The sequence below is a fragment of the Streptomyces sp. NPDC052236 genome (genome assembly GCF_044548015.1).
Lineage (GTDB): Bacteria > Actinomycetota > Actinomycetes > Streptomycetales > Streptomycetaceae > Streptomyces.
The window spans coordinates 1-56,190 of record NZ_JBIUBL010000013.1; the positions used below are offsets into that span (position 1 = coordinate 1).

Sequence of the window (56,190 nt, forward strand, 5' to 3'; positions counted from 1 at the left end):
AAACAAGACGCCGGATGCCTCCCTCATCCCGAGCTAGACCATGCCTGACCAGCAGAAATCAAGCGATCACGTTCGGTTGAGATACGGCTTCTCAGAGGACGTGTCGGCGTCACCGTGCGCGTGCCGCATGGCTGTCCGTGGTCTCAATTGCGGGTTCAGCGCGGGGCATGAAGTGGTCTCCCATGCGTCGCATGGCGTCCTTGGAGAGGTGGGATTTTCCCTTGGCGTACCGGTCGGTCTGCTGATCGGGGTGTGTCGAAGGATCTCCATGATCTTCGGCATGTCCACACCCAGCTCGTTCAGGATCGTGCCTGCGGTGTGCCCGCTCCCGTCGTACAGGCGGCGCTCGCTGATACCGGCCTCGTCGAGCAGCTCTTTGAATTCCTCCCAGTCGGCCCGGAGTACAGCGGCCGGCCGTCCGGCCGCGTGAACACCGCGTCGTGCTCCTGCCACACGTCGCCCGTCATCGTGCCGAAGCCACGAGTTCCAAAGGGGTCGCCGGGGCATAAAGCCCGCGTAGCATGACTATTCATGGATCTCGTGGTACGTGTACGCCGGGCGCTGGGCGAACAGTCGGTCCACCCGACGGAGTTCGAGCGTTGCGCGTGTGCGCTCCTACAGTCGAGGTATCCGGGTCTGTCCGCGGTTGAGGGCGGGCATGACTTCGGCCGCGACGCTGATATCTACTTTCCGTGGGGCTCCGAGGATGTGGAGGCTCGTGGGCGACTGCTGGTCACCACCGGTGATCCTGTGGCGAACCTGCGCAGGGGCCTTCGCAGGATGCATGAAGAGGACATGCAGGCCGATCTGATCGTGGTGGCCTGTTCGCAACCGGTTGATGCAACGAAGCGCGCGACCATGGATCGGTTGTGTGCCGAACGCGGCCTCCCAGCACCGCACATCTATGCTCGGGACTGGTTCGTCACCCGCCTCGCAACCGAGCCGGTGTGGCGGTTCAACCTCCTCGGTATCAGCGGAGAGCTGGGTGCTCTGCTTGATCGGCCGCTGGATCTGCCGGAGGACCTGGCTGACCGAACCGACCTCCTCGGACGGCAAGCCACTCTCACGACGCTTGCCGACGCTGTCGCCCTCAGCCGGGACGCTGTGCTGGTGGGTGTGCCTGGTGTGGGCAAGACTCGGCTCACTACCGAAGTGGAGGGCCAGGTCACTTACCTTGAGCTGGCGCAAGGCGACCGCATCCTGGATGAGTTGCTGGAGACCCGGCCAGCTGCCGTTGTCGTGGACGACGCCCACGTCCGCCTCGACGAGATGCGTGTGCTGCGGCGGGCGCGCCACGAGGCGGAGCATGCCTTCACCATTGTCGCGACTACCTGGCCCGACAGGGCAGACGAGGTAACGGCGGCCCTTCCCGGAGCTCTCCGCATCGACGTTGACCTGTTGGAACGATCCGATATGAACATGCTCGTCACCTCAGTCGGCGTCACCGGCCACCGAGCCCGGATGGCGGTCCTCGACCAGGCGGGCGGACGGCCGGGCTGGGCTCTCACCCTCTGTGAGATGTTCGCCAAGGGCGAGGGTGGCCAGGTGGCCAGTGGCGCAGCACACCTGGCGAACGTAGAACGACACCTTCGCCGTATCACCGAGTCCCAGACGGCCGTCGACACTCTGGCTTGTGTAGCGGCACTGGGAGGCGCTTCCACCGAGACGCTGTACGCGCTCGCACCCCTCGTCGGCGAGCCGCCGACCAGTATGTCCGGTCTTATGGAGCGCCTCGCGCGCAACGGCCTGGTGGAGACCGTCAGCGGTGTCTGGCGCCTGCAACCAGCGCTGCGCGCACCCCTGATCGCCCGGTGGTTCTTCACACGGCCAGCAGGCAGACCGTGGTCCACCCTCTGTGACGCCTTCCCGGATCGGGACCGCGACCTCGCTTCCGCCGTGATGTCCGCCGCCCGGATCTCGGCATCCTCTGATGCTCGGGAGGCCGCCGATACGTGGGTCCGAGCACGGCCCACGCCAACCGCATGGGACACCGGAACCTTCGTTGTAGTGTCCGAATACGCCCGGCTGGACCTGAGAGCCGCCCAGTTCGCTGTCACCCAGGCCCGCACAGTCCTCGCCAGCCCGCGCGAGACCCAGCAGATGTACCGGAGCGCCATCGACCCGCAGGGCGACGCCGCTGCCCGGCAACTCGCACAGTCGGCCGCTCAGTTTCTCCTGCCCGAGGCAGTCACCGGCCTGCTCGACCTGGCAGTGGGTGACGACCGTCCACGCCACTCCACCCCAGAGCACCCGCTGCGCGTGCTCAGCGACGTAGCCAACGCCATCGACCCGGACTTCGGCACATCTTTCGAGATCCGCGCCCTTTTGTTGCGACCAGTGCTGGAGTGGCTGCGTACTCACCGCGCTCCGCCGCAGTGGGCAGTGGCCACCGAAATGCTCGCGAGTATCTTTGCCGTTGAAATGTCCGGTAACTGGACCGACCCTGGCGCTCCGAACACGGTCACCCTCGCCCATGGCGTCGAAAGCGCCGAGAATCTGGCCCGAATCATCCCCCTGTGGAATCAGGTCGTCCCCGTATTGGCAGAAAGCGAAGGACAGGACGGCTTGATCTGCGCCCCGTCCGCGATTGTTCCGCTGCTTGATCTGGCGGGCTCATGGGTGCGGCTCGGCGAAGGGTTCGCGCCTCATGGCGGTGAACCCATTGAGGAGCAGAAGCGCTTGGGAGCGGAGGGGGGAGCCCGTATCTTGGCCACACTGCATCCCCTGCTCCAGGCTTTTCCCGGTCTGGCCCTCCGTGCCCAGCGCATGCTCAACGCCGCGTACGCCCCCGGCGGCAGCACCGATCGCAGGCTCCCGGTGTTCGACATCGACCCCGATGTGGAGTCCTTCACCGGCCGGAGTCGCTGGGACGAATTCGATACCAGCGATGAAGCCGCACGAGGCAGGGCCCTTGCCATGGGAACCCTCGCACAGAAGATCGCCGCGCTCGGGCCGCTCGACGGCGTAGCGAGATTCGAGGCGCTGGTCGAGCAATCTGCCCTTGCTGGCAACCACACGGGGGGAAGCTGGGCCGCCGACCAGATAGCGACTCACCTCACCGATCCCGCTGCCTGGTACGAATCCGCGGCCGCGTCCGGCAGCCCGCTACTGCTTCGTGCCGCATTGACCCGATGGCTCACAACCTCGCCCGGCACGTTGTCGATGGATGTCCTCATCACTGCCCTGGACGATCCCCGCTTCCGGACCGGTGTCATCTCGACCGTCCTCGGACGAGGTGAAGCCGATCAGGCTGCCGAGTTCGTGGTCGCGGCGATGCGCACGGAGGACGCCTGGCTGCTCGACTCGCTGTTTTTCCGGGATGAGCCGAGTGAGGTGCTGCACCGTCTACTGCTCCACCCGGTTTCCGTAATTGCCAGCAGCACGGCGCTTACCTTCGCCGTCGGTCAACCACACGGCCCCGCACTGCCTGAAACATGGCGACCTGCCTGGCGCGCCGCCGTGCAGCATCTCCGCGTCGGGGATCTGTCCCAGCGCGACCACTGGCGTGCCGGCCAGCTGCTCGGTCATCTAGCCGAGCACGATCCTGACCTGCTCGAAGCGTGGTACACCGAACGGCTCGACGAAATGGTGGACCGCGGCTTCTTCGTTGCCCCCGAGCCCCACGGTTGCGATCTCCACCTGGGCCGCCTTCCACAGACTCACCGCTACCGGCTTGCCATCCGCTGCGCCGGCCTTCCCCGCATCGGCCACAGCCCACTCATTCAGCTCGTCGGCGCCGACCGCGACTTGGCGGAGCGTCTTCTCCACGACCGTGCCGTCACTCCCGACGACCTCCTCGAAACCCTCGCCGGCCAGCGCAACGAGACCCTGGAACGCCTCGGCCCTCTCCTCCTCGACCACGGCATACCTGCTGCCCACATTGCGGCGAACGTCGCTTGGGTCGACTCCTGGTGGGGTGAGGACTCCGCTAGACACCAGCACCTCATCGACTACTTCACCAGCCTCTCAATCCGCGTCCCCGCCCTCGCCGCAGTCGCAGCAGCGGGCCGGGCTCAGGAGGAGGCATCACTGCGCGAGGCAGAACACAGGGAGCGCGCTGCACGAGTATCGGGAAACTGAGCGAGCGCGGGAGGCCGGAGGCGGCGACGAGCCGTTCGAAGAGGTCGGTCACCTTGCCGGGGTGCAGCCAGGAGCCATCCTCTTACGTGAAGACGAGACCGGTCTCCACCCAGGCCGATCCCCACTCCTCACGGTCCGCTTCCTGACCGGAAAGCCACGGGTTAAAGATCTGCACGCCCTTAGTCGGCTTGATCAAAGGTGAGGATCGACCTATCAGGACCAAACGTCCTAACTTTCATACTCGCTGGGCGCCCGGGAGTTGCATGCAGGACCCCGGTCACAACAACCCGTCGACGCTCACCATGATATTGGGCTGCCCGCCGATACGTCTCTAGGTCTAGATCGAAGGAAACAGACCTACGTCGCCCATCAATGAGTGTTTCAAGTGCAACTCGGCCGCTCTCTTCGTTTGCCTTGAGAGACATTCTCCTGATTACGCCATAAAGTACCGTATCCGAGGGTGCTTCAGATTCCTTAAGTTCTCTGCGTACCTCAGTTAGAATGGGCACGTACTCGCGAGTAAAGAATACACGATTTCTAAGCTCGACAGGTACCGGCGAAGCGGCTGCCCAATGGAAGGACACGTCAAATAGATCAACCTTGCCCTTGTCGATTACCTCCAGAACGGCGGCACAAAGCTCGCTTGAGACACCCTCCCCTACCGAGTCGAGAACCTCGCTACGAGAAGGTGCCCTATCGCGATTCATCGCCATCTCGGATAGCGTCTCAAGTGATCGAGAAAGAGTAGCAAGGACTCTGCGATCGAAATAGGTGTCCTCAGATTCAACTTCCAGGCGCGGCACACCGTCCTCATGCCGCGACATGGCACCGAATCTTGCGCTGCTAATGATGGGAACGACGTAGGAACCTTGACGCGTCTGACCCAGGCGAAGCCTCCGAGCGTGCGCGTAAGCGGCCTTCGGGATGGAGGTGCCGTAGTAGCCCTGCCGATGAATTGTTGCAGCCGCAGCGGAGACCATGAGGTGATTGGCGGCGCTAAACAGACCAATACCGGCCTGCAAAGAAATGGTTCCTTCGTCAATATCGTCATCTTTAGCACGCAGATCTGTGACATCCAGGAATTGCCTGGCGATATCGCGCCGCACATCTTCTGGAGGTCGCTGCTCTCGTCGTGCTACTTCAGTGGTCAAGATCGCGATAGTGCGCTCAAAGTCGGCAGCGTCTGCCGCGCGAGGAACCAGCACAGAAGATTCGGCATCGCCGCTTGGCTGCCAGAGTTCAGCAAGCGCTCCACTGTGGGTACGCGTCCACCCCGCACGGCTGAGATAGCTGATCAGTTCATCGAATCCAACGTCGGAGGTAATCATGCGATACCCTCCCCAACTGAAACGTTCGCGCCGAAGAGTCGTTCGCCAGCGAACTCAAACATCACATCGAGGCCAGTAACGTCCAGCCTCTGGGTATGTGGCAGATGGATATTCTTCGTTGAGTTCCCTTGCGCCTTGGGTAGGTCTTGAATCTGCGCGTAGAACCCGGCGCACCGCATCAGAACCGAATCAGAACCGTGCTCAAGCCATGTGTCCACGTCGCGCGGGACTACAACCAGCCCGAGGAACCCCGCAGCCGTACGGCGAGGTCCACGCAGCTTGTCGTAGGTAGCAATGTCGAGATCGAAGATGCGCGTCGTGCCGTCCGCCAGGAGCCGCGGGTCGAAGGTGCACTTCATCTGGAGCTCAACCAGGAGATGGTCTCGCTTCAGCGTCACATCGACGCCATCCTTGTCCACGTTCCAGGAAGCAACGGTGGCGTTCGCCTGCGTCGCCACGCCGAGAACATAGGCAAGACTGATCTGCTCCTGTTGCCAGGTTGCAGGCTCCCCCACTCGGCCCCCTCGATGCTCCCCCACCACGAGAAGGCCAACCCTAGCGGGCAACGCGCGCAAGGGCAGCCTCAGTGACCAACCTTGGTCCGGGTGCCTCGCGTCTTGGGAGGTGAACATCCGTGCCGACAGCCTGTCCACTATGCGATCACCTTCCTAGGCTGGCTCCTCATCTACGTCCCCAGATTGGCACGCAGGTACGACATTGCAGCGCAACAGGACTGGGAACTGGCACCACCTCGCCGCAGGAGGGCGGAGACGCGTGGGCGAAGCGTGCGTGAGCGACCTTCGTCACGCCGTCTCGTTGCTCGGCGTGCGCACCAGATAAGCACCGGAATAGCCGGCGCTGGCCGCCGCCAGAGCGCCATTGCGTGAGCGGACTGAGGAACAGTGGCCATCCTCGGACGGACCTGGCATCAACCGGCACGTCTCTGACCTGGCGATTGTGGACAGTGGATGACCACCTGGAACGGCTCAGCAGAAGCCCGCGGGGGCTTGTAATGCGTAGGTCGTCGGTTCGAATCCGACAGGGGGCTCTGTGAAGCCCAGCTCGGACATCTGTCTGAGCTGGGCTTTCTTGTTCAGCGGATGCGTCGGCATCGCCGCGTGTGTGCGGCTTGACTGTCTGTGGTCTCAGTCCTGGTCTCATGCGCGGGTTCAGCGGGGGCATGAAGGCGTCCCCCATGCGGCGCATGGCGTCTTTATCGGCGGGAAGATCGACCCCGAGCCATGGGGAGAGGCAGGGGGCCGTTCGGTGCCTGGTCAGGCCGCGAGGGTGGGCGGCGGTTCGTGGTGGTTGAGGGTCAGTTCGAACCAGATTGTCTTGCCGCCCGGCCCGTACGGGTCCTCGCTCGTGCCGCATGTGCCCCATCGGTCCGCGACTGCTTCGAGGATCAGCAGCCGTGAGAGCGACAGTCCGGCCCAGGTCATCACCACGGATCCCGCCGCTCTGCGCGCGCTCCTACGACACGTGCAGACCGGGAGGTTCGTAACTCCCCGCGACTGAACGCTCGATCGACGTGCAGGTTTGACCACCGGTACTGGCTTTTGTCGCCTGAATCACTTCAGGTAACCAGCTCTTCCTCGATCGCCATAGTCACGGTTGGCCATGGGACTTTCGGTTCACCGAACAGCCGCCAATAGCGGTATGAGGCACGGACCAGGGAACTGACGCCCAGCCTCGCCGAATGAGGGTCGATTGTTCCGATCGCCCGGCGTGTGATCCCGCCCGCTCCTCGCGCGGCGGGATGGACACCGTGCGCGATGAGAAGAGTGGCGGTGCGGCTGGCGTCCAGGGTCCGCGTGGGCGCCAGGGCCGCGAACCTGCCGAAGACGCGCCGTGAGCGCGGGCAGCGCGAGCGCTTCGAGGGGGGCGAGCCCCGGCAATGGCGCGATTGAAACCGAGCGGACCCGAAGGGGCGGAGGCGGACCGTCGAGCCCCGTCCCCTCGCCGCTGGACTGTGGAGCCAAGGCGCTCAGCCGGTCGGCCCGCAGCAGTGGTGCTCCGGGATCAGCGCGCCCACCGTCACCAGCGCCGGGTCCTGACCGCCGGTCCCGGCCGTCATCGGCGCCCGTCACCGGCGCGCGTCATGGCGTGAATTCGGGCAGGGTGAGGGCCGAGTGGGCCGGTCGTCCCTCCGTGGAGGGTATGGCGCTGAGCTTGCGCAGCCTGTCGTTGCGCTGCTCCAGGGCCCGGGCGGTGGTGGGGAAGAGTGTGGCACCGCCCTCTCCGACCAGCCCTTGATTTACGGTCACGAAGTCACGGGTGTCGTGTTCGTAGGCGGCGAAGCCCGTAGCGTGGTCCCGGTCGGCCAGGGAACCGGCGAGCATGTACGCGCCGACGAGCGCGAGGCTGGTGCCCTGTCCGGTAAGGAACGAGGGCGCGTACGCGGCGTCGCCCACCAGTGCGACCCTGCCGCTGGACCAGTGGGGCATGCGGATCTGGCTGACCGCGTCGAAGAACACGTCATCCGCGTCGCGCATGGCGGCGATCATGCCCGGGACTTCCCATCCCGCGTCGGCGAAGACCCCGGTGATCAGGTCCCGTTGGGCTGCCGGGTTCCGGAACGCGTCGAACGGTGGTTCCGGCTGGGCGAAGTTCAGGAAGGCGTGCACTTCGTCGTTGTCCCCTACGGCGTAGAGTGCCGCGGCTCTGCCCGGAGAGTTCCACATCAGGGTCTCGTGGGAGAGGCCGAAGGTGTTGGGCATGGTGAACACGGCGAAGCAGTACCCGAGGTAGCGGTGGAACTGCTCTTCGGGGCCGAACAGCATCTCCCGGGTACGTGAGTGCGTACCCTCCGCACCGAACACCATGTCGAACGTACGCCTGCTGCCCCCTTGGAAGGTGACGTCGACTCCGTGGGCGGACTGGTCGAGGGTGTCGATGGAGTCGTTGAACAAGAACTCCACGTCGTCACGGACCGCCGTGTGGAGAGCGTCGGTCAGATCCCCGCGCCGCACCTCCAGGTCCGCTCCCGCGACACCGCCGGTAACGGTGTGCGGGTGGAGCGAGGCCACCTTGCTGCCGTCCCCGTCGAGGAAGGTGATCCGGCGCAGGTCGATGTGTGCGTCCCGCAGTTGTGGCAGGATCCCCATTCTCCGGACGACCTCCAGTGCGGTGCCGCGCACGTCGATGGGGTATCCACCGCTGCGCAGTGTGCCCGCCTTCTCCACCACCGTGACCGCGTATCCGTAGCGGTTCAGCCAGAACGCGAGGGCGGGTCCCGCGATGCTGGCCCCGGATATCAGGACCTTGCGCCTCGGCGTGGTGCGGATATCCGTCAACTGATCGGTGTGGGTCATTCCTTGACTCCTTTGCGCAGGGTACGGACGGCAAGCAGGGACAGCGCCGTGACGACGCCGGCGATGACGAAGCCGGTGACGAAGGCCGATTCGGCCGGGACTTCCGACCCGGAAGGGGTCCTGGCGGTAAGGAAGGCACCGCTGACCTGTGCGCCTGTGGCGAAACCGATCACGCGAATCACCAGGACCAGGCTGGTGGCGGTGCCGGTGTTGCCTGCATCGGCAGAGGTGGCGGTCTTGACGACTATCGCCGTGATGCAGAGACCACTGGCCAGGGCGACCAGGGCCTTGCCGACCATGAGGTGCCAGACCTCGCTGTGCAGGAACGCCAGAGAGACCAACGTGGCCGTCATGACGCCGATTCCGGCAGTGACCACGGCACGCGAGCCGAAACGCCGCGCCGCGACACCGCCGAGCGGCCCGCTGATCGCCGCCGCGACAGCGCCAGGCAACAGGTACCGCCCGATGTCGGTGGAGCTGGCCCCGAACCCGAACTCGTCGGCGGGCACCGCGAACAGCTGCGGAACGAGATACATCGACACCGAGGTACCTACGCAGACGGCGAATGTGATCACATAGGAGCCCCATATCGCAGGCTTCGCGAGCAGCCGCAGATCGACCATCGGTGAGGCCGCACGACGCTCAACGGCTATCCATCCGGTCACGAAGGCGGCCAGAACGACGATGAGGGCGCCGAGCAACAGTGGTCGCGAGCCCATGTCGGGCGCCAGCGCGAGCACGAGCATGAGCGTGACCAGTATCCCGCTCAGGAGAACCAGACCGGGCCAGTCGAGCCCGGCATCGTCCGACCGGCCCGGCGAATCGTCCGGCATCAGCCTGTGGACGAACAGGGTCGCCACGACGATCACGAACGTCGGTATCGCGAACATCCAGTGCCGGGACAGCCCTTCCGCGATAGGCCCGGCGATCAGCGTACCCAGCATGCCGCCGCCCACGAACAACCCGCTGACCACCCCGATGGCCACCTGGGACTCTCCCGTGGGGAGGTGCTTGCGTACCAGGATGAACGAGAGTGGCATCGCGCCCACCATCGCGCCCTGCAGTACCTGACCGAGGAGCAGCACCGGCAGGTTCGGCGCCAGCGAGGACACCAGACCACCGACACAGACCACCGCCATCAGCCGGAGCATGACCGATTTCCCGCCGTAGCGGTCACCGAGGCTGCCCGCGACGGGTGCGACGAGAGCACCGGTGATGAGCATCGCAATGCTGATCAGTGCACCTTGGGCGGGACTCATCGAGAGTTCGCGTTGCAACAGCGGGAGCGTCGGTGTCACCACCGACTCCAGGGTCCCGGTGGCGGCTGCCAGCATGCCGAGAGCCCAGACAGCGGACTTCCCGATACGGGCCGGGGCAGTCAGAGTTGCGGTCATGAACGTCCTTTCGTCGTTGCCGGGCGAGGTGGGGTCGGCCCACGCGTAGCGCTGCCGCCCTACGCGGAAGTACGCGCTCTGCCGCCCGCGTCGGCTGTCTCCGCCTGCGTCCCCATCGACAGGGCGAGCGACGCCGCCATCGAAGCGCGGACACCAGGGGCGCCGCCCACTCCGGTCACGGCCAGGCCGCACGCCGCGGCGTGCGCTACGACCAGCGGCGGAGTGCCGCTCGTGCGGGCAGCGTGAGCGAGAGCAGGGTCAGGCCGCCGGCGGCGGCTACGAGGGATGCGTACATCAGCGGGGGTACGTACGGCAGCTCGCCGGTCATGCCGCTCATCATCGGGATCAGCGTGGCCGCGGCGATCGCGGAGCCGAGGACGACGCCGACCGTGGAGACCAGCAGGCCCTCCCAGCGGAGCATCTGCAGTACCTGGCGCCGGGTGAAGCCGATGAGGCGCAGCGTGCCCAGCTCACGGCGGCGGTCGAGCGCCGTCATCACCAGGGTGTTGACGGCGGCGATGCCGGCGAAGCCGCCGAGAACCGCGGCCATGGTGTTGTTGGTCCAGGCGCCCAGCTTCGCGTCGAGGTTCTGCTCGGTGGCGTAGCCGGAGGCGTCGGTGACCTTGCCCAGGGCGGTGAGCGACTTCTCCGAGCCGCCGCGAACCAGCAGCGTGCTGTCGAAGCCCGAGCTGACGTGCCCGGCCAGGGACGCCCGGTCCATGGTCACCGTGGCCAGGCCGAGGCCGCGGCCGTAGACCGCGACGACCTCGGGGTCGGCCTTGGTGCCGTCGGGCAGGTACAGCGGGAGCCGGTCGCCCACGCCGACGTCCGCCGAGGTCGCCAGGGTCCTGTCGATGGCGATACGGTCCACGCCGAGCCGGTCGAGGCTGCCTTCGCGTACGTCCAGGTCCTGCACCTTCGCGAGTTCGGCGCCGGAGCCGGTGACACCCTGCGTCGCCGCGCCCTGCAGCGACTTGAACTCGCCGGAGCCGAGCGGCACCAGCACCTGTGTGCTCAGCAGGCCGACGGCCGCCTCCACGTCCGGTGCGCGGGCGGCGTGCGCCGCCGCGTCCACCGGGAGCCCGGCCGGGTGCGTCACCACGTGGTCCGCGGTGATGCCCGCGCGCAACTGCTGGTCGGCGATGTGGTTCTCGCTCGTGTGCATGAAGACGAGCGTCGAGGAGAAGGCCGTGGCGAGCACGATCGGGGTGATCGCGGAGGCGAGGCGGCGGGCGTTGCTACGGGAGTTGGCGGCCGCGAGTTCACCGGCCGGACCCGCGCCGCGCAGCGGGAGGCCGAAGAGGCCCGCGCACAGCCGTGCCACCAGGGGGCCGAGCAGAGCGACGGCGAGCATGAAGAGCATGACGACGCCGAGGGCGGCGCCGGCCGCGTCATCCCCCACGGAGTTGGCGGAGACGCCGGTGAGGATCGCGCCGCCGACGAGGGCGCCAATGCCCAGCACGGTACGGATCACGCCTGGCCGCAGCCGCTCCACCGACGCCTCGGTGAGGGCCTGTCCCGGCTTGATCTTCGCGGGCCTGCGCCCGGCCATCCAGCCGGCGCCGAGCGCGGTGAGCAGCCCGATGACGACGGCGGCGAGCAGGGGCAGCGCGGAGACGTGCACCCGCACCGCCTCCGGGATCGCGCCGCGATCCTGCAACTGCCCGAACCACCAGTGGGCGAGCCCGATACCGGGCAGACAGCCGAGGAGCCCGGCGAGCGGCGCGACGAGCAGTGCTTCGGAGGCCACCGCGCGGCGAATCTGTCGTGGGGTGGCGCCGACGGCGCGCAGCAGCGCGAATTCCCGAGCCCGCTGGGATACGGACAGGGCCACGGTCCCGGCCGCGGTGAAGATCGCGACGATGGTGGCGATGCCGCCGAAGGAGCCGCCGATTCCGAAGAGCGTCACCTTGGCGTAGCCGAGCCCCGGGTCCTCGATGGCGCCGCGGTCGTCGCCGACGTGCACCTCGGCGTCGGAGCCGGCCAGGGCCTTGCGGACGCTGTCCGCGAGGGCCGCGGGGGTGGTGCCGTCCTCGGCCAGCACGGCGATGGCGTCCGCCTTGCCGGGGTGGCCGGCGAGCGTGGGGGCGTCGGTGTCGGCGAACCAGGCAAGGGCGCCCGCGGCGCCGGTGTTCCGGGCGGTGTCCGCGGATCCGGCCTTGGCTACGCCCGTGACGAGGAAGTCCCGCTGCCCGGCGGCGGTCTGCAGCGCGACGGTGTCGCCGACGGCGGCCTTCGCGGCGCGGGCGGCGTCGTCGTCGAGTACGACCTCGCCAGTACCGGGCGCGCTCCCGGACGTGAGCTCGGCACCGGTGAAGACGTGCGAGCCCCAGCCGTGCGCGGTGAGCGAGCCGTCCCCGGCCCGTACCGGGAAGGTGAAGTCCGCGACGGCGGTGGCCGCACCCGGCGCCTTGGCGGCCTTCGCCACCAGCCCGGCGTCCACCCGTGCGGTGTCCGGCAGCGGGACCGCTTCTTCCTCGCGGTCCTCGCCGCTGCCCGTGACGATGTACTCGTACTGGTCCGCCGCCGCGACCACCGGCGCCTTCGCGTACCGCTCCGCCGGCACCGACGCGCGCAGGCTGGTTTCGAGCAGGATTCCGCAGGCCGTGACGATCAGTGCCGACATCATCAGCGCGACGAAGGTCCCCGCGAAGGACGCGGGCTTGAAGCGGACGGCCGCACGGGCGAGGCCGTTGGGGACGATCCTCATGCCGCCGCACCTGCCATCGCGCTCGTGCGGGCGGTACGGGCGGTGAGCGCCGCCATCCGCTCCGCGATCTGCTCCGCCGAACCGCCCCCCAGGCCGCCGGCGAAGGTGCCGTCGGCGAGGAACAGCACGCGGTCGGCCCACGCGGCCGCGGCCGGGTCGTGGGTGACCATGACGACGGTGGCGCCGAGGGTGTCCACCGCCTGCCGGAGCAGGCCGAGGACCTCGGCGGCGGTGCCGGTGTCGAGGGCGCCGGTGGGCTCGTCGGCGAACATCACGTCAGGGCTGGTGATCAGGGCGCGGGCGACGGCCACACGCTGCTGCTGGCCGCCGGAGAGCTCTCCGGGCCGGCGTCGTGCCTTGTCGGCGAGCCCGACCTGCGCGAGCACCGCGGCCGCCCGGTGACGGTCCTGGCGTTGCCCGGCGAGGCGCATCGGCAGAAGCACGTTCTGCTCCACGGTCAGCGACGGCAGCAGGTTGAACGCCTGGAAGACGAAGCCGATGCGGCTGCGGCGCAGCTCGGTGAGCTCGTTCTCGCTCATACCGGTGATCTCCGTACCACCGAGGCACACCGACCCCGAGGTGGGCCGGTCGAGGCCGGCGGCGCACTGCAGGAAGGTTGACTTGCCCGACCCGGACGGGCCCATGACCGCGGTGAACGTGCCGCGAGGGAGCGCGAGGTCGATGCCCGCGAGGGCGTGCACGGCGCCCGTGCCACGGCCGTACTGCCGCCGGACACCGCGCAGTTCGACGGCAAGACCGGGTGTGGCGGGCGGAGCCTCCGGCCGGTCGTCCGCCTTCTGCCGCTTGCCGCTGCGTAGCCTCATGGTCCGCTCTCTCTCGATCTTCTCGTGCTGACGAGGAGCAGAGTGCGGGGACGGCCTCGCGCCGGGCGTCATACCCGGGAGCCAATGTGGAGGTGCTACCGCGGTAGGGGGTGGAGGAGGGACACGCCCTGGGCCGGCGGGCTACTGCCCGGGGCCTGGGGCGAAGCGCCGGCCTGCGCCGGAATGGGGCATCCGCTGCTCGGAGCTTGTCGAAGAGCCCGGGGAAGGGCCGGCCCGCTGCCGACGGCGCGGCGTGCGAGGGGCTTCGCCCCGTTGCCGACCTGTGCCAGGTCCGGGGCGCGGCCCGTGAGGGAGCCACTGTGCCGGGTGGGCCGCCTGCGCCGTCCGGGGTTCATGGAGCGAGCCGCCCCAGGGGACCGCGACCCGCCCGACGCGGCTCAGGGACGCCGGCGCCAGCACCGTGCGAGCACCAGGGCCGCAGGCCCCGCCCCCGGGGCGCAGCCCCGGGAGGAGCTTTGGTCCTACTCGCCCGCGGCTACCAGCCCCGATTCGTACGCGAAGACCACCGCCTGGGCGCGGTCGCGCAGGTCGAGCTTGGTGAAGACGCGGCTCACGTGCGTCTTCACCGTCTGCTCGGCCAGCACCAGCGTCTGAGCGATCTCCGTGTTGGACTGGCCACGGGCCACCAGCGTGAGGACCTCGGTTTCGCGTTCCGTCAGGGCCTTGAGCCGCAGCGCGGGCTTGCCTCGGCCGGCGGGACGTTGCCGGGCGAAGTCCGCGATGAGGCGGCGCGTCACGGAAGGGGCGAGCAGCGCGTCGCCCGAGGCCACGACGCGTACCGCCGCGATGAGGTCGGCCGGCGTCGCGTCCTTCAGCAGGAAGCCGCTCGCGCCTGCCCGCAGCGCCTCGTAGACGTAGTCGTCGATGTCGAACGTGGTGAGCATGAGGACGCGCGGCCGGTGAGTCACGCCCGGCGGGGGCGCGAGGAGGCGGCGTGTGGCCTCAAGGCCGTCCATCTCGGGCATGCGGACGTCCATCAGCACGACGTCGGGATGGGTGCGCCGGCTCAGCTCGACGCCCTGCGCACCGTCGGGGGCCTCGCCCACCACGTCGATGTCGCTCTGGGCGGCCAGCAGCGCGGCGAAGCCGGCCCGCACCATGGCCTGGTCGTCGACGATGATGACGCGCGTCGTCAAGTGAAGTTCCTTCCCGTCAGGGGGAGTTGGGCGGCCACCCGGAAGCCGCCGTCCGGCAGCGGCCCCGTGTCGAGGGTGCCGCCGGCGAGCCGCACCCGCTCGCGCATGCCGACGAGACCGTGCCCTGTGCCACCCTTTTCGAGCGGCGCGGTGGGCGGTTCGGGCGGCGGCCCGTTGACGACGAGGACGCTGAGCTGCTCCCCGTTCTCCGACACCGACACCTGCGTCGGCGCACCCGGCGCGTGCCGCACGACGTTCGCGAGGGCCTCCTGGATGATGCGGTACCCGGTGAGGCCCACCGTCTCGGACACGTCGGTGTCACAGGGGGTGAACTCCACCGGCACGCCCGCCCTCACCATCGCCTCCACCAGTTGCCCGATCCGCTTCAGGCCCGGCTGGGGCGCGAGCTCGCCGTGCGCCTCCTCGTTCCGCAGTACGCCGAGGAGCCGTCGCATCTCGCCGAGCGACTCGCGCGAGGTCGCCGCGATGGACGTGAACTCCTCCTGCACGTTTGGCGGCACCCCTTCGAGGCGGTACGCCGCGGTGTCCGCCTGCACCGTGATGACGGACATGTGGTGCGCCACCACGTCGTGCAGCTCGCGCGCGATGCGGGCGCGTTCTTCCAGCAGCGTGCGCCGCTCGCGCTCGGCCTCGCTGATTGTCTCCTGCTCGGCCAGCCTGCGCTGCGCCTCGTACCGCTCGCGGAGCGCACCGGCGAGCACGAGTGTGACGCCGCTGAGTACGGTGAGCAGTACGCTGTTGCCGTTCGTGCCGTTGGGCACGGCAAACTCCAGGCCGACGCCCGCGCCTGCCGTCACCAGCCACACCAGCAGCAGCGTCCGGCGCGGCTCGCGCAGGCCGAGGGCGAGACAGAGACCTACGTACCCGACGATCTCCATGGGCGGGAACGGCCACAGAAGCCGCTCTTCGAAGTCGACGGTGAGCAGGACGAGCGCTCCGGCCACGTCCGCGGCGAAGATCACGTACCAGGCATGCAGCGGACGGACGACGGCGAGCAGCAGCGGTGCCGCCTGCGCAACGGCCAACCCGCTCGCGATGCCGTGGTTCAGGCCGTAGTCGACGCTCAGCACCTGGATGGTGGTGGGCAGCAGGGCGACGGACAGCACGAACGCCACGCCCCACGGCAGCAGCCGCACCCACCGACGCGAAGCCCCTGCGAGCAGCGCGCGCGGGCGTTCCTCCACTGAGGTCATGGGCCCCAGCCTAGGTGCGACGGGACGGCGTCAGGACACGCGCAGCTGTCAGGCGGACTCGGCGGAACCACCGATGGCAAAAGAGAGCTGAATTCCGGCATGGCGGACGGCGGCGGAATGCGGAGGTGTGGCATGCCGATGGCCGGAGCAGGCGCCCTGCGAACCCAACGGCGCGTCCGACGGGCAGTGCCGGACACACCGCAACGAACGGATGCATGAACATCGCGGTCACCCGATTCCCGGCGGGGACGCGATCGGACCGCCGGACAACTTACGGAGCGGTTTTGCCACACGCCCGGCAGGAGGGGAACAACGGCAGGCTGCGGGTAGAGCCGCGAGGGTGGAGTCCTATGCCCGAGACACGCGTCGCAACGGCCCCATTTCGAGGGGCACGTCAGGCTGCCGGTCTGGCGAGCCACCGAGTGGGCATCGATCGGCGCGGTGGTCGCTGGGTGATCTTGAGCCGAGCCGACCTGCCGCTGACCGAAGGGTCGCGGGAACAGCCGGCCAGGGCGGTTGGCACCGGCTACGTTGGAGCGGCTTTCTCTGGAGCGATCCGCTGGGAGCAGACGACCGCCCGCAGGAGGGTCTGTGGGAAGCCGACAACCCCGGCGCCCCTGCTTCTTGTCACCAGAGGTACCCGTACCGGTGGCCAGCCGGTGGCCAGCCGGTGGCCGGACGCCTTTGGACGACGCAACAGGAGGCAGCACAGAGCAATCAGCCGCACGTGCTCTGATCAGGCAGAACGTCACTCAGTAGCACGATCGGGCACTAATCAACACGAACGCTCACGGTCTTGCAATGCGTAGGTCGTCGGTTCGAATCCGACAGGGGGCTCTGTGAAGCCCAGCTCAGACACTCGTCTGAGCTGGGCTTTCTGGTTCAGCGGATGCGTCGGCGTCGCCGCGCGCGTGCCGCGTGGCTGTCCGTGGTCTCAATTGTGGTCTCAATTGCGGGTTCAGCGCGGGGCATGAAGTGGTCTCCCATGCGGCGCATGGCGTCCTTGGAGAGGTGAGATCTTCCCTTGACGTACCGGCGGGCCGCCGGCGAACCCATCTGGTTCTCCGGCTCCGAACTCGCCCCCGACCTCTCCTTTCCCAAGATCCGCAAGCGGCTGACCGCCATGGAAGAACAGCCGAGCGGCCCTCGCCGCCCCGACCCGTGGCACCAGGCCACCGCCGCCGACCGCATCCCCCGCCACCTCGACCAAAGCGACGACGAAGCCGCCCAGGCCCACATCGCTGCCTTCGGCGACGCCCTCCCCCTCCTCGCCCCGAAGGAGATCCGCCCCCATCTCCGCCAGGCCGCTACCGCATTCGAACGCGCCACCCGCTCCCGTATCCAGGCCGAACACCACCACGCCCGCGCCCTCCGCGGAGCCGTACGTGCGATGCGCACCGAACCCGTCACCGGCGACGGAGCCGGGCTCGCGATGTTCCTCGACACGGCGCTCCTGGTCGTCATCGCCGCCGCCCGCTGGCACCAGCTCCACCACCACGACCAGCAGGTGATCGCCACGCGCCAGACCCTGCTCCATCTGCAAGCGGCGTACCACCAAGCCGCCGCCGCACCACTGGCAGCACTCGCCCACCGCAGGGCGCCATCGGGGAACCAGGCAACCGTCAACCAAGCGTGTGTGCCCTTCCGCCGCAGGTCAGGCCGGGAACGAGCCCTGGATGCCCTTTAGTCCATGCGACCGCCGCGGCGCAGTGCGCGGGTGCACCAGCCGATGATCGCGGCGTTGACCGCTGCCCCGAGAGCGACGGCGATGATGGCCATGACGATGTTGTCCGGCAACACGAGGAGCACGAGGCTGGCGGGAGCGGTGGCAAGGAGCGGGATGACGCCGGCCATGGACGCGTCCGAACTCTCGCCGACGGTCACCACCACTGCCCACACGAGCAGGACGGCACAGACGCCGAGGTACACGAGGCCGACGACGCCGACGTGGTCGCGCAGTCGGCGGGGGACGGATCGGCCGGAATCGGTATCGGTATCGGTACCGGTCATGGGGATGGACTCCTTGGTTGCGTCGCGGTGGTCGGTCGCGGTGGTCAGAGGTGGGTGCCGGGCGGGTTCGGGCGGGCGAGGCCGAGGTCGTACGCGAGGATCGTCGCCTGTACGCGGTCGCGCAGGCCGAGCTTGCGGAGCAGCGCGTTCACGTGAGACTTCACGGTGCCTACGGTGATGCCGAGTTGCTCGGCGATCTCCGTGTTGGTGAGTCCGGCCGCGACCAGGGTGAGGACGCCCCGCTGGCTGCCGGTCAGGCTGTCCAGTTCGGGGGAGCTCCCGACCGGGACCGCAGCGCGTGGTCCGGACGCGTAGTGGCCGATGAGGCGGCGGGTCGCGGACGGGGCGAGTACGCTCTCGCCGGCCGCCACCTCCCGGATGCCCTGCAGTAGTTGGGAGGGGTGTACGTCCTTGAGGAGGAAGCCCGAGGCGCCGGCGCGCAGCGCGTCGAAGACGTACGCGTCGAGGTCGAAGGTGGTCAGGACGAGGACGCGGGGCGCGTTCTCCCGTCCGGTGATGATGCGGGTGGCGGCGATGCCGTCCAGTTCGGGCATGCGTACGTCCATGACGACCACGTCGGGAGCCAGCTCTTCGGCCAGCCGCACCGCGGCGGCGCCGTCGGCGGCCTCGCCGACGACCGTCATGTCCTCCTCGGCGTCGATCACGGCGGCGAACCCCGCCCGTACGATGCCCTGGTCGTCGACGACCAGCACGTTGAGGCTCATCGATGTCTCTCCTCGTTGTCCGGCGCGACGGCGAGTGGCAGCCGGAGGCGGACCGTCCCCTGCGGGCCGGTGGTCACGGTGCCGCCGAGCGCCGCGACCCGCGTGGTCAGCCGCTCCCGTACGGCGGAGTCGGCGGCGTGGGGCACCCCAGTGGCCGTGAGCGTCAACATATCGTTGTCCACGTCGAGTTCGAGCATCGCAGGCTCCTCGCCGCCGGCTGCGAGCACCGTCTCGGCGGCGCGGTAGGCGGCCAGGTCGACGGCGGTGGGCAGTCGTTCCGGTACACGGTCGGTCAGCCGTATCTCGATGTCGCGGCCGGTGGCCCGGAGTTGGTGGGCGAGCAGGTCGAGCGCCTGGAGGGTGGGCTGCGGCCGCAGTCCGGGCCCTGTCTCGCCCTCCGGGACGGTGTCGAGCAGGGCGCGCATCGCGGCCAGGGCCTCGCGGGCGCGGGTCGCTGTCGCGTCGAGTCGGCCTGCCTCCGCCTCGGTGACCATGTCGGCGGTGCGGGCCAATACCGTGGTTTCGAGACCGGCGGCGATGCGGCGGCGCTCGGTCCAGGCGTCGCGGACGGCCTCCTCGGTCCAGGCGGCGAGGCGTTCGTCGTGGGCGCGGCGGTCGGCTTGTCGGCGCCGGGTGCGGAGGCCTCCGGTCAGGTGAGCCGCGGTGCCTGTGAGGGTTGCGCTGACCGTGGTTCCCGCGATGACCGTCCAGATGGGAGCGGCCGTACCTCGGTCCAGAACTGCGGTGGTGGCGGCCGCGGCGTGCACCAGCACCGTGAGGAGAATGGTCGTGACATGGCCTCGGGCCGGTGGGGGCTGGTCGCTCCCCCGCTCATGGGGGACCCCCCTCGCGGCGGAGCCGCGTTTCGATACAGTTCCGCGCCCCTTTCGGGACGTTGCGGTACGGGTCGGTTCCATCGCGAGGGCCGCGCACGTGGCCAACAGGCTCAGCGCGGGCGGGAGGAGGACGGGGCCGCTGTAGTTCCCCACCGCCATCGCCACCGGCCACAACAGCGCCAGCCCCAGCAGCATCCCGTACGCCGTCCGCGGAGCCCTCCGCAGCCACAGCAGGGCCACCGCCTGGCCCGCCGCCAGCAGGGCGAAGAAGACACCCGCGGATACCCGCGTCGCGCTCGACGCATCCTCGGCCCGGATGACCAGCACGGGCAGCAGCGGCTGCAGGACCAGGCCCGCCGCCGTCACCACCTGCGCCACGCGGTAGGTCCTCGGCGCCGACGGTTCCACCGTCGTGGCCGTCCGGCCCGGCAGTACCGCCCGTACCTCCCAACCGCCCTCCGCTGTGGGGCCGCTCTGCACCGTGCCGCCCGCCTCCCGTGCCCGGGAGCGCAGGAAGCCCTGCCCGCGGCCACCGCCAAGTCCCGCACCGTGCGCCACCGCACCGGCCGGCGGGGGCGTGCTCGTGACCACGACGTCGGTGCGGGTGTCGCCGTACCGGCACAGCACCCTCGTATGCGCGCCGGGGGCATACCGTGCCACGTTGGTCAGCGCCTCGCGCACGATGCCGTACGCCGCCTCCGCGACGGCGCCGTCCGGCAGGGGGTCGATCTCGCAATCCACCTGCTGGTCCAGGCGCCGGAACCCGGCGACCAGGTCCAGCAGCCGTTCCTCCGGTGACGGCACATCCCCGCGGGAGGGCGCCGGCGCTCGTACCGCGCCGAGCGCGCGGGTGACCTCGCGGCCGGTCTCGACCGCGAACTCCAGTGCCTCCTCGGCCAGTTCGGGACGGCGGTCGCGCAACCCGAGGGCCGCTCCCGCCGTGACCACCACGGCCGTCAGATGGTGGGCGCTGATGTCGTGCAACTCCCGTTCCATACGGCGCCGTTCGACCGCCGGGAGCCGGTGGCGCTCGGACTCGGCGCGCTTCAGCAGTTGTTCAGCGGCTCGCCGTGCGCGACGGGTCCGCCGTACGAGCAGGCCGGCGCCGCACACGGCGGCGTACAGCAGAGCGGTCAGGACGAGGTCGAGCCCGTTGCGGTCGCTGAGCCCGTGCAGGCTGATGCCCTGCAGGAGCTGCCAGGCGGCAAGCGCCACCACGCACAGCACGGCGGTGAAGGCGTCGTGTTCGGTCGCCACGGTGAACAGAGCCAGCGCGACACCCGCGGTCCCGAGCACCGCCATCGCCCCGGCGGGCAGCGGTCCGGCACCCAGCGCGCAGGCGGCGGCGACCACGACGAGGGTGGCCACCGGGCGGGTACGGCGCAGGGCGAGCGCGGCCGTCACCACTCCGGCGACCAGGGCCGCCACGAGAAGGGCGGACGCGGGCGGGACGGCCCCGCGCACCAGCGGCACCCCGGGCCACACCACGGCCTGGGCGCAGATCAGCAGGACCGGGAACAGCCGGTCGTCGGTTCGATTCATGGCGGATCAAGGCTATGGCCGCAGGTGAGCGGCCCGACTCCGGCTGGAGGCGGATTCCGGCCTCTTACCTGGGTTGCAGAGTCTCTACCTGTGGTTCGAGGCGCCACTCGTCCTGCGGCGCGAGGACGACGCCATGCCCCCGGTCATAGGCTCGATCACATCGAGAACGCGGTCGGCCACCGCTTCTACGACCACTTCCAAGACCGGCTCTGCCAGCGGTCCTTCCACGCTCTTCCGCGTATCCAGCCCAACTCTCCAACCAATTCAAGGGGATCATCCATGTCCAAGCGCATTCTCTTCTCGTCACTCATCGGCGCCGTCGTCCTCGGCGGAGTGGCCGCCAGCGGTCTCGCCCTGGCCGCGGCCCCCAGGGAGCCGACCCTGGAGCACGGATCGGCTCGCTACGCGGCTCCGTCCGACGGCAGCGCGGGCTCGATCGCCTACACCGTGGACGTGAGCGACGACTCGGGCATCCGGGGCCTCAAGGTCCTTGCCTGGCCCGCGAGTTCGAAGCTCGACCCGACCGAGGCGGAGCTTCGCTCGGTGGAGAGCGCCAAGTGCCGGAGCACCTCGGACGAGACCACCCGCTGCACCTACACGCTGAAGGTCACGAAGCGGGAGGCGGCCGACCTGGCCAAGGGCACCTGGTACGTCTCGGCACTGGCGACGGCCGAGGACGGGGGCACGACGTTCGTGCCCCGCGCCGCCACGTTCGACCTCACACGCTGACACGCCGGTCGAACCGTCGTTCGATGAGGCGGTCTGCCGGAAGCGCGGCTTCCGGCAGACCGATCCTGCTTGTGGGCCGATTCTCCGCGGTGCCGGACTTCACGGCGCGCACGTCTTCCCGGGCCCTCACCGCGCCACTCGCCCAGAACCGGATTTCTTCCGCGGCGCACGCTCCGCCGCCAACCGCGCACAACATCGAGGGCATGCGCCCGCTCTTGGCATGGGTACCGGTCGACGACCGGGCCTACGACCGGGCGGACAGGTCCAGGAGATGCTTCCGGGCAGGACTCCGGCATCGGTCCCACCTCGACGACACCGTGCACCGCGCCCAGGACCTCATCGACGCCCGCTTCGACCAACCGCTCCCGTTGCCCACCCTGGCCTCGGCCGTCGGCGTGAGAGAACGCGCGCTCACCCGCCTCTTCAGGCGCGCCACCGGGCTCACCTCACTGCGCTACCAGCAGAGCCTCCGCCTCGAACGCACCCAACACTTCTTCAGCCACGGCGCGACGATCGACGCCGCAGCCCTCTCAGTCGGTTTGGAGGATCCGCGCATGCTGCGTCGCCTCCGCGCCCGCACGGCCTGACCGCCTCAGGTAACCGAGCGCCCCTGGGTAGTGCGACTGCCCTGCCGCCCGGGACAGCCGGAGCGGCACGCCGCTCGGCATCAAACGCTCACGCGTCCGGCAGCCAGAGCGCGAGTGCGGCGTCGACCGTCCTGACCACCATGGCCTCCTCCAGCGGGATTCCGAGCATGAACCGCTGGAACAGCAGCGGTCCGAGGACCCGGCAGACCAGCCCCACGGGATGTTCCTCGACGCCGGGGCGGAGTTCTCCGCGTTCGACGGCGGCGGCGAGCGCCTCTCTCAGTTGCTCGTCCGCGCGGCCGAACGTGTCCTGGCGGATGCGCCGCACGCCGTTGTCCCGCTCCGCCTGCTCGATGACGGTGGCGATGACGAATGCGGCGATCGGCTGATTGATCCAGCGGGCCTGCTGTTCCAGCTGTGTCAGCACCCGACCCCGGTCCGCCAATCCGGGACCGTGCCGCCACGGGCGACCGGCGATTTCTGCGGCCCTGCTGCGACGAAGGCACCCCATCCGCGCGCAGTCGCCTCGTTGAACCAGGCGAGATATACTTTTCTCCACACTTGATATCCAGGAGGCGCACATGAGCCGGACCGTCATAGATCTGGACGACGAGCTGGTCGCCGATGTGGCGAAAGCCCTGGGGACGAGCACCAAGAAGGAAACGGTCAACACAGCCCTGCGCGAAGTACTGGAGAACCGGCGCCGCGCCCTGGCCCTCACCCGGCTCCGCGCCGCAGCCGATGAAGGTGCGTTCGACCTGGAACTGTTCGAGGACAAGCGGAGCTACCGCCGGTGAACGCGGCGCAGTTTCTGATCGACACCAGTGCGCTCGCACGCTTCCTGCGCGGGGACGCGGAACAGTACGGCTGGGACCAGGCGGCAGCGGCCGGGCTCATCGCCACCTGCCCGATCACAGAGCTGGAATTCTTCTACAGCGCCCGGTCGGCCGCCGATCGGGCGCGCGGCATCGAGGACATGCGGTTGATCTTCGGCTGGGTTCCCGTCGACGATCGGGCCTACGATCGGGCCTGGCATGTTCAAGAGGCCCTCACCAAGCAGGGCAAGCACCGCAGCGCCGGCGCAGTGGATCTCGTCGTCGCCGCAACGGCCGAGCTGCAGGGGCTTACCCTTCTGCATCGTGACCACGACTTCGAGTGCATCGCCGCAGTGACCGGTCAGCCCCTCCAGTGGTACGGCCCGGAGGGTCGCAAATAGGCCGCCTGTGGTTGCGGTTCTGGTTGCGTTCACCTCCGTCCGGGGCCGTCCGGACGCAGCTGGCAAGGCCGCTCCACCGCAGGTCAGGACAGACATGAACCCCACCGGACAGGCATACGAACATTTAGAAAGCATGTTGACCACTGCGTGAGCGATGCGTGAGCGGACGGACAGGCACTCGTTGGATTATGCGTCAGTAGGCGACGGGCGGTCATGCCTCTGACCAGGCAAGACTGGACCCGGCGTGCTCACCCGGCACCCCCGACACGATTGGGCCAGCCCTTGTAATGCGTAGGTCGTCGGTTCGAATCCGACAGGGGGCTCCATAGTGAACCCCAGGTCAGGCCTCTGACCTGGGGGTTTCTTGTTGGCCCGCTCCTTGGGATTCGGCCAAAACGGGCACCGGTGTCTCTGCATCACAATGCGTAGGTCGGAAGTTGGCTGGGTGTGGCCAGAAATGCGCTACAGGGCTGTGACCTGCTTTTTTGCGTCGTTAGGCGGTCCTGCTCCCGTCTGTCCGGTTCGGCACGGTGGCCATCTGGTGGCCAACTGTGCAGCGAGCGTGCGGAGACGTCCCCCGTGAGCCTTGCGGCCGGAGGGTGTGACGGATACGAGAGTTGTGCCCTCCGAACAAGTAAGTCGCTGTGCGAGCGAGCTCAGGCGGGCAGCCCTGGCCCAGTAGGGCGCGGGCGGCGGCCGGGCCCTCGTCTGGCCCCGGCGACGATGAGTTCGCGAATGAACTCGGCCAGGGCGGCGAAGACGTGGAATACCAGGCGCCTGCCTGGCGTGGTGGTGTCGAGTGCCTCGTGAGCGAGGTGAGGCCGATGCCGCGCTTGCGCAGGCCCAACACGATCGCGATGAGGTCCTGGCTGGAGCGGCCGAGCCGGTCCAGCGACAGGGTGACGAGGGTGTCTCTGGGCCGCAGGCAGTCGAGGGCCTTCCACGGTTCCTCGCGTCCGGCGTTCTTGCCGGACTTCTTGTCCGAGAAGGTCCGGCTGCATCCGGCATCAGTGAGGGCGCGAATCTGCCGGTCGATCAACTGCCCCCGTGGTGGACACACGTGCGCATCCCACAAGATCGCCGGTCCGTACGGCCGGAACGGGAGCGAGGGCGTCGGCGGTGTTGTGGTCCGGAGGCCGTAACCCTTGACCGTTACTCGACGCTGGGGCCGGGTATGCACCGGAAGGGCAGCCCGACGCCAACACCTCGAACATTCACGGCCAGGCGTTACTGATTTGCGCGTGCCGCTGCGACGTGCCCGGTGAGCCGCTCCCAATTGCCGGATCCGATCGCGGCCTTTTCCTCGTAGCTGAAAGGTGCCTGCTCAAGGAACGAGCGTGCGACCCCGTTGGCGGTGTCGAGGAAGGGGAATCCGCCGGGTCGGGTCCCGAAAGTGTAGGGGTAGTCGGTCGAGTACATCATGCGCTCGGTTCCGACGACTTCCGCCGTCCACCTCATGTAGCGCTCGCTGACCGTGCCGCTGCCGCACACCCAGAAGTTCTGCGTGAAGTAGTCGGCAAGCGGGCGCTCCAGCTTCGCGTTGTGCGCCAGGATCCCGGTGTGGTCGAGGTAGAACAGGACGACCTCGCCCCAGTGTCCCGCGATCACCTGCAGCCCGGGGTGCCGGTCGAAAACCCCGGAGAAGATCATCCGCAGGTACTGGATGCCCAGGTCGTAGTACCAGCCCAGGCCCGCCGTCGCGAGCCCCATGCCGGTGCTGCGCGCCAGCCCGGCTCCGTCGTCGAAGCCGGAGTAGTAGGCCTTGAGGACTTCGGGAACCGGAGTTTGGGGGTGGAAGTGCAGCGGCACCTGGAGGCGTTCAGCCGTGGCGTACAGGTGATCGAACTCGGGGGCGTCGGCCAGCTTGTCGCCCGTGCGTCCGTACAGCATCGCACCGGGGAAGCCGAGCTCGGTGACCGCGCGCTCCAGTTCGGCCGCGGCGGCCTCGGGTGCCGCCGTGGGGATGGCGGCGAAGGCCTGGAACCGGTCGGGTCGTCCGGCGACGATCTCGGCCAGTGCGTCGTTGGCCTCACGGGCCACACTCACGGCGTCTTCGGCTTTCAGGTTCTGCACGCCCGGTGAGGCCAAGGACAGGACCGCGACGTCGATGCCCTGGTCGTCCATGTCGGCAAGGCGCGCCTCTCCGAAGTCTCGCAGCCGCCGCGCGAAGGGCTCGTCGCCGTAGCCCAGCTGCGGGATCTTCGGCACCCCCGCCTTGGCCCACGCATCGAGCAGCGCGGGCAGAGCGATGTGTTCTTCGAGAGCTGAGATCTTGATCTTTTCTGGCATTTCGCGCTCCTCGTGTCGCTTCGGGCGGAGTCAGGGAGGGGTCGACATGGGCGCAGCCGACCGGATGCCTCCGGTTGCGGCGGTCATGCCGCACCTCGCCTGGTTCCACTGGAATCGGAATCAGCGTAACACCGGTATCGTAACAGTGGAAACTTGAATGCGGTATCGTTGATACATGCGACCACGTTCACGCCTCAGGGACGGTGCCGCCGTCGACTCCGATACCGCAGCCGTACGCGAGCAGACCCGACTACGCGTCATCGAGGCCGCCGCCGACCTGCTGGCGCGCGAGGGTCGCGAGGCCGTCACTACCCGCGCGGTCGCGGTCGCGGCAGGCGTGCAACCACCGGCCATATACCGACTGTTCGGCGACAAGGACGGGCTGCTCGAAGCGGTGGCCGAGCACGGCTTCACCACGTTTCTCGCGACCAAGCACGTCGACCCCGACCCGCAGGACCCCATCGAGGACCTGAGAGCGGGCTGGGACCTGGCAGTCGAGTTCGGTCTGGCCAATCCTGCCCTGTACATGCTGATGTACAGCCAGCCCACAAGGGCCACATCGGCCGCCTTCAAGGCCGGCATGGAGATCCTGATGGGCCGTATCCGTCGCATCGCCGCCGGCGGCTGGCTCCGCGTCGACGAGGAACTCGCGGCCACGCTCATCCACGCCACGGCACGCGGCGCGGTGCTCACCTGGCTGTCCCTGCCGGAGGACCGGCGCAACCCGGCCCTGTTGACCACTCTTCGGGAGTCCATGGTCACCGCCGTAACCAACCAGGAACCGGCCGTGCAGGACGCGGGCCCGGCCGGCGCCGCCCGTGCCCTGCGCGCCGCGTTGCCCGAACAGACGACCCTCAGCAGCGCGGAGCAGCATCTACTGAGGGAGTGGCTGGACCGCCTCGCCACTGGTGGCTGAGGCTCCATGGCTTATCTGTTCTCGCGAGTGGCGCCGAGGACAGCGCCCCTGGCGCAGCCTTCCTACCTGGATCTATACGTCGTCCCCTCGCCGTCTGCGGTGGAGTGCGGGTCGCGCGGCTCAGTGAGCGATGGCCGGCCCTCGACCATCGGGAGATCGTGGCCGCCACCCTCGCCCAGCAGCTCTGCCAGGGCGACACGGTAGACGAACTCTGGGACGAGTAACGCCCACTCCATGGCCGACGCCCGCCAGGGCGTCTCCCGCTCATTGCCGAGATCCGGTGAGACTGCGCCGTCAGCTCGAACTCCGGGACAACGAGGCCCAAGCAAGCTGACCCGCCCTGCCAATCCACAGGTCTTGACGATCACTCCGGGCCCGCCGCACCACCGCCGATGCTGGAAGTCGACAAAGGTGCTCTTTGCTCCTGAGGCGAGCCAGGAGTGCTGCGCGGCAACGCGGCATCCAAACGCTGCGGCAGTGAGTACGCGGGGTGTCGGATCACCGGCGTCATAGGGCGCGCCGGCCGCTTCAGCGCGGGGGTCTCAAAGACCACCCGGTGGATCGGCTCCACCAGCTCCTTCTGGGCGGGTGCCTGGAAAAGGGAGACGAGTACGTCGAGAACGTGGCGCAGTGACGTCCAGACTTCTTCGCCGGCCGGGCGCTGGCGTAGCGAGGTGAGCATGTCGTCCACGACGAGGTCGAACTTGCCGAGGACGATCTCTTACGGAGACGTCCAGTTGTCACAGTGCGGTGATCTGGGGCTTGGACAGTGTCTTCGTGGGGTCCGGTGGCGCCGGGCGGCGCGCGATTCCGATCGTGGGGTCGCCCGGTATCGGACTATGACAGGCGGTCGGTACCACCGTCGGGGGCGGCGTGGGCCAGGCCCGTCCGGTAGGCGATGACGACGAGTTGCGCCCGGTCGCGTGCCTCCAGCTTCGTCATGGCGCGCTGCACGTGGGCGCGGACGGTGAAGGGGCTGAGGAACATCCGCTCGGCGATCTCCTGGTTGGACAGGCCGGTCGCGACCAGGGCCACCATCTCGCGTTCGCGCGGGGTGAGCACGGCGAGCTGTTCGGGGTGGTACGACGGGGCGTCGTCCGGTGTGGCCAGGAAACGGGCGACCAAGGAGCGGGTCGCGGCGGGGGACAGAAGAGTGTCGCCGTCGGCGATCGTACGCACGGCGTCCAGCAGGTCCTCGGCCCCGATGCCCTTGCCGATGAAGCCGCCGGCCCCCGCGCGCAGCGCCTGAGCGACGTACTCGTCGGTCTCGTACGTGGTGAGGATCAGGATGCGGCTGGCACGCAGTTCCGGGTCCGCGCAGATCTCCGACGTGGCGGTGAGACCGTCCACCTCGGGCATACGGATGTCCATGATCACCACGTCCGGGCGCAGCTCCCGGGTGAGTCTCACCGCCTCCCTGCCGTCGGCGGCCTCGCCGACCACGGTGATGTCGTCGGCGGTGTCGAGAAGTATCCGGAAGGCATCGCGCAGCAGGGCCTGATCGTCGGCGAGCAGCACCCGGAGCGTCACGGCGCATCACCGGCCTCTCCGTCGCCCGTCCGTCCGTCGCCTGTCGCCCCGTCAGCCATCCGCCCCTCGATGGTTGTTGCTGCTTCAGTCCGCCGCGTCGTGTCCTTGGCGGGCGGGAGGGGCAGCTGGGTGGAGACGAGGAAGCCGCCCTCCGGGCGCCTGCCCGCGGAGAGGTGTCCCCCGACCGCGGTGGCACGTTCACGCATCCCGATCAGACCGTAACCGGGCGGACGGTCCGCCGCCGTGGACGCACTCGGTCCCGTGGATGCGGTCGGCGCCGTACGGGCGCCCCCTCCGTCGTCGGCGACGGTGATGGTCACGCGATCGCGGTTCCAGGCGAGGCGTACCCGGGCGCTACCGGTACCGGCGTGCTTGGTCACGTTGGTCAGGGCCTCCTGGACGATGCGGTAGGCGGTGAGGTCCACTCCCGGCGGCAGCGGCCTGGCCGTGCCCTCCTGGTGCACCGACACCTCCAGACCCGCGCTGCGGAAGGACTCGAGGAGCGTGGGAAGCCGGGACAGCCCGGGCGTTGGTTCGGCGGGCGCGGCCGCGTCCCCGGACTGACGCAGCAGACCGACCGTGGCCCGCAGTTCGTCGAGCGCGGCGCTGGTGGTATCGACGAGCTCCTTCAGGCTCTTGCGGGTCTGCTCCGGGCGGGTGTCGAAGAGGTGGGCGGCGACCGTGGCCTGCGCGTTGGCCAGGGTGATCTGATGGGCCACGAGGTCGTGCAGTTCCCGGGCGATGCGCACCCGTTCCTCGGCCACTCTCCGGCGCGCCTCGCTGTCCCGGCTCTTCTCGGCCTGCCGGGCCCGCTCCTCCACGGCCGCCAGGTAGGCCCGTCGGTTCTGCGCCGAGTGACCGAGTACGCCGGCCATCAGCGGGAACGCCGCCACCGCTGCCATCCTGCTCGCGTCCTTCCACGAGATGTCCCCGGAGATGGGGGTGGAGGCGACCAGCAGCACCGCGGAGGTGAGCGACGCCGCGCTCGCCGCGCGCCGTTCCATGCGCACGGCGAGTGAGTAGGCGGTGATCACGGCGGGGGCCACGATGAGCGGGCTCAGCAGGAGACCCGAGGGCACCGCAAGCATGCCGCACACGGTCGTGGCCGCCATGGCGGCCAGGGGTGTCCTGTGCCGCACCGGCAGCACGGCACAGGACACCACGGCGATGAGATAGGCGGCGGCGGGCGGCGGAGACAGCGGCTGGTCATCGGCCCGCACCACGCCGCCGAGCAGACAGAGCGCGAACGCCGCCGCCACGATCGCTGCCTCCCGCCACCACGCGCCGCGTGATCGCGGGCCACCGCCACCCGTGTTCGTCATGGCCGGCTCAGTGCCGGTCGACGGGGAGTCGCGGCACCGCTGCGTACGGTTCGGTCGCGGGGGCGGGGACACGCCTGCTCAGCGCCTCGCCCTCGATGTCCACATTCGGCAGCACACGCTTCAAGATACGGGGCAGCCACCAGGCCCGGTGGCCGAGCAGTGCCAGGACCGCGGGTCCGATCGCCATCCGGACCACAAAGGCGTCGAAGGCGACGGCGGAGGCCAGGCCGACGCCCATCGTCTGGATGGTCGGGCTGCTCATCCCGATGAATCCGGCGAACACGCTGATCATGATGATCGCCGCCGCGGCCACCACACGTCCGCTGTGCCGGAAACCGTTGACGATCGCGTCGCCGGGGGACGCGCCGTGGACGTAGGACTCCCGCATCCGGGAGAGGAGGAAGACCTCGTAATCCATGGCGAGGCCGAACACTATCCCGATGATGAGAATCGGCATCAGCGACATGACCGGTCCGGTCTGCTCGATGCCGATCATGTCTGCCATCCAGCCCCACTGGAAGACGGCGACGACGACGCCGAAGGCGGCGCCCAGCGACAGCAGGAAGCCGAGCGCGGCCTTGACCGGAACCAGGATCGAGCGGAAGACCACCGTCAGCAGGAGCACTGCCAGGCCGATGACCACGGTCAGATAGGGGATGAGGGCGTCGGCCATGGCTTCGGATATGTCGATGTTCAGCGCGGTGGTGCCGGTCACCAGGATGCCGGCGCCCGTGGTGGCCTCGACGCCGGAGACCGCGTCCCGGATCGAGTGCACCAGGTCCTTGGTCTTGCCGCTGCTCGGCGCGGTCTGCGGGACGGCGGTGAGGACGGCCGTGTCCTTGGCCTGGCTGAGAACCGGATCACCGACCGACGCGACCCCGTCCATTTCCCGTACGGTCTTGACGACCAGGTTCGTGGCGGCCCCGGGGTCCGCGGCCTTCGATGTGTCCACGACCACGGTCAACGGGCCGTTGAAGCCGGGGCCGAAGCCCTCTGACAGCAGGTCGTAGGCACGGCGCTGGGTGGTCTCCACCGACTTGGACTCGTCTCCGGGCAGCCCGAGTTCGAGGCCCAGCACCGGGAGGGCGATGACGCCGAGACCGAGTCCGGCGGTCAGCAGCACGGCCATCGGCCGGCGCAGTACGAACCGTGCCCAGCGGGCGCCGAGCCCAGTCTGGCCGGCCGCGGTGGGCACCGAGTGCGGGCTGTTGCCTGCCCGCGGGGTGGCCTTGCGGACGGCGCGGGACAGTATCCGACGGCCGAAGGAGCCGAACAGCGCGGGGACCAGGGTCAGTGCGACGAGTACGGCAAGGGCCACGGCGCCCGCGCCGCCCATGCCCATCTTGGTGAGTTCGGGGACTCCGACGACCCCCAGCCCGACCAGGGCGATGAAGACGGTCGCGCCGGCGAAGACGACGGCGGACCCGGCCGTGCCCACCGCCAGGCCGGCGGCCTCCTCCGGATCGCTGCCCCGGGCGAGTTCGTCGCGGAAGCGGGAGGTGATGAAGAGTGCGTAGTCGATGCCGACCGCCAGCCCCAGCATCAGCGTCAGGATGGCGACGGTGGACGTCAGGCCCAGCGGCACGGCCAGCGCGGAGACCAGGGCGAAGGCGATGGCCACGCCCAGGAAGGCGGTCAGCAGCGACAATCCGGCCGCGACCAGCGACCCGAGGGCGATGACCAGCACCACCGCCGCCACCCCCACACCGATGAGTTCCGTTGTACCGCCCGGTGACTCTTCCGACTCCAGGGCCGAGCCGCCGATCTCCACGGTCAGCCCCGCGTCCCGGGCCTGGCTCGCGGCGTCCTCGAGGGCACTCTTCGTCGGCTCGGTCAGGTCGACGGCGCCCGCGGTGTAGGTGATCGTGGAGTAGGCGATGGTGCCGTCCTTGCTGACAGCGCCGGTCTCATAGGGGTCGGTGGCCGACTCGACCTGATCGCCCCCCTCCAGCGAGCCGAGCGTGTTCTGGACGGCCGCCTTGTTCTCCCTGGCCGTCACCTGCTGCCCGTCCGGGGCCCGGAACACCAAGCGGGCCTCGGCACCCTGGGAGTTGCTCTGGGGGAAGCGCTCGTCCAGCAGGTCGAACGCCTCCTGCGACTCGGTGCCGGGCATGGAGAGGTCCTCTTCCTCCCCGGCCGGCGCCATGGCGGCGGCGACCCCGGCCAGCACCAGGGCACCCAGCCACAGACCAATCACGAGCCGGCGTCGCCGGAAGGCCCACCGTCCGATCCGGTAAAGAAATGTAGCCACCTGTTGATCACTCCAGACACCGCTAGGCAAGGGGAATGCGTGAGATTCACGCGCCTCCGACACTTCCCTCCGGCGCCCCGCCGGGCATCGTCCTCCGCCGCCGTCTTTCCCTGGTGCACCCGGACCAGCCACTCACGCGTCCTGGTGCCTACGTACTACAGGCCGTGGCAGAAGCCGGTACGGTCTGCGAGCTTCGATCCCGGGCCGGGGTGGGGGTGCGGCAACTACGCTGACCTGCACATACAACTGGGGGGCAGACGACATCCGCGCTACGCCCACTGCCAGGGGGCTCCGGCGAAGGCCAGGTCAGACAGCTGCTGACCTGGCCTTTTCACTTGCTGGGCGCATGGTGGTGGCGCGCTTGCTCCCCGTACCCCGTGGCGTGCAAAACTCCGTGCGTGCCCACCTGGATAACGCCGCGCCGCTTGGGCGCCACTGCCGTCCTGTACGCCGTTTTTATCGGCGGCTGGTACCTCGGCCAGCCCCTCCACGGCGTCGGCTGCCATACCCCCGAACTGGCGACCGCGTCCGAGGACCCGGTGACGATCGGGGAACCCGGCGATGTCTCCGGCGACCTCTCCCGGGCGGTCCGGCAGGTCGTCACCTACAAGATCGTCTCTACCGACGGGGCCGTGCCGTGCGAATGGACGCCCCGCCCCCGGATGGTGGCATGGGTCATCGGCGACTGGCGCTGAGCGACTGCTGTTCCCAGACCGCTTGTCGGCCGCGGTTCGGTGTCGTGCGCGGCGTTGACCAGCTTCACGCACGCCTTGCGGGCCCGTGCGGGCCATGCGCCGTCGGCGGCGTTCGCGAGGCGAGCAGCGGTTCCCACACGTCAGCCGGTCGGTCGTTCACGCCCTCGGGCATGAGGGGCCAGACGTTTTTGGGACGCGAGCGAAGAGGAGACCGACCGACGAGTCCAGCAGCTTGACGCAATCTCCAGGCGGAATGACGTAGTCGGCGCCGGTGGGGAGGGAGAGGCCGGCGTAGATCTGGTTGAGGACCGTGGGGAGCAGGGCTTGGGCCGTGGTCCTGCCGTCGGGTGAGACGGTCAGGTTCGTCCAGACGACGAGCGTGACGTCATTGTCCGGGTCATGGCCGATGAAGGAGTTGAAGCCGGGGAGTTCACCGCCGTGGTAATACATCGCGGCCTGCGGACCGAAGCGTTGGTAGGAGATGCCGTACCCGTACTTCTGCCCGTCGGGCGTGGCCGGGTCTTCCGCCTGCGGGCTGCGGAACCACTGCTGCTGGGACGCGGGGTCGAGGACCTTGCCCGTCACCAGGGACCGGATCCAGGTGGCCATGTCGTCCGCGGTGGAGATGGCGCCGCCGGCGGCCGTGGCGTAGGAGGAGTTCTGGTGGGTGTAGTCCACAGGCTTGAGCTTCCCGGACCGGGCGGCGGCCTGCACGTCGGCGGGGTAGGGCTGGTCGACCAGTGCGTGAGCCGATCCGCCGTACATGTAGCCGTGCGAGTAGGGGGAAGGGAGGGACACGTCGGCGGCGCCGGGCAGCGAGGTCCCCACCAGTCCGAGGGGGGCGAACAGCCGGTCCCGGAACTGCTGGGCAAGCGGGCGCCCGCCCGCCTTCTCGGCGACGAGACCCAGCAGCACGTAGTTGGTGTTGCTGTATTCGTAGGACGCGTCGGGTGCGAAGTTCGGCGGGCGCCGGAATGCGATGTTGAGCATCTCCTGGGGTGTGCGGGCCTTCTTCGGGTTGGCGTCCAGGGCAGCCGCGAGTTCGGGCACGCTGGTGTAGTTGTAGAGCCCGCTGCGCATCTTCAGCAGCTGGGCGATGGTGATGTGTTCGCCGTTGGGCACCCCGGAAACATAGTCGGACACAGGTTCGCTCATCCGGAGTTTGCCGTCCTGGGCGAGGAGGTTGATCAGCGCCGAGGTCATGGTTTTGGTGTTGGAGGCGATCCGGAAGTGGTCGCCCGTAGTGGGCGGTTTGGCCGTGCCCAACTCGGTTGTGCCGACAGTTGCCCGGAACGTTCCCTGCGGGGTCTGGAGCAGGACCATCGCGCCGGGAACCATGAGCTTCTTCGCCGCACGCTCCACGGCGGACTGGAACGCGGCCGGATCGATGGGCTTCAGCGCCGACGGAGTGGGGTCGAAGGCGCTCGCCATCGCCGCAGGTGTGGCCGGCGCATCGGAGAGGGCCGTGAAACTCGCCCCTGGGGGCGAGGCGTAGCCCGTGATCAGCAGGGCCGCGCTCGGCGCCAGCAGAGTCATGCGGCGGGTGGTGGGCGACGCCCCGAAACCGCCCCCATCCGGCGCGCACGGTTCGGGGCCTCGTCGTCAGTTCGGGTATTCCGCATACCAGGTCACAGCCCTCGTACTCGGCGGTCCAGCCCCACGGCCAGGGTCCTACGAGGTAATTTTAGTGTCTTTGGTATCTTTCAACACATTTGAGGGGACGCCCCCGGACCAAGATCGGACACTTGCGGAAGGGGGCGGTGCGGTGCCCGGTCAGGCTGCGAGGGCGGGCGGCGGTCCGTGGCGGTCGAGGGCCAGTTCGAACCAGATCGTCTTGCCGCCCGGCCCGTACGGGTCCTCGCTGGTGCCGCACGCGCCCCATCGGTCCGCGACCGCTTCGAGGATCAGCAGCCCTCGCCCGCCGTCTGCGTCGGCCGGCGGTTGGCTGGGTTTGGGCAGGTCGGGGCTCATGTCCCAGACGCTGACGCGGAGTACGGGATGCAGCCAGTGCAGGCGTACGGAGGCGGGGCCCTTGGTGTGGCGCACGGAGTTGGTGGTGAGCTCCGAGGTCAACAGCTCCGCTCGGTCGATGAGTTCGGCGACTCCGTGCGCGAGGAGGATCGCGCGGAGCGCGATGCGGACGATGCGGACGATACGGGGGCTGCGCGGATCGCAGGGGAAGCCGATCTCGTACGACCAGGGTTCGGTGAACGGGATGGGATGGGGGTGGGTGATCGCGGAGGGGTGACTCACGAGGCCCCTCCTGGGGTGCGTGACGTGATGCGACGGGTGGTTGGTGGAGTCGGCCGACAGCGGCAATGCCGCCAGCCCTGCGACCCAGATGGGCAGGGCGGACGGTGCGCTTCCGTCGGCGACGGTGGCGCGAGTGGTACGGCTCAGACCGTAGAGCCACAGGTACTACTCGTGCTACTCGCAATCTTCCGGCAGCAGTCCAGAACCCCCTCCTGATTGGTGTCCGGATCGTATCGAGGAGAACCGGCGGTCTCCGACCTGCTTGGCGAGGACTCCGGCCTCCTCGTCGAGGACTCGCCCACCATGGGTGCGCTGCGTGCTTTTTTAAATGAGGCCCCGGAACAACCGTTCCGGGGCCTCATGTGTCTAAGCGTCTGCGTCGGGGGGGAAACCTGGCGCTGTTGCGGCAGCAGCTGCCGCTATTCATGAATGGGGCGCGTTTGATGCGCGGATTCTTGGGACAAGGCGTACGACGCTTAGGCGTTGCCGGGGGAACAGTGGCGCTACTGGCCACCGGACTCGTCGGGGCGGGTGGGGCGGCTGCCGCTTCGGCTCCGGCCGCCGCTGGGGCCGAGGGGGATGACAACACCGTCTCGCTCAGCACCCCTGGCCTCGCGGCCGGGGGGAAGGTCACCCACACCGTGACCGTGCACGCCGTCGAGAAGGGCGCGCTGACCGTGCGCTTCCAGACGTCGTTGGAGCAGCGGTCGTGGTACGAGGAGGACCGGTGGACCAACGGGCTCTCGATCAAGGCCGCTGATGGGACGAGTCCAGTCTGCGTGCTCCCGGACGACGTCGTGGAAGAAGCGGTGACCTGCGCGATCCCCGCGGGCGACACCACCATCTCGTACTCCATGAACGCGGCGGTGGGCACGCCCGCGTGGAAGATCAACACCATGGCGTCGTACACCGTGGGGTCGGCCGTCGCGGCCACGGCGAGCAGCGAGTTCGCGGTGCAGAGCACCATTCCGGTGGCGATGGACTACCTGGTCTTCGGCCGCCAGGCGGACGGAAAGCTCTTTGGGAGCAGCGCGTACGGCGTGCACGGCTTGGACCCCGAGTGGGGCGGCATCGCCAGCGGGGAATGGGGTGACTACTCCGCTTTCACCAAGCTCTCCCCGATAACCGTCCGGGGCAAGGGCGGTGACATCGTCGCCCGGGACAAGTCCGGTCACCTCTGGTACATCGAGCTGGTGGCGGGGGCGTACACCAGGTTCAAGGAGCCGGTCGAGGTCGGCAGCGGTTGGGGGGAGTACACCTCGCTGCGTGGTGCCGGGGACCTGACTGGTGACGGGAGGCCGGACCTGATCGCGCGGGACGGTTCGGGGGTGCTGTGGCTGTACCGGGCCACAGGGAACGCCAACAACCGGTTCGAGCAGCGGGTGCGGATCGGTACCGGCTGGAACATCTACGCGTCTCTCACTGGCAGCATCGATGTGACGGGCGACGGCAAGGCCGATCTGATCGGCAAGGACGCGGCCGGCGACCTGTGGCTGTACCAGGGCACGGGCTCCGGGACGACGCCGTTCGGGGCGCGTACGAAGATCGGCAACAGCTGGAACATCTACAACTCGCTCGTGCCGCTCGGCGACATCAACGCCGACGGCCATGCCGATCTGGTCGCTCGGGACAGCGCCGGGGTGATGTGGCTGTACCCCGGAACGGGTGACGCCACGCTGCCCTTCAAGGCGCGGGTTCACGTCCACAGGTACTGGGAGCAGTTCGACGCGCTGATGTAGCTGGTTTAGCGGGTTTAGCTGCGAGAGCTGATCCGGCCGTCGTGGGCGGTGGTACGCGGGGGCCCCGGACGATCCGTCCGGGGCCTCTTCGCACTAGCCGCGGCGGCCCGCTATACGGTCCGCCACGCGCGCGAGGCGGTCCGTCTCCGGCGTTCTCGCGCTCGACTCGCGGCGGTCCGCCATGCGGTACGCCGCGTACAGGCCCCGCACGCCCAGCCAGCGCAGCGGCTCCGGCTCCCAGTTGCGGACCTTGTGGTTCACCCAGGGCAGCGCCGTGAGTTCCGTGGAGCCCGCCTGGCCCGAGTCCTGCTGGATCAGGTCGCGCAGGGTGCGTGCCGCGAGGTTGGCGGTGGCCACGCCCGAGCCGACGTAGCCGCCCGCCCAGCCCAGGCCCGTGGAACGGTCCAGGGTGACCGTGGCGCACCAGTCGCGCGGGACGCCGAGGATTCCCGACCAGGCGTGGTCGATGCGGGCGCCCGCCGTCGTCGGGAAGAGGCGGACCAGGATCTCGCGCAGCGCCTCGATGGTGGCGGGCCGGGTGCGCCCGTCGTTGTCCGTGCGGGAGCCGAAGCGGTACGGGACGCCCCTGCCGCCGAGCGCGATCCGGTCGTCCGCCGTGCGCTGCGCGTACATGTACGCGTGCGCCAGGTCGCCGAGCGTCTCACGGCCGTCCCAGCCGATGGTGTCCCAGACCGACGGCGGGAGAGGCTCCGTCGCGATCATGGAGGAGTTCATCGGGAGCCAGGCGCGCCGGTGGCCCTTCAGTCCCGCCGTGAACCCCTCGGTGCAGCGCAGGATGTACGGGGCGCGAACCGTCCCGTACGGCGTGACCGCGTGCTTGGGCCTGATCTCCGTGACGGGCGTCGACTCGTGGATGGTGACGCCGAGCGCCTCGACGGCCGCCGCCAGCCCCTTGACCAGTTTCACCGGGTGCAGGCGCGCGCCGTGCGGGGTCCAGCTGCCGGCGACGGCCCCCGTGACCCGTACGCGCTCGGCGGTCTCGCGGGCGCCGAGCAGCACGCGGTCCTTCTCGCCGAAGGCGAGCTCGACGGCGTGAAAGGCCCTCAGACGCGCCAGCTGCGCCGGGTTGTGGGCGACTTCGAGGACACCGCCCCGGTGGATGTCCGCGTCGATGCCTTCGGCTACGGCGACCCGTACGACCTCGTCGACGGTGTCGTTCATGGCCTGCTGGAGGCGTACGGCGGCGTCGTGGCCGTGCAGCCTGGCATAGCGGTCGCGGCCCGCGATGCCGTTGTAGAGCCAGCCGCCGTTGCGGCCGGAGGCCCCGTAGCCGCAGAACCTGCCTTCCAGGACGGTGATGTTGAGGAAGGGGACGGCCTTCTTGAGGTAGTACGCCGTCCACAGGCCGGTGTATCCGCCGCCGACGATGCACACGTCCGCGCTCGCATCGCCGGGCAGCGGCTCCCGGGGTAGCGGGGTGCCCTCCCGCGCGTACCAGAACGAGATACCGCCGTTGACAGGAGAGCTGGTCATGAGTTCCTTGCTGCTCCGCTTGAGTGTGTGGGGGGTGGTGGAGGGAGGGTATGGGACGTGATCGAAATTCCGGAAGAGCCGAGTGGCGAGGGGCTGCCCGCGCGGAGCCGCTGGAGAAGCGACAGGTGACCACCGGCCGGACCCTATTGGCACGGCGCGCGGGGCACCGGCCATCCTGACCCCATGACTTCTCATCCCGCCCAGTCCGCCCAGTCCGCCATTCGTCTCGCCACACCCGCCGACGTACCCGAAATCCACCGCATGGTCCGAGAGCTCGCCGAGTACGAGCGGGTCGTGGAGGAGGCCCGGGCGACCGAGGAGCAGCTGCGCGAGGCGCTGTTCGGCGAGCGGCCCGCCGCCTTCGCGCACATCGCGCAGACGCCGGACGGCGAGGTGGCGGGCTTCGCGCTCTGGTTCCTCAACTTCTCGACGTGGCGTGGGGTCCACGGCATTTACCTGGAGGACCTGTACGTACGGCCCACTCTGCGCGGCGGCGGGTACGGCAAGGCGCTGCTGACCGAGCTGGCGCGGATCTGTGTGGAGCGGGGGTACGAGCGCCTCGAATGGGCCGTCCTGAACTGGAACACCCCGTCGATCAACTTCTACAAGTCGCTGGGGGCGAAGCCGCAGGACGAGTGGAGTGTGTACCGGCTGACCGACGAGGCGCTCGCGTCCCTGGGTGCGAAGCCGGGCTTTTAGAAGCCGGGCTCTTAGGGGACGAGGACCACCTTGCCCATCGTGCCGCGCGTCTCCATCGCGCGGTGCGCCGCCGCCGCCTCGGCGAGCGGGAAGCGGTGTACGGCCGGGCGCAGCCGCCCGGACGCGGCCTCGTCCATCGCGCGGGTCTCCAGTACCCGCAGGTCACCGCCCGCCTTTTGGATCATCACCGGGCCCAGTACGCCCTCGGAGGTGATCCCCCGCTCCGCCAGCTCCTCGTCCGTGAAGGTCAGCGGCTTTCCGTCGTGCAGGCTCTCGCCGGACCAGCCGAAGACGATGTGCCTGCCGCCCTTGCCGAGGAGGTCGACGGCCGCCCGGCCGGTCGCCCCGCCCACCGAGTCGAAGACGACGGTGGCGCGCCGCTCGCCGAGGTGGCCGAGGTAGTCGCGGACCTGGTCGGCCCAGTCGTCCTGGGTGTAGTCGACGGCCAGGTCGGCACCGTTCTCGGCGACCCGGGCGATCTTGGCGGGGCCGCCCGCCAGGCCGATGACGAGGGCGCCGGCGTTCTTCGCGTACTGGACGAGGAGCGTGCCGATGCCGCCGGCCGCCGCCGGGACGATGGCGATGTCGCCGGGGCCCAGCTCGGTGAATTGCAGGATGCCCATCGTCGTACGGCCCGTCCCGATCATCGCGACGGCCTCGGCCTCGTCCAGACCGGCGGGGATCTCGTGGAGTCTGGCGGCATCGGTGACGGCGAGCTCTGCGTAGCCGCCGGGGACCATGCCGAGGTGGACGACGACGCGCTTGCCGAGCCAGCTCGGGTCCGTGTTTTCGCCGAGCGCGTCGACCACGCCCGCCACCTCGCGGCCGGGGATGGTGGGCAGTTCCACGGGGGCGGGGTAGGGGCCGGTCATGCCCTCGCGCAGGGTGGCGTCGAGGAGGTGGACGCCGGCCGCGGCGACGGCGATCCGCACCTGTCCGGGGCCGGGGACGGGGTCGTCGGCCCGCTCGTAGGTCAGGTTTTCGGCGGGGCCGAAGGCGTGGAGGCGGATGGCGTGCATGGCGGGCTCCCGGTGTTCGTCGCGTGTTCTCGTAGCAGTCGGAGCGGCTACGAGCGGCTACGTGGAACACCTTTCAACCTCAAGTTCGCTTGAGGTCAAGCGGTTCCTGCCGCTGTTCGGCGGCGCGCCGGGCTGATGGTGCGCAGGGCGAGGGTGGCCGCCGCCACACCGCTGTTGAACGACACCTCGGAGAGCAGCCCGGGTGCCGCGACCTGATCGCCCGCGAGGTAGACCCCCTGGCCCCGGTCGATGGCGGGCCGGTCCCGCCAGGTGGCGCCCGGCCGGTCGACCGCGCCGGTACGGCCGTGCGCGAGGGCCTCGCGCCGCCAGACGGTACGTTCGCGCCAGCCGGGGAAGCCCAGGTCGAGCAGGGTCTCGGCGTGCGCGGTGCCGTCCGCCTTGGACTCGTGCGGGGCGAGGGGCAGCTGTCCCTGGATGAGCTGCACCCCCGCCGGGGCGAGGGTGCGGTCCTGGGCGGTGAACCGTTCCAGCCAGCCGGGGGCGTCGAGGTCGGAGACGACGAACGGGTCGCCTCTGCGCGTACGTATCGCCAGGTCGATCAGCGCCGTACGGCCGCTGTCCCAGCGCAGCGTGTCGTCGCCGAGGAGCCGGCGGGCCGCGTCGAGGTGCGTCGCCACGATGACAGGGCCGTGGCCCTCGGGGAGCGCGTCGACGCGCGATGTGGTCTCGATGCGTACGCCCAGGTCCCGGGCGTGGGTGGCCATCCGGTCGATGACCTCGCCCCAGCCGCCGCGCGGGTAATGCGCCTCGGGCGGGAGCGCGGTGGCGCGCCGCAGCCGTTCCTGGACGAACGCGGCGGAGAGCGAGCCGGGGTCGTGGTGGAAGAGCGCGACACCCATGTAGTGGGCGGCGGCGCGGGCACCCGCGACGCCGGCCTCGCCCGTGGCCCAGGTCAGGAAATCGACGTCCACCGGGGCCTGTCCGGCCCTTCGGCGGCCCAGCTTGAGCAGGGCGAGGGGCGGGAGGCGGCGGAGCGCGCCGTCGCGGCGGAAGCGGAACCGGAGGCCTTCGAGGGGCGGCAGGACCGCCATCGGGCCGAGCAGGCCGCGACGGCGGAGCCAGGTCCAGTGGGGTCCGCGGCGGTAGAGGGCGTGCGGACCCTCGTTGGTCCGGTATGGGCCTTCGCTGGTGCGCGCCCGGCCGCCGAGGGTGTGGTGAGCTTCGTACAGGGACACTCCGGCGCCGGACTCGGCCGCGGTGATCGCGGCGGTGAGCCCGGCGAAGCCGCCGCCGACGACGGTGATCTCGTGCATCGCTGTCTCTCCCCTCGTCGCTTACGAAGATACGAACGTGAGACGGATCGCGGGCTCTGGTGTGTGACATCGGGCGTGGCCGGGCTGTTGGTGGCCGGGGTGTTGTCAGTGGGAGGGGCCACGATGGGGACATGGCACTCAGGAAGAAGGTCCCCGGTACGGCCACGAGGTCGGCGCGGCTGCCGGAAGTGCGGTTGCCGCGGCTCATCCCGTACGACGGCGGTGGTCTGCAGCCGGACGGCGATTACGACGGCCTGGAGTTCCAGGGCGTCGATCTGCGCGGGCAGTCGGGACGTGGCGCGCGCTTCATCGACTGCGCGCTGCGGGAGTGCGCGCTGGACGAGACGGATCTGCTGAACGCCCGGTTCGTCGACTGTGTGCTCAGCGGCGTACGGGGTGTGGGGACCGGTCTCGCGGGCGCGTCGCTGCGCGATGTGGAGGTGAGGGACGCGCGGCTGGGCGGGACGCAGCTGCACGGAGCCGTGCTGGAGCGGGTGCTGATCAGGGGCGGGAAGATCGACTATCTGAATCTCCGGACGGCGAAGCTGAAGGACGTCGTCTTCGAGGGGTGTGTCCTGTCCGAGCCGGATTTCGGGGGCGCGGTGCTGGAGCGGGTGGAGTTCCGGGACTGTGTACTGCGGCGGGTGGACTTCAGCGCGGTACGGCTCAAGGACGTGGATCTGCGGACGGTCGCCGAGCTGGACATAGCGCGGGGCGTGGAGCGGCTGGCGGGCGCGGTGATCAGCCCGGCCCAACTGCTGGAGCTGGCACCGGCGTTCGCGGCGCAGATCGGGGTGCGGGTGGAGGGGTGAGGGGTGAGGGGTGAGGGGTGAGGGGTGAGGGGTGAGGGAGGAAGGCGCCGGTGTTTATCCGGGCAGGCGCGGGAAGCGGGCCTGGAGGTCCCAGACCACCGGGTTGTCGGCGAGGCCCTCGTGCATGTCGGAGAGGTCCGCGATCAGGTCGTGCAGAAAGTCGCGGGCCTCACGGCGCAGCTCGGTGTGGCTGAAGGTGAGCGGCGGCTCGTCGCCCGGCATCCAGTCGGCCTCCACGTCCACCCAGCCGAAGCGCCGCTCGAAGAGCATCCGGTCGGCGGACTCGGTGAAGTCGAGCTCGGCGCGCTGGGGCTTGGCGGCGCGGCTGCCGAGGGGGTCGCGGTCGACGCGCTCGACGATGTCGCACAGCGCCCAGGCGAAGTCCAGCACCGGCACCCATCCCCAGGCTGTGGAGACCTCGCGGTCCTTCTTGGTGTCCGCGAGGTAGACGTCGCCGCAGAAGAGGTCGTGGCGCAGCGACTGGACGTCCGCGCGGCGGTAGTCGGTCTGCGGGGGGTCGGGGAAGCGGCGGGAGAGGGAGTAGCCGATGTCGAGCACGTAGCCGATGGTGTCATGGGCGGGGCGATGACCCCACCGGACGGCTCTGGCCTGCGAAAACGCCACGCTCACACGTTCGGGTGAACGATTCCCGGATGTGGCCGCGCGTTGCGGCCTACGCTGGCAGTGTCGCTCTGCGCGAAGGAGGTACACCGTGGCACTGCCCGTTCCCCAGTACGAGTACGAGTACGACTACGAGACGGACGAGATCAGGCCCGTTGAGCCGGCGCCCGAGCCCCCGGAGGACCTTGAGGTCTGCGGTGCCGCGGACGACGGATCCGATTACTGGCTCCTGCTGCGGTCTCTCAAGGGCCGGGTCCCTGCCATGGGTGTGGAGCAAGCCTTCGACGTGTTCAGTGCGGTCGCCCCTGAGGGGTGGCGCGTGGAATTGATCGAAGGGGATATTCACGTGACGCCTCCCGCCAATGGCGAGCATGAGGAGATCGTGTCCGAGGTAAGTGGCCAGCTGCCTCCCAGCCGCAAGAAGCAGGGGCTGAGAATCTTCACCGGAATCGGCCTCAACGTGCCGGGCGGCAGCAAGAGCGGTCACGTCGAACCGGACATCGTGATCGCGCCGAAGGGCAGCTTCGCCAACGAGGAGTACTACCACGACCCCGCAAAGGTGCTGCTCGTCGCCGAGGTCACCTCGCACTCCACCGCCGAGAACGACCGAGCCAAGAAGATCCTCGGCTATGCCCGTGCGGGCATCCCCGTCTATCTGCTCATCGACCGGCTGGCGGCCGAGATCCTCGTGTACTCCCAGCCCGAGGGTGACCTCTACACGCGCAAGGTCGCCTACGAGTTCTCCGAGACGATCCCGCTCCCCGAGCCACTCGGCTTCGATCTCGACGCCTCCGAGTTCTGACGACCCGCCGCCGAACCCTGGCCCCGTGAACACCGGCCCTGCATAAGATCAAGCGCGTGGATCAGCGCTCGCTCATACGTGCCGCAGTGCCCGCCCTCGCCCTGCTGCTTCTCGGGGGCCTCACCGGCTGTACGGACGACAGCCAGGACCCGCAAGGCCAGGACGTGCACGGCACTCCGGGCGCGACCGGCGTGAGTGATCCGTACTTCGCGGGACTCGGCAACGGCGGATACGACGTCCAGCACTACGCCCTCACCCTCGACTACGACCCCAAGACGCGCCGTCTCAAGGGAACCGCCGAGATCACCGCCCGCGCCACCCAGGATCTGAGCGCCTTCAACCTCGACCTGCACGCGATGACGGTCGACAGCGCCACCGTCGACGGCGAGAAGGCCACCGCCGACCACTCCGGCGACGAGCTGAGGCTGCGACCGCGCCATGACCTCGGCAAGGGCAAGACCTTCCGCACCGTTGTGCGCTACTCCGGCGAACCGCAGAAGATCACCGACGCGGACGATGCGGAGGAAGGCTGGCTGAAATCCAGAACCGGGGACGACACGCTCGCGGTCGGCGAGCCCGCCGGGTCCATGGCCTGGTTCCCCGGCAACAACCACCCCAGCGACAAAGCCACGTACGACATCGCCGTCACCGTGCCGAAGCGGTTGCAGGCCATCTCCAACGGAGAGTTGCGGAGCCAACGCACGGCGGGCGCGCGCACCACCTTCAGCTGGAAGTCGAAGGAGCCGATGGCGACGTACCTCGCCACGCTCGCCATCGGCGCGTACGACCTGAAGCCGTCCCGTACCCCCTCGGACATCCCCGTCCTCACCGCCGTCGATCCGTCCGTGGCCGCCGACAGCGCCGAGGTGCTCGCTGAGCTCCCCGAGATCATGGAGTGGGCGGTGGACAACTTCGGCCCGTACCCCTTCTCCTCCGTCGGCGCGATCGTCGTGCCGGAGGATGAGGTCGGCTACGCCCTGGAGACCCAGACCCGGCCCGTCTTCCCCCTGGACCAGCTCGACGTCACGACGCTCGTCCATGAGATCGCGCACCAGTGGTACGGCAATTCCGTGACCCCGGAGTCCTGGAAGGACATGTGGCTCAACGAGGGCTTCGCCACCTACGCGGAGTGGATCTGGGCCGAGGACTATGAGGACACCCCGGCCCAGGAGAGCTTCGACGCGGCCTTCGCCGACGAGGAGGAGAGCGGCGTCTGGGACTTCGCGCCCGCCGATCCGCCCTCCGCGGCGCAGATCTCCGACTCTCCCGTGTACCAGCGCGGCGCGATGGTCCTGCACAAAATCCGGCAGGAGGTCGGCGAGGACCTCTTCTACGACATCGTGGAGGGGTGGGCGACGACCTACCGCCACGCCAACGCCTCCACCGCGGACTTCACGGCCTACGTGGAGAAGAAATCCGGCAAGGACCTCGACGAGCTGTGGAAGACCTGGCTGTACGGCAAGGCCAAGCCCGCAACGCCGTGAGACCGGGCCTTGAGACCGGAGAGGAGCCCCCGGCGCGCGGCCGGAGGCTCCTCTCTGGATCGGTTACCCGCCTACGACGTACGTCAGAGGTTGACGCCGAAGTCGCGGGCGATGCCCTCAAGACCCGAGGCGTACCCCTGGCCGACGGCGCGGAACTTCCACTCCGCGCCATTGCGGTAGAGCTCGCCGAAGACCATTGCGGTCTCGGTGGCGGCGTCCTCGCTCAGGTCGTAGCGCGCGAGCTCGGCGCCGCCCGCCTGGTTGAGGATGCGGATGTACGCGTTGCGCACCTGCCCGAAGTTCTGGCTGCGGTTCACCGCGTCGTAGATCGAGACCGGGAAGACGATCTTGTCCACGTCGGCCGGCAGACCCGCCAGGTTGACGTTGATCTGCTCGTCGTCGCCGCCGCCCTCGCCGGTGCGGTTGTCACCGGTGTGGACGATGGTCTGGTCCGGCGTGGCCTTGTTGTTGAAGAAGACGAAGTGGGCGTCGGACGCCACCTTGCCGCCGGGGTTCACGCCGATGGCGGACGCGTCGAGGTCGAAGTCGGTGCCGGTGGTGGTGCGGACGTCCCAGCCGAGGCCGACCGTGACGGCGGTGAGGCCCGGGGCCTCCTTGGTGAGCGAGACGTTGCCGCCCTTGGACAGGCTTACTGCCATGGGAAGTCCCCTTCAAGATCGAGTGTGCGGGCTTCGAGCGCTCCCGAAGCTACCGTCACCCGTACTAACGCGAGCGGGGGACCGCCAGGTTCCGCGCGTCTTTACTTTCTTTACCCGGCTCCATCCGGGAAAAGCGGGTGACGCGAACAGCGTGCGCACGCGACCATGGGGGCATGTCCGGGACCCAACCCCATCGGGGGTCCGGGGGTCGCACCCCGGGTAAGCACATCATCCGCGGCTCGGTCTCCTTGCCGGAGTCCGAGCTCATGTGGCGGTTCTCACGTTCGTCGGGACCCGGCGGCCAGCATGTCAACACCAGCGACTCGCAGGTGGAGCTCCGCTTCGACGTCGCCAGGACCGAGGCGCTGCCGGAGGTCTGGAAGGACCGTGCGCTGGAGCGGCTGGCGGGCAAGCTGATCGACGGGGTGATCTCCGTACGCGCGTCGGAACACCGTTCCCAGTGGCGCAACCGCGAGACGGCCCTGGTCCGCCTCGCCGCCCTCATCGCCGAGGCGACCGCGCCGCCGCCACGGCCGCGGCGGGCCACCAAGATCCCGCGCGGCATCAATGAGCGGCGGCTGCGGGAGAAGAAGCAGCGCGCCGAGACCAAGCGCGGCCGCACCGGCCGCGACTGGTAGTCGGCCCCTCGGCAGGCCCAGGCCCTCAGCCCAACTGGCGGTACCGGCCCCGGAAGTACGTCAGCGGGCCGCCGTCCGCGCTCCCCACGCCGGCCGCCAGGACCCGCCCGATCACCAGCGTGTGGTCACCCGCCTCGATCCGCTGCTCCGTACGGCACTCCAGCGTCGCCAGCGCGCCCCTGACCAGCAGCGCCCCGGACACCTCACCCCTGGCGTACGGAATGTCCTCGAACAGCAGCCGGTCGCTGAGCCGCCCCTTCATCGCGAACCGCCCCGCGATGTGCCGCTGGCTCTCCGAGAGCACCGAGACACCCCACAGCGGCTGCTCATCCAGCAGGTCGTCCATGCGTGAGCCGTTGCGCAGGCTCACCACCACCAGAGGCGGGTCCAGCGACACCGACATGAAGGCGGTCGCGGTCATGCCCGCGTCCTCGCCGCCGCGCGGGCCCGCGTCGGCGTCGTGCGCGGTCACCAGCACCACGCCCGCGGCCAGCCGGGACATGGCAGCGCGGAATTCCTCGTCACTCACCCCCTCAGCATGGGCTATCGCGACAAGGGCGGAAGTTTGAGGCGTTTGCAACACGCGAGGAACGCTAATCCCGGCGCCCGCGACTCGCATCGGGCCAGGGGACCAGGCAGGTCCTAGGACCAGTACCCAGTACGCTCGCCAACGGGCCAGTCGTACGCCAGGGGCGCTCGTACCGGATTTCGCGACTCTTCGTAACTCTTCACCACCAGATGTGACTTGAGTCACAGAGCGCATTATTTGTTGACCCTGTGTACCGACCGCACAGCTCGCTGTGATTCAGTGGCCGTCGTAGCGGGACAGTGCGCCAAGACCCTGGAGTTGTTGCTGTCGAGGTCTCGGGGGGAGTGAGCAATGGCGGAGACCGAGTCGGAGCCGTACGTCCGTCTTGCGACCCTGCGGCAGCTGCACCAGGCCGTCGCGGAGCTCAACACCGCCCGCAGCCTGGCCGACACCCTGCAGACCGTCGCCGACGGCATCGTCTCGGGACTCAGCTACGAGCTCGCCTGCGTCAATCTCGTACGGCCCGACGGTGACCTCGTCGTCGCGGCGTTCGCGGGCAGCGCCGCCGCGGAAGCCCTGATCACCGGGCGGGTGGGCTCCCGCTCCTCCTGGGAGAAGCGGCTCACCATGGGCGAGGCCTGGGGCGAGCTCCGCTTCATCCCGCACACCGAGGGCTGGGTCCTCATAGAGGACGACGTCCCGCAGTGGCACACGGAGGGCCCCGACCCCCGTTTCGAGGACGAGTGGCATCCGCAGGACCGCCTCTACGCCCCCATGTACGCGTCCACCGTCCGCGGCGGCGGCGACCGCGAACGCCGCCGTGAGCTGCTCGGCGTCATCTCCGTCGACCGGCCGCGCAACGGCCGCAGGCCGGGAAGCTGGGGCCAGGAAGCACTCCAGATGTACGCCTCCCAGTCCGCGATCGCGATCAGCAACGCCCGGCTGCGGGCGAACATGCAGCGCGCCCTGGTCCGGCTGGAGCGCGAGCAGCAGGCCCTGCGCGCCAGCGAGGAGTCCTTCCGGCAGGCCTTCGAGTACGCGCCCAGCGGCATGGCCATCGCCGAGATGGGCGGCGACCAGCACGGCAGACTGCTGCGCACGAACGACGCCCTGTGCCGCCTGCTCTCCCGCCCCGCCTCCGCGCTACGGCGCTTCGCCTTCGCCGACCTCGTCCACCCCGAGGACGTCGGCACCCTGCTGCGCACATCCGCCGAGGGCGGTCGCGCCGAGCTGCGTCTGGGCCGCCGGGACGGGACGTACGTCTGGGTCTCGCTGCGCAACTCCGTCGTCGCGGACACCGCCGACGGGCCGCGTTTCCTGCTCACGCACGTCGAGGACATCGAGGATCGCAAGCGCCACGAGCTCCAGCTCGCGCACCGGGCCAGCCATGACGCGCTCACCGGGCTGCCCAACAGCGCCGAGCTGCGCGCCCGGCTCAGCTCCCGGCTGTGCCCGCGGCCGTTGGCGAGGCGCGAGACGGCCGTCGAAGCGCTGGACGCCGCGTACGAGAACGACGGCGAGCGCAACTACCGCCGCCGCGACGACAGCCCCGAGCTCGGGGCCGCCGGTCTGCCGTTCGACCACCATGTGCACATGGTCGCGCCCGCCGACGACGTGGACGACGGTACGAAGGGACTCGCGGTTCTCTTCTGCGACCTGGACGGCTTCAAGTCGATCAACGACCGGTACGGGCACCAGACGGGCGACGCCGTACTGGTCGAGGTCGCGCGGCGGCTCACCACCGGCGTGCGCGACAACGACACCGTCGCCCGGCTCGGCGGTGACGAGTTCGTCGTCCTGGCCGACGGCCTCGGCGCGGCCGACGCCGCTGACCTGGCCGTACGCCTGCGGAACGCGATCATCCTGCCGATCCGGGTCGACGGTCGAGGGGTCCGCGTCGGGGCCAGCTTCGGCATCGGATGGGCGAGCTGCGGGATGACCGTGGAGGAAGTCCTGCAATCCGCGGACCAGCGGATGTATATCGAGAAACGATCTCGGGCGAAGGTGCACCGGCGGGCGGGCTGAGCCGGAGGCTGAGGCAAACGCCAACCTTTTGGGCGCCCCGAAGCGCGGTAGGCTCGCCCACGTCGGCGATGTGCTGACGACATGGTGAGGAGTGACCAGGGATGACGGCCGCGAACAACGGCGCGAGCACGCCTGAGGACGACGACCCGTTCGGCTACCTGTACGAGGACGGGATGGCAGCGGGTGCCACACCGCCCGGTCAGGGCCGCGGTTACGGCTACCCGGGTCCCGCTTCGCAGCCGGGGGTCCCCAGAACCTCGTACAACCAGGTACGGACTGTCGGCGAGCGCCAGTACGGCCAGCAGGTCCCGCAGCAGCAGGCTCAGCAGGGTTACCCGGGCCAGCCGCCCGCGCAGTACGCGGCTCCCGAGACGTACCCCGGCGGCCCGCCCAACCGCCAGGTCCCCCCCCAGCACGGCGGTGGCGGCGGAGGGCGTGGCCCCAACACCAAGGGCCTGCTGATCGGCGCGATAGCGGTGGTCGCGGTGGTCGTGATCGGCATCACGGCGGCGCTGCTGTCGAACGTCGGCGACGACGACAAGACGGACGGCACGGCGGGCGGCGCGACCGGCACGCCGACCGCGGGCGCGTCGGTGAAGCCGAGCGAGACGCCGTCCACGTCCGAGGAGCCGTCGGAGGGGCTGCCGCAGCAGGACGCCGCGACGCTGCGGCTGGGCGGGCCGGCGCGGCTCGGCAAGGACGTAACAGGCGCAAAGGGCGCGGGCGGCGCGTACGTGATGTTCAACGGCGTCGGCGGATCCGCCAGCTGGTCGGTGAACGTGCCCGCCGCCGGCGAGTACACGATGTTCATCACGTACGGCGTGCCGGGCAAGGACGCCAAGACCTCGCTCACGATCAATGGCGGTAAGCCCCGGGAAATCAATATGTCCAACTTCTCGAAGGCCGCGGAGGGCGACTGGGAGAAGGGCTGGACGCGCACCTACGCCTACGTCAACCTCGACAAGGGCAAGAACGACCTGAAGATCTCCTGCGAGCCGGGCAATCAGTGCGAGGCGTACCTCGACCAGGTCAGGCTGGAGCAGGGCCACAAGGGCTGATGAGAATCCGCTTCGGATACACCGACGCTCCTCGCGCCTAGGCTTGGTCTCGCGGTACGCAAGGAACGTCGTACGTCGTGAATCATCAGCTGCGACTATCCCTCATTAGGTGTAGTCGCAGCTGATGCTGGTGCGAATTTTTTCTCGCGGATCAGCCTACGTCCAGGCTGCGCAATTATTCACCATGGTGCTGCCTGAGAAGCGTCCCACTTGTACTCCGCCATCGAAAATTCCGGCACTATCCGAAGCGGTTGTTGTCCATGTCTTCCTGGTGCCAGATCCGTCATTGTTTGCCCGCCAGGGCCAGTACTTGATACTGCCATGCGTATTCTTGGAAATGAAGCGAACTCTCACTTGGCGATTGTCTGCTGCAAGGTCTGCAACGCTAATAGTGATGGTGACCGTGGTGCCCGGACCATGCCAGTTCTTTATGACCACGTCTCCCTGGGCGCCGGTGGTCTCGCAATCTCTATACTCCGGTTCCACGGCCTGTGCGGGGCTCGATATCGATATCGCGAGGGCCAGTGAGCACATGGTCGTACTTAACGCGGCGATCTTTTTCTTCACGTAATTCACCTTTCGTTGAATGAGTGTGCGAATGTTGAGCGTGCACGGTCATGGGTGTTGATGCAGCTGTTTACGTCGCCATGAGAATGCTCAGGAAACCCGCCACCGTCCCGGTCATCGCCACACGTGCCGGGACGAGGTATTTCCGGGGGTCGACCGTCGTCGGGTTGGCCTCCAGGAAGGCCCGCACCGCGCCCGTGAACGCTGTGTTCAGGGCCGTACCGACGTTGATTTTGACCATGCCGGCCGCGATCGCCCGCCGGAGCTCGTCGTCCGGGACGCCCGACGAGCCGTGCAGGACCAGCGGCACGGGCACCGCGTCCCGCAGGCGGCCGATCAGGGCGTGGTCCAGGGTCGCCGTGCGCCGGGTCATCGCGTGGGACGAGCCGACCGCGACGGCCAGCGCGTCCACGCCCGTGGCGGCGACGTAGGCCGTGGCCTCGGCCGGGTCCGTACGAACGCCCGGGGTGTGGGCGTCGAGCGGCGGCTCGCCGTCCTTGCCGCCCACCTTGCCGAGCTCCGCCTCGACCCAGATGCCGCGCTCGTGGCCCCAGCGCACCGCGTCCGCCGTGACCTTGACGTTCTCGTCGTACGGCAGCTTCGAGGCGTCGAACATCACCGAGCCGAAGCCTTCGTCGGCCGCCGCCCGCAGCAGGTCCACGGAGACGACATGGTCGAGGTGGAGCGCGAGCGGGGCGGTGGACGCGCGGGCGACGGCGGTGGTGGCGGCGGCGATCGCGGAGAGGTTTCCGCCGTGGAACTTCACGGCGTTCTCCGATATCTGGAGGATCGCGGGCACGCCCGCCCGCTCGGCCCCGGCGGCGATCGCCTCCGCGTGCTCCAGGGTGATGACGTTGAACGCGGCGACACCGCGCCCGTCGGCTGCCGCGGCCGAGACGAGTTCGCCAGTGGTGACGAGTGGCATGGGGCCCCCTGGTGTGGTTGGTGCGCCGGCTTCTTACGCCGCCGCCGGTCGCTCGGTCACCGCGATGCGCGGCAGCAACTCCTCGTACAACCCCCTGTCGTACTCGCCCGCCGCCGGCGCCGCCACGGTCGCCGCCGACAGCGCCACCGCGCGCGCCAGCCGCCGCGGCCACGGAAGCCGCTCCACCAGCCCCGAGAGCAGCCCGGCCACCGCCGAGTCGCCCGCGCCCGTCGGGTTGCCCCGCACGGGCTCCGGCGGGACCGCCTGCCAGACGCCCTCCGCCGTGACGGCCAGCAGCCCTTCAGGGCCGAGCGAGGCCACCACGGCGTGCGCCCCGCGGCGGCGCGCGTCGTGGGCGGCGCGCACGGGTTCGCGGGAGCCGGTGAGCTGGGCCAGTTCCTCGGCGTTGGGCTTGACCAGGTCGGGGCGGGCGGCGATGGCGCGGCGCAGGGGCTCGCCGCTGGTGTCGAGGAGCACGGGGACGGCCGCGGCCCTGGCCCGGCGGACCAGTTCCGCGTACCCGCCCACCTGGACGCCGGGCGGCAGGCTTCCGCACAGGGCGACGGCTTCGGCTCCCTCCCGCAGGAGGGAGCCGTACGTGCCGAGGAAGGCGGCCCACTCCTCGGGCGTGACGGTGGGGCCGGGCTCGTTCAGCTGGGTCGTGTCGCCGCTCGCGTCGTCCACGACCGCGAGCGTACGGCGGGTCGTCCCGGCGATCGGGACGAGCGCGTCGCGTGGCCCGAGCGGGGCGAGCAGCTCGCGCAGCACGGCTCCGGTGGGGCCGCCCGCGAAGCCGGTGACGACGCTCTCGTGGCCGAGCGAGCTCAGCACGCGCGCGACGTTGATGCCCTTGCCGCCGGGGCGTTCGCGGACCTCACTGACGCGGTGGCTGCGGTGTGGGACCAGGGCGGGGACGCGGTACGTGAGGTCGAGGGCGGTGTTGAGCGTGACTGTCAGGATCACCCGCGAAACCCCCGGAGGACGCTCGTTTGCCGTGCTCTGATCGTGCCAAACCCGCCGGACGGCGGCCCTACGGCTCGACCACCCACACGCCCTTGCGCATCACACCCTTGAGCGCGAACTCCGCGTCCAGAACAACCAGGTCGGCGTCCTTCCCCGGCTCCAGCGACCCCACCTTGTCGTACGCGCCCAGCAGCTTCGCCGGATTGGCCGAGATGGCTCGTACGACGTCCTCCACCGGCAGCCGGTCGATCGTGACCGCGCGCCGGAACGCGGTGTCCAGCGTGAGCGTGGACCCGGCGATCGAACCGCCCTCCACCAGCCGGGCGACACCTTCCTTGACCTCGACCGCGAGCGGCCCGAGCTGGTACTGGCCGTCGCCGAAGCCCGCCGCGTCCATCGCGTCCGTGATGAAGGCGACCCGGCCCGCGCCCGCGCGGTGGAAGGCGAGCTCCAGGGCCGCGGGGTGCAGATGCGTACCGTCGTTGATCAGCTCGACCGTGACCCGCTCGTCCTCCAGCAGCGCGGCGATGGGTCCCGGCGCGCGGTGGCCGAGCGCGGGCATCGCGTTGAACAGGTGCGTCGCCACGGTCGCGCCAGCCTCGATGGCCTCGACGGTCTGCTCGTACGTCGCGTCCGTGTGCCCGACGGCGGCGATCACTCCGTGCTCGGCGAGCAGGCGTACGGAGTCGATGCCGCCGGGCAGTTCGGTGGCCAGGGTCACCATCCGTGCCGTACCGCGGGCCGCGTCGATCAGTTTCCTGACCTCCGACGGGTCGGGGTGGCGCAGCAGCGCCTCGCTGTGCGCGCCCTTGCGGCAGGGCGAGATGAACGGCCCCTCGAAGTGGATGCCCGCCAGATCGCCCTGTTCGACCAGTTCGGACAGCAGACCGGCGCGCTGGGCGAGGAAGTCCATCTCGCCGGTGACGGTGGAGGCGACGAGGGTCGTCGTGCCGTGCTCGCGATGGGTCCGTACGCCCTTGAGTACGTCGTCCACGGTCCCGGAGGTGAAGGAGGCGCCGCCGCCGCCGTGGTTGTGGATGTCCACGAAGCCGGGCACGACCCAGTGCCCGGACAGATCACGCGAGGGTGCCCCGGCCGGCGCGTCGGCGGCGAGCTTCGTTCCCCTGACCACGATCCGGCCGTTCTCGACGGTCCCGGTCGGCAGCACCACCCGGGCGCCGGTCAGGATGGTGTCGTCGGCGCGTGCGGCCATTAGGGCCATTAGGTGGTTACCTCCGAGTCGGTGGCGAGCAGATCCCAGGCGAGCAGTCCCGCGCCCAGGCAACCTGCCGTGTCCCCGAGGGCGGCGGGGACGATGGCGGGCACCTTCTGGAACGTGACGCGCTCCTTGACCGTGGCCCGCAGTGGTGTGAACAACGTTTCCCCGGCTTCGGCGAGACCGCCACCGATGATCAGGGTGCGCGGATCCAGCAGGGTGAGCGCGGTGACGAGCCCGGCGGCGAGCGCGTCGACGGCGTCGTGCCATACCCGTACGGCCCGTTCGTCACCGGAGTCGGCGGCCTTCGCGCAGTCGGCGGCGTTGGCGTCCGGGTCGCCGGAAGCGGCGGCCCAGGCGCGGGTCACGGCCGCCGCGGAGGCGAGGGTTTCGAGGCAGCCGCGCTGTCCGCAGCCGCAGTCGGGCCCGTCGGGGCGTACGACGATGTGGCCGATCTCGCCCGCGTATCCGTGGGCGCCCGCCTCGATCCGCCCGGCGAAGCCGATGGCTCCGGCGATCCCGGTGCCGAGCGCCACGAAGAGGAACCGGTCGGCGCCCCTGCCCGCCCCGATCCGGCCTTCGGCGAGCCCGCCGGTGCGTACGTCGTGCCCGAGGGCGACGGGCACGCCGCCGAGCCGCTCGGTGAGCAGATCGCGCAGGGGTACGTCGCGCCAGCCGAGGTTGGCGGCGTAGACGGCGACGCCCCGGTCGGCGTCCACGATGCCGGGGACGGCGACGCCCGCGGCGAGCGCGGACTCACCGAGGTGTGCGGAGCCGTACGCGCGCAGCTCGCCCGCGAAGCCGAGGATCGACTCGACGACGGCGTCGGGCCCGCGCTCGCGCCCGGTGGCGCGCCGGGTCTCGTACAGCAGCGCGCCGTCCACGCCGACGAGGGCGGCCTTCATGCCGGTGCCGCCCACATCGAGGGCGATGACGTGTCTCACCCGGACAGTCTGGCGTGTACGGACGGAGAGGTCTAGTCCACTGCGATGAATAGTTGCGGGCGCATACAAAAAGGCGCGGAGGCGCCCGCCATGCGGCTCACGACTGAACGCGCGGCAGGATCACGCCAGAATCACGCTGCGGGACAGGTTCCTCGGCCGGTCCGGGTCGTACCCCTTCGCCTCGGCCAGCGTCACCGCCAGCCGCTGCGCCCGGATCAGATCCGCCAGCGGATCCGACTCCTGGCGCGCCACCAGCGTGCCGCCCACCCTCGCCACATCCGCCGACAGGCCCTCGGGCAGCGCGCCGAAGACCCACGCGACCCGCCCAGGACCGGTGATCGAGATCGGGCCGTGGCGGTACTCCATCGCCGGGTACGACTCCGTCCACGCCCCCGCCGCCTCCCGCATCTTCAGCCCCGCCTCCAGCGCGAGGCCGTACGTCCAGCCGCGCCCCAGGAACGTCCACTGCTCCGCGCCCACCACCGCCTCCGGCAACGGCTCGGTGACCGCGAGCTCCGCGTCGACGGCCGCGTCGGCGACCGGCTTGACGCCCTCGACCGGACCGAGACCGGCCCGCAGGAACGCCAGCGCCGTCGTCGCGAACCGGGTCTGGACGACCGACTCCTCGTCCGCCCAGTCGAGCACCGCCACCGCGTCCGCCGCCCGCATCACGGGCGTCGTCGGGTCGGCGGTCAGGGCCAGCGTGCGGACCGTGCCGCGCAGCGCGCCGAGCAGGTCGAGCACCTCCGTCGTCGTACCGGAGCGGGTGATCGCGACGACCCGGTCGTAGGACCGGCCCACCGGGAACTCGGATGCCGCGAACGCGTCGGTTTCGCCCTGTCCGGCCGCCTCCCGCAGCGCGGCGTACGCGATCGCCATGAACCACGACGTGCCGCAGCCGATGACGGCGACACGCTCACCCGGCTCCGGCATTCCCTCGAAAACGGCGGCGGCATCGGCCGCTCTCCGCCAGCAGGCGGGCTGGGTGGCTATCTCTGCCGCGGTACGGGACATACGCCAAGTCCTCCCATGGATCTACGTGTTGAGCGCGTCGTACGCGTGGTGCCTAGCAGATGCCCGCGGCCCATGTGGTGGATGTTGCAGAAGTGAGATGCATTGGAGTAGACCTCATGCCCCCAAATGGGGGAAACTCGCTGCTCATCACAACAGCAGAGGGTGAGGGACAGCGTGCAGCGGCACTTCTTGAGTCTGACCGCGGCGGTCGCCGCACTGGGTATGGCATTGACCCTTACGGGCTGTGGCAGCTCCAGCGGGGACGGAAGCGAAGTGACGCTCAAGCTCGTCGCTGCCGACTACGACGTGGCGGGCGGCGAGTCCAGCAAAACGTACTGGGCCGGCCTGGCCAGGGAGTTCGAGTCCACGAACCCCGGCATCAAGATCGACGTCCAGATCGAGTCCTGGACCGACGTGGACCGCAAGGTCGCCGAGATGGTCAAGGCGGGCAAGGCACCCGACATCGCGCAGATCGGCGCGTACGCCGACTACGCCGCGGCCGACAAGCTCTACACCGCCGGCGAGCTGCTCTCCGTGCCGGTGCAGTCCAACTTCCTCGCGCCGCTGGTCACCGCGGGCAAGAGGAAGCGCGTCCAGTATGGACTGCCGTTCGTCGCCTCCACCCGGCTGCTCTTCTTCAACAAGGAGCTCTTCGCCGACGCCGGTATCAAGAAGGCTCCGGAAACCTGGGAGCAGCTGGCGGACGCCGCGAAGAAGCTGAAGTCGAAGACGGACGCCAAGTACCCCTTCGCGCTGCCGCTGGGCCCGGAAGAGGCCCAGGCCGAG

Annotated in this window: 48 protein-coding genes and 6 pseudogenes (1 of these 54 only partly in view); 17 read left to right on the forward strand and 37 right to left on the reverse strand. The window is 69.5% G+C overall.

Annotated elements, in window-relative coordinates:
• Positions 1 to 109 precede the first annotated feature (109 nt).
• Positions 110 to 461 (reverse strand): annotated as a pseudogene (locus ACIHCQ_RS21675) (tyrosine-type recombinase/integrase); the annotation flags it as partial.
• Positions 462 to 531: 70 nt separating this feature from the next.
• Between ACIHCQ_RS21675 and ACIHCQ_RS21680 the strand changes: the two are divergent.
• Complete coding sequence (locus ACIHCQ_RS21680; RefSeq protein WP_399664537.1) at positions 532 to 4,080, forward strand: hypothetical protein; 3,549 nt, start codon at positions 532 to 534, stop codon at positions 4,078 to 4,080.
• A gap of 7 nt (positions 4,081 to 4,087) precedes the next feature.
• Here the strand turns inward: ACIHCQ_RS21680 and ACIHCQ_RS21685 are convergent.
• The 11 genes and pseudogenes from ACIHCQ_RS21685 to ACIHCQ_RS21735 form a co-directional block, all read right to left on the reverse strand.
• Positions 4,088 to 4,225: pseudogene (locus ACIHCQ_RS21685) on the reverse strand (site-specific integrase); the annotation flags it as partial.
• A 34-nt stretch (positions 4,226 to 4,259) separates the two neighbouring features.
• On the reverse strand, positions 4,260 to 5,408 hold the full coding sequence (locus tag ACIHCQ_RS21690) for a hypothetical protein (RefSeq protein ID WP_399664540.1): 1,149 nt from the start codon (positions 5,406 to 5,408) through the stop codon (positions 4,260 to 4,262).
• Positions 5,405 to 5,923, reverse strand: a complete 519-nt coding sequence (locus ACIHCQ_RS21695; protein WP_399664543.1) for a DUF4365 domain-containing protein — start codon at positions 5,921 to 5,923, stop codon at positions 5,405 to 5,407. Before ACIHCQ_RS21695 ends, ACIHCQ_RS21690 begins: the two co-directional genes overlap by 4 nt.
• Before the next feature lie 759 nt (positions 5,924 to 6,682).
• On the reverse strand, positions 6,683 to 6,850 hold the full coding sequence (locus ACIHCQ_RS21700) for a hypothetical protein (RefSeq protein WP_399664546.1): 168 nt from the start codon (positions 6,848 to 6,850) through the stop codon (positions 6,683 to 6,685).
• 657 nt (positions 6,851 to 7,507) lie between these two features.
• Positions 7,508 to 8,722 carry an FAD-dependent monooxygenase gene (locus ACIHCQ_RS21705; RefSeq protein ID WP_399664549.1) on the reverse strand — a complete coding sequence of 405 codons (1,215 nt, stop codon included), beginning with the start codon at positions 8,720 to 8,722 and terminating at the stop codon, positions 7,508 to 7,510.
• Complete coding sequence (locus tag ACIHCQ_RS21710; RefSeq protein WP_399664552.1) at positions 8,719 to 10,116, reverse strand: MFS transporter; 1,398 nt, start codon at positions 10,114 to 10,116, stop codon at positions 8,719 to 8,721. The genes ACIHCQ_RS21705 and ACIHCQ_RS21710 overlap by 4 nt, the downstream gene beginning before the upstream one ends.
• A gap of 205 nt (positions 10,117 to 10,321) precedes the next feature.
• The gene (locus tag ACIHCQ_RS21715; RefSeq protein ID WP_399664556.1) at positions 10,322 to 12,826 is read right to left on the reverse strand and encodes an FtsX-like permease family protein; all 2,505 of its coding nucleotides are present in this window, start codon (positions 12,824 to 12,826) and stop codon (positions 10,322 to 10,324) included.
• Complete coding sequence (locus ACIHCQ_RS21720) at positions 12,823 to 13,650, reverse strand: ABC transporter ATP-binding protein (RefSeq protein WP_399664559.1); 828 nt, start codon at positions 13,648 to 13,650, stop codon at positions 12,823 to 12,825. The genes ACIHCQ_RS21715 and ACIHCQ_RS21720 overlap by 4 nt, the downstream gene beginning before the upstream one ends.
• A 482-nt stretch (positions 13,651 to 14,132) precedes the next feature.
• The gene (locus ACIHCQ_RS21725) at positions 14,133 to 14,807 is read right to left on the reverse strand and encodes a response regulator (RefSeq protein ID WP_399664562.1); all 675 of its coding nucleotides are present in this window, start codon (positions 14,805 to 14,807) and stop codon (positions 14,133 to 14,135) included.
• Positions 14,804 to 16,021 (reverse strand): sensor histidine kinase, encoded by a 1,218-nt coding sequence (locus ACIHCQ_RS21730; RefSeq protein WP_399664565.1) that lies wholly within the window; start codon positions 16,019 to 16,021, stop codon positions 14,804 to 14,806. The genes ACIHCQ_RS21725 and ACIHCQ_RS21730 overlap by 4 nt, the downstream gene beginning before the upstream one ends.
• An 882-nt stretch (positions 16,022 to 16,903) precedes the next feature.
• Positions 16,904 to 17,059 (reverse strand): annotated as a pseudogene (locus ACIHCQ_RS21735) (integrase); the annotation flags it as partial.
• Between the two features lie 4 nt (positions 17,060 to 17,063).
• Between ACIHCQ_RS21735 and ACIHCQ_RS21740 the strand changes: the two are divergent.
• A pseudogene (locus ACIHCQ_RS21740) lies at positions 17,064 to 17,651 on the forward strand (mobilization protein); the annotation flags it as partial.
• Positions 17,652 to 17,704: 53 nt separating this feature from the next.
• Here ACIHCQ_RS21740 and ACIHCQ_RS21745 read toward each other — a convergent pair.
• From ACIHCQ_RS21745 to ACIHCQ_RS21755, 3 genes are read right to left on the reverse strand one after another with little or no spacing between them, the layout of a single operon-like run.
• Positions 17,705 to 18,031: an SCO4225 family membrane protein gene (locus tag ACIHCQ_RS21745; protein WP_399664568.1), complete on the reverse strand. Its 327-nt coding sequence runs from the start codon at positions 18,029 to 18,031 to the stop codon at positions 17,705 to 17,707.
• 44 nt (positions 18,032 to 18,075) lie between these two features.
• Entirely contained in the window at positions 18,076 to 18,756 is a 681-nt protein-coding gene (locus ACIHCQ_RS21750; protein WP_399664572.1) for a response regulator, read from the reverse strand.
• Positions 18,753 to 21,134, reverse strand: a complete 2,382-nt coding sequence (locus tag ACIHCQ_RS21755; RefSeq protein WP_399664575.1) for a histidine kinase — start codon at positions 21,132 to 21,134, stop codon at positions 18,753 to 18,755. The genes ACIHCQ_RS21750 and ACIHCQ_RS21755 overlap by 4 nt, the downstream gene beginning before the upstream one ends.
• Before the next feature lie 279 nt (positions 21,135 to 21,413).
• On the opposite strand from ACIHCQ_RS21755, the gene ACIHCQ_RS21760 reads away from it, so the two are divergent.
• Together ACIHCQ_RS21760 and ACIHCQ_RS21765 are read left to right on the forward strand one after the other, a co-directional pair.
• Positions 21,414 to 21,863 (forward strand): DUF5707 domain-containing protein, encoded by a 450-nt coding sequence (locus tag ACIHCQ_RS21760; protein ID WP_399664578.1) that lies wholly within the window; start codon positions 21,414 to 21,416, stop codon positions 21,861 to 21,863.
• 281 nt (positions 21,864 to 22,144) lie between these two features.
• Positions 22,145 to 22,450 (forward strand): annotated as a pseudogene (locus tag ACIHCQ_RS21765) (helix-turn-helix domain-containing protein); the annotation flags it as partial.
• 88 nt (positions 22,451 to 22,538) lie between these two features.
• Here ACIHCQ_RS21765 and ACIHCQ_RS21770 read toward each other — a convergent pair.
• Positions 22,539 to 22,895 (reverse strand): TetR-like C-terminal domain-containing protein, encoded by a 357-nt coding sequence (locus ACIHCQ_RS21770; RefSeq protein WP_399664581.1) that lies wholly within the window; start codon positions 22,893 to 22,895, stop codon positions 22,539 to 22,541.
• 136 nt (positions 22,896 to 23,031) lie between these two features.
• Between ACIHCQ_RS21770 and ACIHCQ_RS21775 the strand changes: the two genes are divergently transcribed.
• Positions 23,032 to 23,247, forward strand: a complete 216-nt coding sequence (locus ACIHCQ_RS21775) for a type II toxin-antitoxin system VapB family antitoxin (protein WP_399664584.1) — start codon at positions 23,032 to 23,034, stop codon at positions 23,245 to 23,247.
• Entirely contained in the window at positions 23,244 to 23,666 is a 423-nt protein-coding gene (locus tag ACIHCQ_RS21780; protein WP_399664586.1) for a PIN domain nuclease, read from the forward strand. The genes ACIHCQ_RS21775 and ACIHCQ_RS21780 overlap by 4 nt, the downstream gene beginning before the upstream one ends.
• A 493-nt stretch (positions 23,667 to 24,159) precedes the next feature.
• Here ACIHCQ_RS21780 and ACIHCQ_RS21785 read toward each other — a convergent pair whose 3' ends face one another.
• The gene (locus ACIHCQ_RS21785) at positions 24,160 to 24,846 is read right to left on the reverse strand and encodes a recombinase family protein (RefSeq protein WP_399664590.1); all 687 of its coding nucleotides are present in this window, start codon (positions 24,844 to 24,846) and stop codon (positions 24,160 to 24,162) included.
• A gap of 47 nt (positions 24,847 to 24,893) precedes the next feature.
• On the reverse strand, positions 24,894 to 25,955 hold the full coding sequence (locus tag ACIHCQ_RS21790; protein WP_399664593.1) for an amidohydrolase family protein: 1,062 nt from the start codon (positions 25,953 to 25,955) through the stop codon (positions 24,894 to 24,896).
• A gap of 175 nt (positions 25,956 to 26,130) precedes the next feature.
• Between ACIHCQ_RS21790 and ACIHCQ_RS21795 the strand changes: the two genes are divergently transcribed.
• On the forward strand, positions 26,131 to 26,871 hold the full coding sequence (locus ACIHCQ_RS21795) for a TetR/AcrR family transcriptional regulator (RefSeq protein WP_399664596.1): 741 nt from the start codon (positions 26,131 to 26,133) through the stop codon (positions 26,869 to 26,871).
• A 364-nt stretch (positions 26,872 to 27,235) separates the two neighbouring features.
• On the opposite strand, the gene ACIHCQ_RS21800 is transcribed toward ACIHCQ_RS21795, so the two are convergent.
• The 4 genes from ACIHCQ_RS21800 to ACIHCQ_RS21815 all read right to left on the reverse strand — a co-directional run bounded on the left by ACIHCQ_RS21800 (position 27,236) and on the right by ACIHCQ_RS21815 (position 31,974).
• Positions 27,236 to 27,562, reverse strand: coding sequence for a hypothetical protein (locus ACIHCQ_RS21800; RefSeq protein WP_399664599.1), 327 nt, complete (start codon positions 27,560 to 27,562; stop codon positions 27,236 to 27,238).
• 146 nt (positions 27,563 to 27,708) lie between these two features.
• On the reverse strand, positions 27,709 to 28,401 hold the full coding sequence (locus tag ACIHCQ_RS21805; RefSeq protein WP_399664602.1) for a response regulator: 693 nt from the start codon (positions 28,399 to 28,401) through the stop codon (positions 27,709 to 27,711).
• Positions 28,398 to 29,723 carry a sensor histidine kinase gene (locus ACIHCQ_RS21810; RefSeq protein WP_399664605.1) on the reverse strand — a complete coding sequence of 442 codons (1,326 nt, stop codon included), beginning with the start codon at positions 29,721 to 29,723 and terminating at the stop codon, positions 28,398 to 28,400. Before ACIHCQ_RS21810 ends, ACIHCQ_RS21805 begins: the two co-directional genes overlap by 4 nt.
• Positions 29,724 to 29,730: 7 nt before the next feature.
• Complete coding sequence (locus ACIHCQ_RS21815; RefSeq protein ID WP_399664608.1) at positions 29,731 to 31,974, reverse strand: MMPL family transporter; 2,244 nt, start codon at positions 31,972 to 31,974, stop codon at positions 29,731 to 29,733.
• A 398-nt stretch (positions 31,975 to 32,372) separates the two neighbouring features.
• Here ACIHCQ_RS21815 and ACIHCQ_RS21820 point away from each other — a divergent pair, with 398 nt between their 5' ends.
• Positions 32,373 to 32,669: a hypothetical protein gene (locus ACIHCQ_RS21820; RefSeq protein WP_399664611.1), complete on the forward strand. Its 297-nt coding sequence runs from the start codon at positions 32,373 to 32,375 to the stop codon at positions 32,667 to 32,669.
• A gap of 35 nt (positions 32,670 to 32,704) precedes the next feature.
• On the opposite strand, the pseudogene ACIHCQ_RS21825 reads toward ACIHCQ_RS21820, so the two are convergent.
• From ACIHCQ_RS21825 to ACIHCQ_RS21835, 3 genes and pseudogenes are all read right to left on the reverse strand, one after another.
• Positions 32,705 to 32,850, reverse strand: a pseudogene (locus ACIHCQ_RS21825) (DUF3631 domain-containing protein); the annotation flags it as partial.
• Positions 32,826 to 34,205 carry a serine hydrolase domain-containing protein gene (locus ACIHCQ_RS21830; protein ID WP_399664614.1) on the reverse strand — a complete coding sequence of 460 codons (1,380 nt, stop codon included), beginning with the start codon at positions 34,203 to 34,205 and terminating at the stop codon, positions 32,826 to 32,828. The gene ACIHCQ_RS21830 and the pseudogene ACIHCQ_RS21825, both read right to left, overlap by 25 nt.
• Before the next feature lie 237 nt (positions 34,206 to 34,442).
• Entirely contained in the window at positions 34,443 to 34,922 is a 480-nt protein-coding gene (locus ACIHCQ_RS21835; protein ID WP_399664617.1) for an ATP-binding protein, read from the reverse strand.
• A gap of 497 nt (positions 34,923 to 35,419) precedes the next feature.
• On the opposite strand from ACIHCQ_RS21835, the gene ACIHCQ_RS21840 reads away from it, so the two are divergent.
• Complete coding sequence (locus ACIHCQ_RS21840; protein ID WP_399664619.1) at positions 35,420 to 36,661, forward strand: FG-GAP repeat domain-containing protein; 1,242 nt, start codon at positions 35,420 to 35,422, stop codon at positions 36,659 to 36,661.
• 93 nt (positions 36,662 to 36,754) lie between these two features.
• On the opposite strand, the gene ACIHCQ_RS21845 is transcribed toward ACIHCQ_RS21840, so the two are convergent.
• Positions 36,755 to 38,155 (reverse strand): NAD(P)/FAD-dependent oxidoreductase, encoded by a 1,401-nt coding sequence (locus tag ACIHCQ_RS21845; protein WP_399664622.1) that lies wholly within the window; start codon positions 38,153 to 38,155, stop codon positions 36,755 to 36,757.
• 183 nt (positions 38,156 to 38,338) lie between these two features.
• Between ACIHCQ_RS21845 and ACIHCQ_RS21850 the strand changes: the two genes are divergently transcribed.
• Complete coding sequence (locus tag ACIHCQ_RS21850; RefSeq protein WP_399664625.1) at positions 38,339 to 38,854, forward strand: GNAT family N-acetyltransferase; 516 nt, start codon at positions 38,339 to 38,341, stop codon at positions 38,852 to 38,854.
• Between the two features lie 11 nt (positions 38,855 to 38,865).
• Here ACIHCQ_RS21850 and ACIHCQ_RS21855 read toward each other — a convergent pair whose 3' ends face one another.
• Together ACIHCQ_RS21855 and ACIHCQ_RS21860 are read right to left on the reverse strand one after the other, a co-directional pair.
• Positions 38,866 to 39,873, reverse strand: a complete 1,008-nt coding sequence (locus tag ACIHCQ_RS21855) for a zinc-binding dehydrogenase (RefSeq protein WP_399664628.1) — start codon at positions 39,871 to 39,873, stop codon at positions 38,866 to 38,868.
• Between the two features lie 95 nt (positions 39,874 to 39,968).
• Complete coding sequence (locus ACIHCQ_RS21860) at positions 39,969 to 41,147, reverse strand: NAD(P)-binding protein (RefSeq protein WP_399664631.1); 1,179 nt, start codon at positions 41,145 to 41,147, stop codon at positions 39,969 to 39,971.
• 131 nt (positions 41,148 to 41,278) lie between these two features.
• On the opposite strand from ACIHCQ_RS21860, the gene ACIHCQ_RS21865 reads away from it, so the two are divergent.
• Complete coding sequence (locus tag ACIHCQ_RS21865; protein WP_399664634.1) at positions 41,279 to 41,959, forward strand: pentapeptide repeat-containing protein; 681 nt, start codon at positions 41,279 to 41,281, stop codon at positions 41,957 to 41,959.
• 54 nt (positions 41,960 to 42,013) lie between these two features.
• Here ACIHCQ_RS21865 and ACIHCQ_RS21870 read toward each other — a convergent pair whose 3' ends face one another.
• Entirely contained in the window at positions 42,014 to 42,517 is a 504-nt protein-coding gene (locus ACIHCQ_RS21870) for a hypothetical protein (protein ID WP_399665180.1), read from the reverse strand.
• Between the two features lie 154 nt (positions 42,518 to 42,671).
• On the opposite strand from ACIHCQ_RS21870, the gene ACIHCQ_RS21875 reads away from it, so the two are divergent.
• Both ACIHCQ_RS21875 and ACIHCQ_RS21880 read left to right on the forward strand, forming a co-directional pair.
• The gene (locus tag ACIHCQ_RS21875) at positions 42,672 to 43,382 is read left to right on the forward strand and encodes a Uma2 family endonuclease (protein WP_399664637.1); all 711 of its coding nucleotides are present in this window, start codon (positions 42,672 to 42,674) and stop codon (positions 43,380 to 43,382) included.
• A 56-nt stretch (positions 43,383 to 43,438) separates the two neighbouring features.
• A complete protein-coding gene (locus ACIHCQ_RS21880) occupies positions 43,439 to 44,866 on the forward strand; it encodes a M1 family metallopeptidase (RefSeq protein ID WP_399664640.1) in 1,428 nt (475 codons plus the stop codon).
• An 83-nt stretch (positions 44,867 to 44,949) separates the two neighbouring features.
• Here the strand turns inward: ACIHCQ_RS21880 and ACIHCQ_RS21885 are convergent, their stop codons facing one another.
• Positions 44,950 to 45,525, reverse strand: coding sequence for a TerD family protein (locus tag ACIHCQ_RS21885; RefSeq protein WP_399664643.1), 576 nt, complete (start codon positions 45,523 to 45,525; stop codon positions 44,950 to 44,952).
• 173 nt (positions 45,526 to 45,698) lie between these two features.
• Between ACIHCQ_RS21885 and arfB the strand changes: the two genes are divergently transcribed.
• Positions 45,699 to 46,163 (forward strand): alternative ribosome rescue aminoacyl-tRNA hydrolase ArfB, encoded by a 465-nt coding sequence (gene arfB / locus ACIHCQ_RS21890; protein WP_399664646.1) that lies wholly within the window; start codon positions 45,699 to 45,701, stop codon positions 46,161 to 46,163.
• A gap of 25 nt (positions 46,164 to 46,188) precedes the next feature.
• On the opposite strand, the gene ACIHCQ_RS21895 is transcribed toward arfB, so the two are convergent.
• A complete protein-coding gene (locus tag ACIHCQ_RS21895; protein ID WP_399664649.1) occupies positions 46,189 to 46,782 on the reverse strand; it encodes a flavin reductase family protein in 594 nt (197 codons plus the stop codon).
• 261 nt (positions 46,783 to 47,043) lie between these two features.
• Here ACIHCQ_RS21895 and cdgB point away from each other — a divergent pair, with 261 nt between their 5' ends.
• Both cdgB and ACIHCQ_RS21905 read left to right on the forward strand, forming a co-directional pair.
• Positions 47,044 to 48,717 (forward strand): diguanylate cyclase CdgB, encoded by a 1,674-nt coding sequence (gene cdgB, locus ACIHCQ_RS21900; RefSeq protein ID WP_399664652.1) that lies wholly within the window; start codon positions 47,044 to 47,046, stop codon positions 48,715 to 48,717.
• 101 nt (positions 48,718 to 48,818) lie between these two features.
• Positions 48,819 to 49,775 (forward strand): carbohydrate-binding protein, encoded by a 957-nt coding sequence (locus ACIHCQ_RS21905; protein WP_399664655.1) that lies wholly within the window; start codon positions 48,819 to 48,821, stop codon positions 49,773 to 49,775.
• Positions 49,776 to 49,931: 156 nt separating this feature from the next.
• On the opposite strand, the gene ACIHCQ_RS21910 is transcribed toward ACIHCQ_RS21905, so the two are convergent.
• The 6 genes from ACIHCQ_RS21910 to ACIHCQ_RS21935 form a co-directional block, all read right to left on the reverse strand.
• The gene (locus tag ACIHCQ_RS21910; RefSeq protein WP_399664658.1) at positions 49,932 to 50,342 is read right to left on the reverse strand and encodes a hypothetical protein; all 411 of its coding nucleotides are present in this window, start codon (positions 50,340 to 50,342) and stop codon (positions 49,932 to 49,934) included.
• A 70-nt stretch (positions 50,343 to 50,412) separates the two neighbouring features.
• Entirely contained in the window at positions 50,413 to 51,267 is an 855-nt protein-coding gene (locus tag ACIHCQ_RS21915) for a ketose-bisphosphate aldolase (RefSeq protein WP_399664660.1), read from the reverse strand.
• Between the two features lie 33 nt (positions 51,268 to 51,300).
• Positions 51,301 to 52,230 (reverse strand): 1-phosphofructokinase family hexose kinase, encoded by a 930-nt coding sequence (locus ACIHCQ_RS21920; protein ID WP_399664662.1) that lies wholly within the window; start codon positions 52,228 to 52,230, stop codon positions 51,301 to 51,303.
• Between the two features lie 67 nt (positions 52,231 to 52,297).
• Positions 52,298 to 53,443 carry an N-acetylglucosamine-6-phosphate deacetylase gene (gene nagA / locus ACIHCQ_RS21925; RefSeq protein ID WP_399664665.1) on the reverse strand — a complete coding sequence of 382 codons (1,146 nt, stop codon included), beginning with the start codon at positions 53,441 to 53,443 and terminating at the stop codon, positions 52,298 to 52,300.
• Between the two features lie 8 nt (positions 53,444 to 53,451).
• The gene (locus ACIHCQ_RS21930; protein WP_399665183.1) at positions 53,452 to 54,351 is read right to left on the reverse strand and encodes an ROK family protein; all 900 of its coding nucleotides are present in this window, start codon (positions 54,349 to 54,351) and stop codon (positions 53,452 to 53,454) included.
• A 159-nt stretch (positions 54,352 to 54,510) separates the two neighbouring features.
• Positions 54,511 to 55,404, reverse strand: coding sequence for an SIS domain-containing protein (locus tag ACIHCQ_RS21935; RefSeq protein ID WP_399664668.1), 894 nt, complete (start codon positions 55,402 to 55,404; stop codon positions 54,511 to 54,513).
• Between the two features lie 222 nt (positions 55,405 to 55,626).
• Between ACIHCQ_RS21935 and ACIHCQ_RS21940 the strand changes: the two genes are divergently transcribed.
• A protein-coding gene (locus ACIHCQ_RS21940; protein ID WP_399665186.1) for an extracellular solute-binding protein crosses the window boundary here: on the forward strand, positions 55,627 to 56,190 show its beginning. It continues 663 nt past the right edge of the window; only the first 564 of its 1,227 coding nucleotides appear in the window; its start codon is at positions 55,627 to 55,629; its stop codon lies off the right edge, out of view.

What these genes read in the sequence shown, in the direction of transcription:
- ACIHCQ_RS21915 (WP_399664660.1), bottom strand. Translation starts at nt 51,267, where the DNA reads ATGCCACTCGTCACCACTGGCGAACTCGTCTCGGCCGCGGCAGCCGAC.
- ACIHCQ_RS21895 (WP_399664649.1), bottom strand. Translation starts at nt 46,782, where the DNA reads ATGCGAGTCGCGGGCGCCGGGATTAGCGTTCCTCGCGTGTTGCAAACG.
- ACIHCQ_RS21775 (WP_399664584.1), top strand. Translation starts at nt 23,032, where the DNA reads ATGAGCCGGACCGTCATAGATCTGGACGACGAGCTGGTCGCCGATGTG.
- ACIHCQ_RS21700 (WP_399664546.1), bottom strand. Translation starts at nt 6,850, where the DNA reads ATGACCTGGGCCGGACTGTCGCTCTCACGGCTGCTGATCCTCGAAGCA.
- ACIHCQ_RS21710 (WP_399664552.1), bottom strand. Translation starts at nt 10,116, where the DNA reads ATGACCGCAACTCTGACTGCCCCGGCCCGTATCGGGAAGTCCGCTGTC.
- ACIHCQ_RS21690 (WP_399664540.1), bottom strand. Translation starts at nt 5,408, where the DNA reads ATGATTACCTCCGACGTTGGATTCGATGAACTGATCAGCTATCTCAGC.
- ACIHCQ_RS21745 (WP_399664568.1), bottom strand. Translation starts at nt 18,031, where the DNA reads ATGACCGGTACCGATACCGATACCGATTCCGGCCGATCCGTCCCCCGC.
- ACIHCQ_RS21810 (WP_399664605.1), bottom strand. Translation starts at nt 29,723, where the DNA reads ATGACGAACACGGGTGGCGGTGGCCCGCGATCACGCGGCGCGTGGTGG.
- ACIHCQ_RS21865 (WP_399664634.1), top strand. Translation starts at nt 41,279, where the DNA reads ATGGCACTCAGGAAGAAGGTCCCCGGTACGGCCACGAGGTCGGCGCGG.
- arfB (WP_399664646.1), top strand. Translation starts at nt 45,699, where the DNA reads ATGTCCGGGACCCAACCCCATCGGGGGTCCGGGGGTCGCACCCCGGGT.
- ACIHCQ_RS21730 (WP_399664565.1), bottom strand. Translation starts at nt 16,021, where the DNA reads ATGACCTCAGTGGAGGAACGCCCGCGCGCGCTGCTCGCAGGGGCTTCG.
- ACIHCQ_RS21720 (WP_399664559.1), bottom strand. Translation starts at nt 13,650, where the DNA reads ATGAGGCTACGCAGCGGCAAGCGGCAGAAGGCGGACGACCGGCCGGAG.
- ACIHCQ_RS21830 (WP_399664614.1), bottom strand. Translation starts at nt 34,205, where the DNA reads ATGACTCTGCTGGCGCCGAGCGCGGCCCTGCTGATCACGGGCTACGCC.
- ACIHCQ_RS21930 (WP_399665183.1), bottom strand. Translation starts at nt 54,351, where the DNA reads ATGAAGGCCGCCCTCGTCGGCGTGGACGGCGCGCTGCTGTACGAGACC.
- ACIHCQ_RS21905 (WP_399664655.1), top strand. Translation starts at nt 48,819, where the DNA reads ATGACGGCCGCGAACAACGGCGCGAGCACGCCTGAGGACGACGACCCG.
- ACIHCQ_RS21845 (WP_399664622.1), bottom strand. Translation starts at nt 38,155, where the DNA reads ATGACCAGCTCTCCTGTCAACGGCGGTATCTCGTTCTGGTACGCGCGG.
- ACIHCQ_RS21935 (WP_399664668.1), bottom strand. Translation starts at nt 55,404, where the DNA reads ATGTCCCGTACCGCGGCAGAGATAGCCACCCAGCCCGCCTGCTGGCGG.
- ACIHCQ_RS21855 (WP_399664628.1), bottom strand. Translation starts at nt 39,873, where the DNA reads ATGCACGCCATCCGCCTCCACGCCTTCGGCCCCGCCGAAAACCTGACC.
- nagA (WP_399664665.1), bottom strand. Translation starts at nt 53,443, where the DNA reads ATGGCCGCACGCGCCGACGACACCATCCTGACCGGCGCCCGGGTGGTG.
- ACIHCQ_RS21850 (WP_399664625.1), top strand. Translation starts at nt 38,339, where the DNA reads ATGACTTCTCATCCCGCCCAGTCCGCCCAGTCCGCCATTCGTCTCGCC.
- ACIHCQ_RS21680 (WP_399664537.1), top strand. Translation starts at nt 532, where the DNA reads ATGGATCTCGTGGTACGTGTACGCCGGGCGCTGGGCGAACAGTCGGTC.
- ACIHCQ_RS21790 (WP_399664593.1), bottom strand. Translation starts at nt 25,955, where the DNA reads ATGCCAGAAAAGATCAAGATCTCAGCTCTCGAAGAACACATCGCTCTG.
- ACIHCQ_RS21715 (WP_399664556.1), bottom strand. Translation starts at nt 12,826, where the DNA reads ATGAGGATCGTCCCCAACGGCCTCGCCCGTGCGGCCGTCCGCTTCAAG.
- ACIHCQ_RS21860 (WP_399664631.1), bottom strand. Translation starts at nt 41,147, where the DNA reads ATGCACGAGATCACCGTCGTCGGCGGCGGCTTCGCCGGGCTCACCGCC.
- cdgB (WP_399664652.1), top strand. Translation starts at nt 47,044, where the DNA reads ATGGCGGAGACCGAGTCGGAGCCGTACGTCCGTCTTGCGACCCTGCGG.
- ACIHCQ_RS21755 (WP_399664575.1), bottom strand. Translation starts at nt 21,134, where the DNA reads ATGAATCGAACCGACGACCGGCTGTTCCCGGTCCTGCTGATCTGCGCC.
- ACIHCQ_RS21750 (WP_399664572.1), bottom strand. Translation starts at nt 18,756, where the DNA reads ATGAGCCTCAACGTGCTGGTCGTCGACGACCAGGGCATCGTACGGGCG.
- ACIHCQ_RS21795 (WP_399664596.1), top strand. Translation starts at nt 26,131, where the DNA reads ATGCGACCACGTTCACGCCTCAGGGACGGTGCCGCCGTCGACTCCGAT.
- ACIHCQ_RS21760 (WP_399664578.1), top strand. Translation starts at nt 21,414, where the DNA reads ATGTCCAAGCGCATTCTCTTCTCGTCACTCATCGGCGCCGTCGTCCTC.
- ACIHCQ_RS21885 (WP_399664643.1), bottom strand. Translation starts at nt 45,525, where the DNA reads ATGGCAGTAAGCCTGTCCAAGGGCGGCAACGTCTCGCTCACCAAGGAG.
- ACIHCQ_RS21705 (WP_399664549.1), bottom strand. Translation starts at nt 8,722, where the DNA reads ATGACCCACACCGATCAGTTGACGGATATCCGCACCACGCCGAGGCGC.